49 protein-coding genes and 2 pseudogenes (2 of these 51 cut by a window edge) are annotated in these 57,671 nt (G+C 60.1%); 23 read left to right on the forward strand and 28 right to left on the reverse strand.

What is annotated here, in order from left to right; translation table 11 throughout:
• A pseudogene (locus tag J4O76_RS20650) lies at positions 1–109 on the reverse strand (citrate/2-methylcitrate synthase); its annotated part reaches 116 nt to the left of the window's first position; the annotation flags it as partial.
• 322 nt (positions 110–431) lie between these two features.
• On the opposite strand from J4O76_RS20650, the gene J4O76_RS20655 reads away from it, so the two are divergent.
• Complete coding sequence (locus J4O76_RS20655) at positions 432–1,094, forward strand: recombinase family protein (RefSeq protein WP_426283937.1); 663 nt, start codon at positions 432–434, stop codon at positions 1,092–1,094.
• 581 nt (positions 1,095–1,675) lie between these two features.
• Here the strand turns inward: J4O76_RS20655 and J4O76_RS20660 are convergent.
• A complete protein-coding gene (locus tag J4O76_RS20660; RefSeq protein WP_426283938.1) occupies positions 1,676–2,401 on the reverse strand; it encodes a Crp/Fnr family transcriptional regulator in 726 nt (241 codons plus the stop codon).
• 278 nt (positions 2,402–2,679) lie between these two features.
• On the opposite strand from J4O76_RS20660, the gene J4O76_RS20665 reads away from it, so the two are divergent.
• Together J4O76_RS20665 and J4O76_RS20670 are read left to right on the forward strand one after the other, a co-directional pair.
• Complete coding sequence (locus J4O76_RS20665) at positions 2,680–3,747, forward strand: sensor histidine kinase (protein ID WP_426283939.1); 1,068 nt, start codon at positions 2,680–2,682, stop codon at positions 3,745–3,747.
• A 222-nt stretch (positions 3,748–3,969) separates the two neighbouring features.
• The gene (locus J4O76_RS20670) at positions 3,970–6,171 is read left to right on the forward strand and encodes a putative bifunctional diguanylate cyclase/phosphodiesterase (protein ID WP_426283940.1); all 2,202 of its coding nucleotides are present in this window, start codon (positions 3,970–3,972) and stop codon (positions 6,169–6,171) included.
• A 458-nt stretch (positions 6,172–6,629) separates the two neighbouring features.
• On the opposite strand, the gene J4O76_RS20675 is transcribed toward J4O76_RS20670, so the two are convergent.
• On the reverse strand, positions 6,630–8,513 hold the full coding sequence (locus J4O76_RS20675; RefSeq protein WP_426283941.1) for an AI-2E family transporter: 1,884 nt from the start codon (positions 8,511–8,513) through the stop codon (positions 6,630–6,632).
• A 155-nt stretch (positions 8,514–8,668) separates the two neighbouring features.
• Positions 8,669–9,259: a DUF4142 domain-containing protein gene (locus J4O76_RS20680; RefSeq protein WP_426283942.1), complete on the reverse strand. Its 591-nt coding sequence runs from the start codon at positions 9,257–9,259 to the stop codon at positions 8,669–8,671.
• Positions 9,260–9,412: 153 nt separating this feature from the next.
• On the opposite strand from J4O76_RS20680, the gene J4O76_RS20685 reads away from it, so the two are divergent.
• The gene (locus tag J4O76_RS20685) at positions 9,413–9,823 is read left to right on the forward strand and encodes a DUF3597 family protein (protein ID WP_426283944.1); all 411 of its coding nucleotides are present in this window, start codon (positions 9,413–9,415) and stop codon (positions 9,821–9,823) included.
• A 409-nt stretch (positions 9,824–10,232) separates the two neighbouring features.
• Here the strand turns inward: J4O76_RS20685 and J4O76_RS20690 are convergent, their stop codons facing one another.
• From J4O76_RS20690 to J4O76_RS20715, 6 genes are all read right to left on the reverse strand, one after another.
• Entirely contained in the window at positions 10,233–10,757 is a 525-nt protein-coding gene (locus tag J4O76_RS20690; protein WP_426283946.1) for a DUF937 domain-containing protein, read from the reverse strand.
• 110 nt (positions 10,758–10,867) lie between these two features.
• Positions 10,868–12,139: a YihY/virulence factor BrkB family protein gene (locus J4O76_RS20695; RefSeq protein WP_426283948.1), complete on the reverse strand. Its 1,272-nt coding sequence runs from the start codon at positions 12,137–12,139 to the stop codon at positions 10,868–10,870.
• Positions 12,140–12,233: 94 nt separating this feature from the next.
• The gene (locus J4O76_RS20700; RefSeq protein WP_426283950.1) at positions 12,234–13,526 is read right to left on the reverse strand and encodes a cation:proton antiporter; all 1,293 of its coding nucleotides are present in this window, start codon (positions 13,524–13,526) and stop codon (positions 12,234–12,236) included.
• Between the two features lie 116 nt (positions 13,527–13,642).
• Complete coding sequence (locus tag J4O76_RS20705) at positions 13,643–14,335, reverse strand: hypothetical protein (protein WP_426283951.1); 693 nt, start codon at positions 14,333–14,335, stop codon at positions 13,643–13,645.
• A 25-nt stretch (positions 14,336–14,360) separates the two neighbouring features.
• Entirely contained in the window at positions 14,361–14,981 is a 621-nt protein-coding gene (locus tag J4O76_RS20710; RefSeq protein ID WP_426283953.1) for an OmpA family protein, read from the reverse strand.
• Positions 14,982–15,540: 559 nt separating this feature from the next.
• Entirely contained in the window at positions 15,541–17,394 is a 1,854-nt protein-coding gene (locus J4O76_RS20715) for a cation:proton antiporter (protein ID WP_426283955.1), read from the reverse strand.
• Positions 17,395–17,928: 534 nt separating this feature from the next.
• Here J4O76_RS20715 and J4O76_RS20720 point away from each other — a divergent pair.
• From J4O76_RS20720 to J4O76_RS20730, 3 genes are read left to right on the forward strand one after another with little or no spacing between them, the layout of a single operon-like run.
• Positions 17,929–19,338, forward strand: coding sequence for an EAL domain-containing protein (locus tag J4O76_RS20720; protein ID WP_426283956.1), 1,410 nt, complete (start codon positions 17,929–17,931; stop codon positions 19,336–19,338).
• A gap of 32 nt (positions 19,339–19,370) precedes the next feature.
• Positions 19,371–19,535, forward strand: coding sequence for a hypothetical protein (locus tag J4O76_RS20725; protein WP_426283957.1), 165 nt, complete (start codon positions 19,371–19,373; stop codon positions 19,533–19,535).
• On the forward strand, positions 19,525–19,968 hold the full coding sequence (locus J4O76_RS20730) for a BLUF domain-containing protein (RefSeq protein WP_426283958.1): 444 nt from the start codon (positions 19,525–19,527) through the stop codon (positions 19,966–19,968). Before J4O76_RS20725 ends, J4O76_RS20730 begins: the two co-directional genes overlap by 11 nt.
• Before the next feature lie 296 nt (positions 19,969–20,264).
• Here the strand turns inward: J4O76_RS20730 and J4O76_RS20735 are convergent, their stop codons facing one another.
• Entirely contained in the window at positions 20,265–20,645 is a 381-nt protein-coding gene (locus tag J4O76_RS20735; RefSeq protein WP_426283959.1) for a hypothetical protein, read from the reverse strand.
• A gap of 221 nt (positions 20,646–20,866) precedes the next feature.
• On the opposite strand from J4O76_RS20735, the gene J4O76_RS20740 reads away from it, so the two are divergent.
• Positions 20,867–21,370 (forward strand): ferritin-like domain-containing protein, encoded by a 504-nt coding sequence (locus J4O76_RS20740; RefSeq protein ID WP_426283960.1) that lies wholly within the window; start codon positions 20,867–20,869, stop codon positions 21,368–21,370.
• 490 nt (positions 21,371–21,860) lie between these two features.
• The gene (locus J4O76_RS20745) at positions 21,861–22,787 is read left to right on the forward strand and encodes a GGDEF domain-containing protein (RefSeq protein ID WP_426283961.1); all 927 of its coding nucleotides are present in this window, start codon (positions 21,861–21,863) and stop codon (positions 22,785–22,787) included.
• Here J4O76_RS20745 and J4O76_RS20750 read toward each other — a convergent pair.
• The 5 genes from J4O76_RS20750 to arsH form a co-directional block, all read right to left on the reverse strand.
• On the reverse strand, positions 22,723–25,173 hold the full coding sequence (locus J4O76_RS20750; protein WP_426283962.1) for a bifunctional diguanylate cyclase/phosphodiesterase: 2,451 nt from the start codon (positions 25,171–25,173) through the stop codon (positions 22,723–22,725). The genes J4O76_RS20745 and J4O76_RS20750 overlap by 65 nt on opposite strands.
• A gap of 511 nt (positions 25,174–25,684) precedes the next feature.
• Positions 25,685–27,280: a KfrB domain-containing protein gene (locus tag J4O76_RS20755; protein WP_426283963.1), complete on the reverse strand. Its 1,596-nt coding sequence runs from the start codon at positions 27,278–27,280 to the stop codon at positions 25,685–25,687.
• Complete coding sequence (locus J4O76_RS20760; RefSeq protein ID WP_426283964.1) at positions 27,261–27,479, reverse strand: antitoxin VbhA family protein; 219 nt, start codon at positions 27,477–27,479, stop codon at positions 27,261–27,263. Before J4O76_RS20760 ends, J4O76_RS20755 begins: the two co-directional genes overlap by 20 nt.
• 131 nt (positions 27,480–27,610) lie before the next feature.
• Complete coding sequence (locus J4O76_RS20765) at positions 27,611–27,823, reverse strand: hypothetical protein (protein WP_426283965.1); 213 nt, start codon at positions 27,821–27,823, stop codon at positions 27,611–27,613.
• Between the two features lie 165 nt (positions 27,824–27,988).
• On the reverse strand, positions 27,989–28,744 hold the full coding sequence (arsH, locus tag J4O76_RS20770; RefSeq protein WP_426283966.1) for an arsenical resistance protein ArsH: 756 nt from the start codon (positions 28,742–28,744) through the stop codon (positions 27,989–27,991).
• Positions 28,745–29,073: 329 nt separating this feature from the next.
• Here arsH and J4O76_RS20775 point away from each other — a divergent pair.
• A pseudogene (locus J4O76_RS20775) lies at positions 29,074–29,511 on the forward strand (transposase); the annotation flags it as partial.
• A gap of 158 nt (positions 29,512–29,669) precedes the next feature.
• Here the strand turns inward: J4O76_RS20775 and J4O76_RS20780 are convergent.
• Entirely contained in the window at positions 29,670–30,125 is a 456-nt protein-coding gene (locus J4O76_RS20780; protein ID WP_426283967.1) for an Lrp/AsnC family transcriptional regulator, read from the reverse strand.
• A gap of 132 nt (positions 30,126–30,257) precedes the next feature.
• On the opposite strand from J4O76_RS20780, the gene J4O76_RS20785 reads away from it, so the two are divergent.
• The 3 genes from J4O76_RS20785 to J4O76_RS20795 all read left to right on the forward strand — a co-directional run bounded on the left by J4O76_RS20785 (position 30,258) and on the right by J4O76_RS20795 (position 32,276).
• Positions 30,258–31,316: a Glu/Leu/Phe/Val family dehydrogenase gene (locus tag J4O76_RS20785; RefSeq protein WP_426283968.1), complete on the forward strand. Its 1,059-nt coding sequence runs from the start codon at positions 30,258–30,260 to the stop codon at positions 31,314–31,316.
• A gap of 4 nt (positions 31,317–31,320) precedes the next feature.
• On the forward strand, positions 31,321–31,563 hold the full coding sequence (locus tag J4O76_RS20790) for a hypothetical protein (protein WP_426283969.1): 243 nt from the start codon (positions 31,321–31,323) through the stop codon (positions 31,561–31,563).
• Positions 31,564–31,802: 239 nt separating this feature from the next.
• Positions 31,803–32,276, forward strand: coding sequence for an Lrp/AsnC family transcriptional regulator (locus J4O76_RS20795; protein WP_426283970.1), 474 nt, complete (start codon positions 31,803–31,805; stop codon positions 32,274–32,276).
• A gap of 82 nt (positions 32,277–32,358) precedes the next feature.
• Here the strand turns inward: J4O76_RS20795 and J4O76_RS20800 are convergent, their stop codons facing one another.
• The 3 genes from J4O76_RS20800 to J4O76_RS20810 form a co-directional block, all read right to left on the reverse strand.
• Complete coding sequence (locus tag J4O76_RS20800) at positions 32,359–33,693, reverse strand: APC family permease (RefSeq protein WP_426283971.1); 1,335 nt, start codon at positions 33,691–33,693, stop codon at positions 32,359–32,361.
• Between the two features lie 270 nt (positions 33,694–33,963).
• The gene (locus J4O76_RS20805; protein ID WP_426283972.1) at positions 33,964–35,289 is read right to left on the reverse strand and encodes an amidohydrolase; all 1,326 of its coding nucleotides are present in this window, start codon (positions 35,287–35,289) and stop codon (positions 33,964–33,966) included.
• 79 nt (positions 35,290–35,368) lie between these two features.
• Complete coding sequence (locus J4O76_RS20810) at positions 35,369–35,746, reverse strand: hypothetical protein (protein WP_426283973.1); 378 nt, start codon at positions 35,744–35,746, stop codon at positions 35,369–35,371.
• Positions 35,747–35,895: 149 nt separating this feature from the next.
• Between J4O76_RS20810 and J4O76_RS20815 the strand changes: the two genes are divergently transcribed.
• The 4 genes from J4O76_RS20815 (at position 35,896) to J4O76_RS20830 (ending at position 42,277) form a co-directional block, all read left to right on the forward strand.
• Complete coding sequence (locus J4O76_RS20815; protein ID WP_426283974.1) at positions 35,896–37,110, forward strand: aromatic amino acid transaminase; 1,215 nt, start codon at positions 35,896–35,898, stop codon at positions 37,108–37,110.
• Positions 37,111–37,124: 14 nt separating this feature from the next.
• Positions 37,125–38,612: a S10 family peptidase gene (locus tag J4O76_RS20820; RefSeq protein WP_426283975.1), complete on the forward strand. Its 1,488-nt coding sequence runs from the start codon at positions 37,125–37,127 to the stop codon at positions 38,610–38,612.
• Between the two features lie 119 nt (positions 38,613–38,731).
• Complete coding sequence (locus tag J4O76_RS20825) at positions 38,732–40,717, forward strand: amidohydrolase family protein (protein ID WP_426283976.1); 1,986 nt, start codon at positions 38,732–38,734, stop codon at positions 40,715–40,717.
• Between the two features lie 150 nt (positions 40,718–40,867).
• Positions 40,868–42,277 (forward strand): S10 family peptidase, encoded by a 1,410-nt coding sequence (locus J4O76_RS20830; RefSeq protein ID WP_426283977.1) that lies wholly within the window; start codon positions 40,868–40,870, stop codon positions 42,275–42,277.
• On the opposite strand, the gene J4O76_RS20835 is transcribed toward J4O76_RS20830, so the two are convergent.
• Together J4O76_RS20835 and J4O76_RS20840 are read right to left on the reverse strand one after the other, a co-directional pair.
• Positions 42,267–42,881: a YitT family protein gene (locus tag J4O76_RS20835; protein ID WP_426283978.1), complete on the reverse strand. Its 615-nt coding sequence runs from the start codon at positions 42,879–42,881 to the stop codon at positions 42,267–42,269. The genes J4O76_RS20830 and J4O76_RS20835 overlap by 11 nt on opposite strands.
• A 109-nt stretch (positions 42,882–42,990) precedes the next feature.
• Complete coding sequence (locus tag J4O76_RS20840; RefSeq protein ID WP_426283979.1) at positions 42,991–45,234, reverse strand: TonB-dependent receptor; 2,244 nt, start codon at positions 45,232–45,234, stop codon at positions 42,991–42,993.
• 412 nt (positions 45,235–45,646) lie between these two features.
• Between J4O76_RS20840 and J4O76_RS20845 the strand changes: the two genes are divergently transcribed.
• Positions 45,647–46,804, forward strand: a complete 1,158-nt coding sequence (locus J4O76_RS20845) for a pyridoxal phosphate-dependent aminotransferase (protein WP_426283980.1) — start codon at positions 45,647–45,649, stop codon at positions 46,802–46,804.
• A complete protein-coding gene (locus tag J4O76_RS20850) occupies positions 46,801–47,739 on the forward strand; it encodes an ornithine cyclodeaminase family protein (RefSeq protein ID WP_426283981.1) in 939 nt (312 codons plus the stop codon). Before J4O76_RS20845 ends, J4O76_RS20850 begins: the two co-directional genes overlap by 4 nt.
• Positions 47,740–47,826: 87 nt before the next feature.
• Here J4O76_RS20850 and J4O76_RS20855 read toward each other — a convergent pair whose 3' ends face one another.
• From J4O76_RS20855 to J4O76_RS20865, 3 genes are all read right to left on the reverse strand, one after another.
• Positions 47,827–49,602, reverse strand: coding sequence for a peptidase M61 (locus J4O76_RS20855; RefSeq protein ID WP_426283982.1), 1,776 nt, complete (start codon positions 49,600–49,602; stop codon positions 47,827–47,829).
• Between the two features lie 400 nt (positions 49,603–50,002).
• On the reverse strand, positions 50,003–50,188 hold the full coding sequence (locus J4O76_RS20860) for a GFA family protein (RefSeq protein WP_426283983.1): 186 nt from the start codon (positions 50,186–50,188) through the stop codon (positions 50,003–50,005).
• A gap of 61 nt (positions 50,189–50,249) precedes the next feature.
• Positions 50,250–53,207: a Tn3 family transposase gene (locus tag J4O76_RS20865; protein ID WP_426283984.1), complete on the reverse strand. Its 2,958-nt coding sequence runs from the start codon at positions 53,205–53,207 to the stop codon at positions 50,250–50,252.
• A 138-nt stretch (positions 53,208–53,345) separates the two neighbouring features.
• On the opposite strand from J4O76_RS20865, the gene J4O76_RS20870 reads away from it, so the two are divergent.
• Positions 53,346–53,921, forward strand: a complete 576-nt coding sequence (locus tag J4O76_RS20870; RefSeq protein ID WP_426284011.1) for a recombinase family protein — start codon at positions 53,346–53,348, stop codon at positions 53,919–53,921.
• Positions 53,922–53,931: 10 nt separating this feature from the next.
• A complete protein-coding gene (locus J4O76_RS20875) occupies positions 53,932–54,198 on the forward strand; it encodes a hypothetical protein (protein ID WP_426283985.1) in 267 nt (88 codons plus the stop codon).
• A 65-nt stretch (positions 54,199–54,263) separates the two neighbouring features.
• On the opposite strand, the gene J4O76_RS20880 is transcribed toward J4O76_RS20875, so the two are convergent.
• The 3 genes from J4O76_RS20880 to J4O76_RS20890 are packed head-to-tail and all read right to left on the reverse strand — an operon-like array spanning position 54,264 to position 56,241.
• The gene (locus tag J4O76_RS20880; RefSeq protein ID WP_426283986.1) at positions 54,264–55,469 is read right to left on the reverse strand and encodes an arsenic transporter; all 1,206 of its coding nucleotides are present in this window, start codon (positions 55,467–55,469) and stop codon (positions 54,264–54,266) included.
• Positions 55,469–55,897, reverse strand: a complete 429-nt coding sequence (arsC, locus tag J4O76_RS20885) for an arsenate reductase (glutaredoxin) (protein ID WP_426283987.1) — start codon at positions 55,895–55,897, stop codon at positions 55,469–55,471. The genes J4O76_RS20880 and arsC overlap by 1 nt, the downstream gene beginning before the upstream one ends.
• Before the next feature lie 11 nt (positions 55,898–55,908).
• Complete coding sequence (locus J4O76_RS20890) at positions 55,909–56,241, reverse strand: ArsR/SmtB family transcription factor (RefSeq protein ID WP_426283988.1); 333 nt, start codon at positions 56,239–56,241, stop codon at positions 55,909–55,911.
• Positions 56,242–56,730: 489 nt separating this feature from the next.
• On the opposite strand from J4O76_RS20890, the gene J4O76_RS20895 reads away from it, so the two are divergent.
• On the forward strand, positions 56,731–57,111 hold the full coding sequence (locus J4O76_RS20895) for a hypothetical protein (protein WP_426283989.1): 381 nt from the start codon (positions 56,731–56,733) through the stop codon (positions 57,109–57,111).
• A gap of 109 nt (positions 57,112–57,220) precedes the next feature.
• Positions 57,221–57,671 carry the 5' portion of a MucR family transcriptional regulator gene (locus J4O76_RS20900; protein ID WP_426283990.1) on the forward strand. Its footprint extends 44 nt past the window's final position, so only the first 451 of its 495 coding nucleotides appear in the window; it begins with the start codon at positions 57,221–57,223; its stop codon lies beyond the right edge, outside the window.

Consider the following 57,671-nt stretch of genomic DNA (forward strand, 5'->3'; position numbering starts at 1 on the left):
TGTTCCACGATGCGACCCAGCGGGCGGTTCGGGCAAGCGCGAACAGCGCGGTGAACATCGCTGTCGAGAAGCTGATCGCCGAGAGGATGATGCCCGAGTAAATCGGGTCAGTGGGATAGCTGGCGTCGTTCAGATAGCCCTGCTCCTCATGTACGCCGCTTTCGCAAAATCTGTTCCCAAATTCATTTCCGAAATGGCGTCATGGAAAGGGAGTTTCGGGAAAGCCAGTGGCTGCGATAGATCCATGTCGGGGTGCCCACGCTCGACAGCCCCCCCCTGCCCGTTCCGCGACAGATCGCGACATTGATCGATTAAGTACCAATGTTTCTTGGGTATGCCTTTCGCAGACCCCCAATCGCTGGTGCTTTATTACCGTCCTGACTGCGTAAAAAGGACTGGACTAATAAGTACCACATATAGCAGACTGCGGCATGTTCATCCGAGCCTATCTTCGCGCATCTACCTCCGAACAGGACGCGTCGCGCGCCAAGAGTGCCCTCGACGTGTTTGCGACGGAGCACGGGCTTAGGATTGCGGCCCGTTATGTCGAAAACGAAAGTGGTGCCAAGCTTCACCGGCCCGAGCTGTTCCGCCTGCTATCGGATTGCGAGCCTGGAGACGTGCTCCTGGTCGAGCAGGTTGATCGGCTTTCTCGCCTGACCTCACCGGACTGGATCAAGCTGCGCAATCTGCTCGACACCAAGCAGGTCCGGATCGTCGCGCTCGACCTGCCGACGTCCTGGATCCTGACGGCACCGACCGATGAGTTCACTGGCCGAATGTTCGCAGCGGTCAACGCCATGATGCTGGACGTACTCGCCGCGGTTGCCCGCAAGGACTATGAGGATCGCCGTCGTCGACAGGCCGAAGGCACTGCGAAAGCCAAGGCAGCGGGCCTTTATAAGGGACGCCCCGAGAACAAGACCCGCAACGCGGCGATCTCGAGCCTTCTCCGCGATGGCCGAAGCTGGCGCGATATAATGGATGCGACTGGGTGCAGTCGAACGCTGCTCGCCAAGATTGCTCGTGATCGCCGTCTACAGGCAGAGGCTGACGCAGCGATCCGGGCGGCTGAGTCAGTAGCGCAGCGCTAATGTGTTCAGGCAGACTCTAGACCCTCATAATGAGGTGTCCATTTTAGCTGCTACCGACCCTGATTGAACGGGTTTCGTGTACCAAAGCCTCTGCCCACTCAGGGTATACCCGGATTGACGCTAAGCGTGACTTCCCGCCCATTTTGGTAGGTGACGGAAAACCTCCGGATTTTGGTTTCCGTACAGTCGGACAAAGCGACAGGGTTTGTCGCATGTGTCACGCATAGGTTGGGGCAGCCCCGGTCGCCTAACCTACCGCCTGGCGACAATCGTGTGTTTTACGACAGGGCGTGGCGGACAACTCAAAAGCAACCAGACCGCTAACGCCTGATTGTGCTGAAAAGGCGGCTTAATTTTGCCCCGTAACAAGGCCGACTTTTCCAACACAATTTTCACATTCCAGACATTCAGGTTGCCGAATGCATCGGATAACTCTGCTGCTGCAGCAGCCCGCACTTCCGCGAAAACAGCTGATTGAGAGTCTTCCCAGGTCGTTAAACGTCTCCGATGACAACTGCAAATCAATATCGGCAGAAATAGCTAATTGGCTTAATGGAATGTCGCAGAACCTTGCGGATATATTATGCGGGCTTCTTCAGAAATAAATATTCGTCTTTGAAGTCGCCAGCTCGTTTCAACGCAGCAACGTTTAATATCTTGAAAGACCGGCCTTTGTGTGTAATTAAACCAGCGTCGACTAGTCTGCTAAGCATCCTATTGACATGTACTGCAGTTAACCCTGTTGCATCTCCAAGCTGTCCTTGTGAAAAGGGCAACTTGAATTCCCCTTGGCTTGTTAAGTCACGTGCCTCCATACGTGCCACATACTGACACAGAAAATGTGCAAGACGGGCGAGAGCATCTCGTTGTCCGTGATTGAGTACGGCCTCACGAGTTATTGATGCATCGACAAGTGCCGATTTGAAGAATGCATGCATTATGGATGCATGGGCGTTCAAGAGTTCGATAACGGGCTGGCGAGGGACAAAGGCGATTTTCGCATTCGCCAATGCGAGAACGCCGTAATCCGCTGACGACAGGAACAGCACCGAAAGGTTTAGCGGGTCTCCTGGGAGATCGAGGGACAAAAGCTGCCGCCTACCATTGCCCGTCAGTTTTTGACGAGTAGCGAAGCCCTCAACCAATACCAAGAACGAGCTGTCAATGTCTCCCTGCCGGGCAACCTGAGTTTCTCTGTCGAAGGTTCGGACGCTGACTGGGAGCGAAAAAATGGCTGCTTTATCGCTTTCATTTAAGGGGGCGTACGATCCAAGCTGGTCTACGAACGGCGAGAGAATATTGATCAAGAACAATCCTTGGGACGACAAAGTTCGAAGATTGGCGTATTTTGAACGCTATGCATCTGAAAAATTAACCTAGCGCAAGCTTACGAAGCAGGCCCGTGATTTTTCTGTCATATACGGGGTCAGTGAGAGGATGTTTTGAAACGTACGTTAAGCCATAGCCTTTTCTACGCACAGATCGAGTGACGGGTTGCGTGACATGGATCGCCCACGATCAGGCAGGACCGGCGATGGGTGGCATATGAGACGCCGAAAACTCAGGGGGGCGACAAAGACGGACAATGACGGCAAGCATTAAAGATCGTACCAGACGCGTTATGAATCAACCTGCTGATCCGAAACGACGAACACGCTGGATCGAGCAGTTGCCGGTTGCACGCGACCGCCCGCTTCTGGGCACGGTTGTTATGCTGGCGATCGTCTACGGTGCGCTGGCGCTGCGGATGGTGACGGACTCCCTGCTCCCGCCGGGCTTTCCCTACGTCACCTTCTTCCCAGCCGTGATCATTACTTCGTTCCTGTTCGGGGTGCGATTGGGCGTGGTATCGGCCGCTCTGTGCGGCATGCTCGCCTGGTACTTCTTCATACCACCAACTTACAGCTTTGGGGTAATGCGAGGCACGGCCTTTGCCCTCGCCTTCTACGTGCTTGTCGTCGCCACGGACTTGGCGCTCGTACATTGGATGCAGTCAGCCAATCAGCAGCTTGCCCGTGAACGCGAGCTAAGCCGTTCGCTGGCCGATACGCGGGAACTGCTGTTTCGCGAGCTACAACACCGTGTGTCGAACAATCTACAGGTCGCAGCAGGGCTACTCAACATGCAGAAGCGCACGCTGGACGATCCAAAGGGAAAGGCGGCTCTGGACGAGGCGACACGCCGCCTTGCCCTGATCGGACGCATTAGCAGGCAAATATATGACCCTTCAGGTCTTGCTCAGCCGCTGCTGCCCTTCCTTGGTGAGCTGTGCCAGGGTGTTATCGAAGCAAGTGGCCGAGACGATCTCATGCTCGAAGTGCAAGGCGATAAGGAGCTTCGGCTCCAACCGGATGCAGCCATTCCCACTGCTCTTGTCATTGCCGAGGCGGTCGCCAATGCAATCGAGCATGGCTTTCGCGATGGTCGAATTGGACGAATTTCAGTCGGAGTTGGCCGGTATTCTGAAGGTGCGGCTATTACCGTTCACGACGATGGGCATGGGTTGCCAGAAGGTTTCGTGCATGACGAAACCAGGAGCCTGGGTTTGCGCATAGCGACGACACTGGCTAGCGGTCAGGGCGGCCGCTTCCAGATTGAACCGCAGGGCGGCGCGCTGGCAACCCTCACCTTGCCATCTAGGCTATTGGCATAGCGGCAGGTTCATCTCGAACGCCCTAAGCGACCATCTTCAGAACTCGCGGTAGTTGGAATCGTTATTGCCAGTCTACCGAGCCCGTCAGCATTTCGCCAACGGATCCGCAGGCGGTGCTCACCTGCAAGCATGACCCCGCACGCTATGCCTATGCCCAGTAACGCGGTGTTGAGATTATAAGTTTAATGTCGGAAGCGGACGAACCCCAGCGTCGGGAAAAACATGCGATCGGCTCCCCATCTCTTTAATGAAGACGCCCGATTGGCAGCGCTAGCGGAATATGATCTGCTCAGCGACAGCGACGATGTCGATCTCAATGAGATGGTTAAGCTCGCGGCACGGCTGTTCGACGTTCCCATCGCACTGGTGTCACTTATCGAGCGCGATACCCAAACGTTCAAGGCGCGCATCGGCCTTGATGTCTGTGAGACTGCCCGCGACGTTTCCTTCTGCGCGCATGCTATCGCCCAGACCGATATCCTTGTCATTCCCGATGCATTGCTGGACCCACGCTTCGCGACCAATCCGCTTGTAAATAACAGCCCCCATATCCGCTTCTATGCCGGCGTTCCGCTGCGCTCGCCTGGCGGATTTGCAATCGGCTCTCTCTGCATCATCGATCACCGGCCAAGGAACGGCTTTTCCAACAGGGACAGGGCCAACCTTCAGTCGCTCGCCAGGATCGTGACGGACAGGCTCGAGATACGCCGCTTGGCGGTGGCAGGGGCGATAGGCCAGACTCGGTTCGAAAACATTGCCGCTACATCACCCGACGGCATCATCTGTGCCGACCATCACGGTGATATCACTTTCTGGAATGCTGCGTGCGAGCGGCTGTTCGGGTTTACCGCAGACGAGGCGGTGGGCAAAAGCCTCGACATCATCGTGCCGGAACGCATGCGCGGCGGCCACGGTGGCGGGCTGCAGCGGGTTGCGGCTGGCGGCAAGCCGCGGCTCGTCGGTACGACCGTTGAACTGGATGCCGGGCGTCAGGATGGGTCAGAGTTTCCAATCGAACTCTCCTTGTCGATGTGGCGCGAAGGGGACCAGGCAAGCTTCGGTGCCATTATCCGGGACATAGGCGAACGTCGCGCCAATCAGACCAGGCTTTTCAACCTGGCCCACCTCGACAGTCTGACCGGCCTTCCGAACCGGGCGGTCCTACTCAACCGGATCGGCGAGTGTGCGAAAACCGAACCCCTTGCGGTTCTGATGGTCGATCTCGATGGCTTCAAGAACGTCAACGATACGCTCGGGCACACCGCTGGCGACACTGTACTGCGCCAGGTCGCGGCGCGCATTCTCGAATGTGTTCGGCCCATCGATACAGTAGTCCGCCTCGGCGGCGATGAGTTTGCCATTCTGATGCCGGATAGCCCAGATCGGGCAGCCGTCGGAGCGACTGCCGACTGTGTCATCGCTGCGATCGGGGTGCCGTGCGTCAGCGACGGGCAAATGGCTCATATCGGTGCCAGCATCGGCATCGCCTTTGGGCCGAACGATGGAGAATTCGCTGAAGACCTTCTCTCAGCGGCAGACCTCGCCATGTACCAGGCAAAGAGTGAGGGACGAAACTGTCGGCGGTTTTTTGCTTCCCCGCTGCGCGACGCGGCTATCAATCGCCGGGCATTCGAAGGCGAGTTGCGCCGAGCGATCGATGAAAACGAGTTTGAGCTGTTCTACCAGCCGCAGGTTCGGATGGCTGATGGTGCACTGCTTGGCGTTGAGGCGCTTCTACGCTGGCGTCACCCGGTACAGGGCTTGCTCCCGCCCAATGATTTTCTCCCGACAGTCGAGAGCGGCCTTCTCGCGCCGGAAATTGGGCAGTGGGTCATGGAGACCGCATGCGCTCAAGCCGTCGAGATGCGCCGTAAGGCCCCTGATCTCGTAGTAGGTGTCAACGTGTTCGGCGCTCAGTTCAGTACGGGGCGGCTGGCGATCGACGTCGCCGCGGTCCTTGCGCGGACCGGCTTGCCCCCCGAGGCGCTGGAACTGGAGATTACCGAGAATATCGTCCTGCGCCACGACGACACCATGCTGACGCCGTTGCGCGCGCTGCGAAAGGCGGGCGTGGGAATCGCTTTCGATGATTTCGGGACCGGTTTTGCATCGCTCAGCCTCCTCAAGCGCTATCCGCTTAGCCGGCTCAAGATCGATCGAAGTTTTATTCGCGATATCTGCACGGATCGGGTCGATGCCGCAGTGGTCAACGCGATGGTATATTTAGCAACCAGTCTTGGGGTTGAAGTCATCGCGGAAGGCGTCGAGACCGAAGCGCAACGCGACCTGTTATGCGCCTGTGGCTGCCCAACAGCGCAGGGGTACCTTTATGGCCGTCCCATGCCGCTCGCCGATCTAAGTGTTTATCTATGCGAGAGTGCTCGGGAATCTCCGTTGGCGGGCGCTACGGTGCCGGTGACGTAGCTCGCAGGTGGCGGCGCCAAGAGGGACGACGAAGCGCAGGATATACGGCTAGGATTTTTGCCCGGACAATTTTTTCGACGCTGAACCCGTTTAGCCAAGCGAAACGCCTGTGCCAAACGGTCATCTTGTAGATCGGCCGTGTTACCACTTTGCCATAACAATCATCGAATGAACGTCGTGCGCGTGACGAATGCACGCGAATACGGATGACAGAGGTTATCGCGCTTTACCCGCAGCCAATCCTCCGCCAGCGCCGGGTTAGCTTAGGGATTTTCCAGTGGCTCGCGACTTCGACGAGCTCGGCATCCGGGAAGCGCGCGAGGACGTCGCGGCCGCAGGGATGATCCCGTACAGCAGGCTCTAGATATGAGTTTGGGATCGATCAGCGTGCGCGGCAAAGCCGTACAGGATATATAGGTAGCCGGAGGCAATCTTGCATCGCAAACGCCTAAAGTCGATTACGCTGCCTTCGAATATGAACTCGCTTCTACGATCACTGTGACCGCCTCGGCTAACGAGCTTACATAGCGGTCCGCACCCAAGGCCTGTTGGATCCCAGTATCGCTGAGGGTAGCTTCTCCCTGCGGCCATAGCCCGACAACAATGCGAGCGTTCGGCGCTCGGGCACGCAAGCGTCGGACTAGGTAACGCAGCTGGGCTGGCGAACCAGTCACCTCCAGATAAGAAATGGCAATCACGTCGATCCTGGTCAGATTCAACGTCTGCACCGCATCTCGGGACACTGCGGTATTGGGGATACGCTTCGCGTGCACCCCATGCTGGCCCAGCAACTGCGTGAGCATAGCCGTTACCGCGTCATCGAACGCACCGTGCCCCGCAACGCAGGCGACCGTTTGAGCCTGTGCAACGGTGTCAGACGGTGCTGCCCCTGACGTTGGCTGTAGGTCCTCGATCACGGACATCATCGATTTGGTCATCTGCGCCGCACCAGCGCGGTCGATTGTCCCGCGCGCTTCGTCTTCGACTGCCAGCTTCAGCCCTTCAAGCACGACCCCGTCATAGTATTCGGTGAGAGACCGGTCAGTGAGAAGCATCTCAGCCTGTGCCAAAGCCTCGTCCGGGTTCCGAGCCAGAATGCGCTGGTAGAAGCTTTCGATAGGCGTCAGCGCCGGTCTGTCGCCTAGCAAGACGTCGAAGAACTCCAGGCTCTTCACGTGGCGCCCCATGACCACCAGACATAGCGTCAGCGGGGTGGACATGATGAGCCCGATCGGACCCCAAAGCCACGTCCAGAAGATCGCCGATACAATTACCGATACAGGCGAAAGACCTGTCGAGTGGCCATAGAGCAGTGGTTCGACCACATAACCGGTAAGCGGCTCGATGATCACGAAGAGCGCTACGACTTCCAGCGCCATGCCCCAGCCTGGATCCACGGCCGCACCGAGCGCCGCAGGAGCTACTGCGGCCAGGAACGGCCCGATATAGGGCACGAAGCGCAGCAGACCCGCCATCACGCCCCACATGGCCGGCGATGGTATGCCGATCAGCCATAGACCAAGGCCTATAACGACGCCGAAGCACGTGTTCACAGCCAGCTGGGAAAGGAAATATTTGCTGAGGCGCTGTCCGGCGTCATCGATGGCGCGCGTTGTGCGGTGCAGGTCGCTTGATCCGAACAGGCGGATAAACCGATCGCGCAGATCCTCCTTCTGCATCAAGACGAATATCGCCACGATGAGGACAATGACCGTTGTTTCCAGCGGGCCCAGGATGGGTTCGAGAACCGTTCGTGCTATCGCGAACGGCGACGTGCTGCCTTGGACGACCTCCACCGGGATAGGGCGGCGTTGATCAGCCGTCGTCGGAGCCGACGGTGTTGCCAGCGTCGGTGTGGCCGCACGAGGTGTGGTAGTTGGTCGCTTGCCCCCCAGTTCCTTTGTGATTGAGGCAAGGCGTGCGACCGCAAACCCCTGAACCCCTTGGACCTTGGCTTCGATGGTGCGGGCATATTGCGGCGCGTTCACCGTCAGCGACGCGGCCTGACTGCCGATAAGTGCGCCGAACAGGCCCAAGAGGCCCAGGGCCGCTATGACGGTCAGGATCACGGCGGGCGCACGCCAGAGACGCAGACGCTGCAGCAGGTTGACGACCGGTGAGAGAACGAAGGAGAGCATCACCGCCAGGGTGATCGGAATGAGCACTTCCTGACCGAAATACAGGGCGGCGATGACGAGCGTGCCAACCGCCACGCCGGCCAGCGTCTTGAGTTCAGGCGCCGAGGCCGAGCGGATTTGAGCCGCACCTGGATTGTCCGCGGGCGCTTCGCGGCTACCGGTCACGACATCCTTGTAGCCGGCGATGTTGTCGGGGCTGCTCATGCGGAAACCTTCCTACCGGGGCTCGCGTATCGGTCACGTCGAGACCCGGCACGAAGCATTTTTCGTTGTATCCGTCCTGACGTCGGGACGGGCAAAGCCGAGAGGTACACTTGGCGTCCCTCTCGGCTTCATACTTCATCGTCTGGGACGCTACCTCAGGACTTGAGCGCTTTCGCCATGTTGAGATGCGCCGCAACCGTCGGTGCCAATCCCGACGCAAACGTCTTCAACTGCGGCACGTCGCCGGTTGCAGCATAACCCTTGAGCGTATCGAGCGTCTGCTGATGCCCGGCGACCTGGGCAGCCGCGTAAGCGGTGTCGAAATCAGCGCCCTGCTTGGTCTTCAGATCAGCAAGCTTCTGCTGCTGCTCGGCACTCAGCGCTGGGTTGGGCGCCAAAGCTGGCGACAGCGTCGCGGTCAGGGCCTTCAGCTTCGCAGTCGAACCCTCATGTGCGGTGATCATCTGGCCAGCGAACTTCTTTACCGCAGCAGATGCGCCGTTGGTCACGGCAAGCTTCGAGGTCTCGATCTCGAACGCATCGCTCGCAGCCGCCATGTTGACGAAAGCCTGTCCACCTGAGGCGGGTGCTGCCATCGCATCATTGGAACCAGCTGCGTTCACGTCCATGGCGGTCGTGTTGGCATAGGTGCTGTTATCGACGGCGGTCGTATCGTCGGCCTTCTTGCCGCATGCGGCCAATGACAGGGCCGCTACCGACACCAGTGCCAGGGTCTTGATGTTCATTATGCTCTCCATCTGCTCGCATATTACCGCTATCTGCCCAACGCGTGCCCCCTGAGGACCGTTCCGCACGAGTAACGAGCTCCGGACCGATCCTGAAGCGAGTTCGTTCTAGCCGTCTGCCGGCACAGCTGCCGGCCTTATCGGGACACGGTTATGAGCATCTTCAGCACAATCATGAACAAGGTTTTCCACCACAACGCTGCGCCAGCCGCTGCGCCAGCTCAGGCCCCTGCCGCTACGCCCCAGGCCGCACCGCAGGCAGCGCCAACCGCTACCGCCCAGCCCGCCCCCGCAGCGTCCCAGCAGTCCGTCGATGTCGGTGCGGTCCTCAGCGAGATGGCATCGATGAAAGATGGCGGCGGCAACTACCAGAGCTCGATCGTCGATCTTTTGAAGCTGCTGGACCTGGATTCCAGTCTGACCGCTCGCAAGGAACTTGCTGCCGAGCTGAATGTCCATGCAGCAGCCGACGGCTCGGCCGAGCAGAACATCGCCCTTCATAAGGCAGTGATGCAGAAGCTTGCCGATAACGGCGGTATCGTTCCCGACAGCCTGCGCAACTAACGCGCCCGATCCGGAGGGGACCGCACCCTACGCGGCCCCCTCCTGCCTTAGACTGCTGGTTTAACCGTCTTTCAATCTAGCGAGCTGGACTAGCGTTCGGAGGCGTCCCAGCGACGGTTCCCTGCGCTGCCTGTGCTGGCAGTGTCTGACTACCACGCGGTGGTCCATTCGGCTCTTTCTGAAAGCCACGCACGGCGAGCCCGCAGATCGTGACGACGAGTGCCACGATCATAACGAAAATGACAATTGCCGCAGGACCGGCTCGCTTGTTTCCTCGTCTTCGCATCACATGCGCTCCCCAGTCATGCCATCGATGGTATCGCCGTGCCGTAGCCCTGTGGCGACGAGATGTTCGTGGACCTCAAGTCCTCCGTTTTGATCAGCAGGGCAGTACTAAGACCGGACCTTTCTATCGCCGTTCGCCAAAGACCGAACCAAGAATGCCCCCCAGTCCGCCGCCAAGACCGCCCCCGGGCGCAGCGCCTGCGACTCCAGCGCCACCCAGGCTGCCGAGTACAGATCCAAGGATTCCGCCAAGGCCGCCTTGCTGCCCGCCCGAGCGCCCTGTCAGATGGCCAGCTACCAGCATGACCAGGATCGGCAGCATCTGCTTGAGAAGCTCAGGCGCCAGGCCGCTGCTCTGCGCCGCGTTGTCGGCGACCTCACGACTGCCGTCCTTCGACCCGAAGATACCGCCGAGGATCCGATTACCGCGATCGATCTGCGTCGGCTCGTTGCCCAACACGTTCGAAGCAAGGTCTGCGCCGCCAAGCGTGTTCACATGGGCGTCTAACTGCGTCGTGTTATTCCCCATGCCGCTCAGAACCGACGGCAGCAACGCCTCTGCGCCGCGCTGGGCTTGCTCACGCGGTATGCCTAGTTGGGCGGCGAGTGCATCGATGCCACCATCAGGCAGCAGGTCATTGAGATTCATCTCGGCTTCCTTGTTGTAACGGGTACCAACAGATGCTGCGACCTATAGGTCCGGTCCCCTTCGATCGAGCTAGGACCTTGGATCGGTAGGCATGCGCTGTCTGCGCCATGTTAGTCAGGGAGTTCGGGCATACGAGAGCCACTGGATCGGCCGGAGAGCCAACTAAGCCCTCCCCCGATAGCAAGCAGCCCTGCCCCCATAAGCGCCTTGTCACGGCGTCGAAGGAGAACAAGCCCGCCGGTGACGAGGATGGAAGGTACCATGCCGGCTTTACCCAGGCCGGTTACGCGTGCTGCACGCACGACCATGCGGCCGGCAGCGTACTCACGCCAAGGTGACGGCGTAGACGGTGCGGCTCGGGATACCTCCTTGTCACCATTTGAGGGCTGCGGTCCTGGTCCTGGCTGCGGCGCTATCTCTGGTCCGGAAGCTACCGTGTCGGCTGCGTACGCTCCGCGATCGCCGAGCGATTTAGTAGGCCCCCTGGTCGTGTCTTGCGTCGTCTGCCGCTCCAGCTCGCAATTGAACTCGGCGCCGAGCAATAGAATGTAGGCGGACAAGTAGAGCCAGGTCAGCAATACGATCGCGGCTCCCAACGAGCCGTAGGTCGCGTCGTAGCTGCCGAAGTTTGCCACGTAGAACCCAAAGCCAAGGGTAACGACCAGCCACAACACGGTTGTTAGCACCGAACCAGGCGTCAACCACGTCCACTTCGCCTCATCGCGATTGGGCGCGTAGCGGTAGAGCGTCGCCGCTGCTGCGGCTCCCATACCGGCCATGACCACGTAGGAAACAATCTTTCCCGCTATGAGAACAATAGCAGGGGCGGAGGGGAACATTGTGTCCAGGCTGCCCATTGCGGCTATCGCGATGATAGCGACGATGGCGATAAGCACCGCCCCGGCGGTGATGGCTAACGCGATGAGGTTCAGCCGGACGAAGCTGCGCGTTTCCTCTTCGTCATAGGCGATGTTCAGCGAGGTGATGAGCGCGGTTGCGCCTTTCATTGCGCCGTACAACGCGATGCCAAGCGCAAGCAGAAGGCCGAACCCCTTCTTGCCGTCCGATGTAGTCACAACGTTGGCCAGCTGTTCGCCGATCAGCTTGGCCGCATCCGTCGGCATGACTGACGTCAGTGACTGGACGTTCTTCACCACCGTAGCGGGTGTGGCGACCAGACCATAGCTCAGCACTACGGCGCCCAGCATAGGCACCATGGCGAGCACGCCGCAGAAAGCCACGCCTGAGGCTACAAGGCTGATGTTATCCTGGCCTGCTTCCTTCCATGCTCGCAGAGCAATGTCTTTCCAGCCTTTTGCAGGAATAGCCCAGGGACTGCCAGCGTCGTGCCCCCTGGAGTCCCTCTTGTTCGTCTCGGTCATGCCTTGTCCCTTTACGCATCTCTTGCATCTGGCATGCGATCGCCGTTCTCATGCTACAGGCCAGTTTTGATATGATCTTCGATACAGATTTGCCTCAAACTCCCACGGCGGGCGGCGCATCCTTGTCCGGATCTCGCCCGTGTTGCTGATCAAGCAAACGCATGATTGGCGTCACGGTGAGGCCGTGCAGAACGATCGAAAACAGTACGACCAGTCCGAGGAGGCCCCACAGACGTTCGGCCGCATCGACGTGGATGTGGTTCAGACCATAGGCCAGGTAATAGATCGATCCGACGCCGCGGATGCCAAAGAAAGCCAGCGTCAGTTTTTCCGAGCGGTCAGCCCGGTGGCCGGTCAAGCCGATCAGTCCAGTAATCGGTCGGATGACCAGCAGGATCACGAGCGCGATCAGCGCGTCCGTCAACGATACCGGATTCAGGAGCCCGCTGACCAACGCGCCGCCAAACAGCAGCAGCAACACCATCATTGCGAGCCGTTCGATCTGCTCGGTGACATCGTGCATGTCGTGATGAAAGTCGTGCGTTCGGTGCGTCCCTCGAAACGTCAAAGCAGTCACGAACACGGCGAGGAAGCCGTAGCAGTGGATGATCTCGGTAAAGCCGTAGGAGATGCAGGTCGCAGCCAGCGCGATCAAGCCGTCACCGGTCTGCGCAAGCTTGGTTTGCGCGGGGACGTGGAAGGTCAGCCAGCCAAAGGCGCGACCGATCAGCCAGCCAGCGCCGACGCCGGCGCCGATTTCCCATAACACCCGGTAAGTCAGCCACTCACCCAGCCATGGTTTGCTGCTCCCGGCTGCGGTTGCGGCTGCCAGCATGATAGCAAGATGGACGAACGGAAATGCGAAGCCATCGTTGAGGCCAGCTTCGGACGTCAACCCGAAGCGTACCTCGTCTTCGTCCTCGCTCTTGGGCGGCCCGACCTGAATGTCGGCTGCCAGGACAGGATCCGTGGGGGCCAGGCTGGCAGCAAGCAGCAGAGCGATGGCCCATGGCAGTCCCATTCCCCATGCCGTTACCGCCGTGATAGCGAGAATGCCCAGCGGCATCGTGATCGCCAACAGCCGCCAGGTAACCGCCCAGTCCCGCCACCTGAACACCCGGTCGATCTTCAGACCAGCCCCCATCAGCGCGATGATCACGACGAACTCGGTGAAGCGTTCCGTGATCTCGGGGTAAAGAAGCGGCAACGGCCTGAGCGTGACTTGCGGCAGCGAGAACAGCGCAACGCCAAGCGCGATACAGACGATTGGCAACGATAGCGGTAGCTTACGAAGCGCCAGAGGCAGCCAGGCGACAAGCGCGGTCAGCAGGCCAAAGCCGGTAAGAATGAGAATGTAGGGATCGGGGAACCCGGAAGCGGCGATCATGACGGGTCTTTCCGGTAGGGGATGAGACTGTGCCGCAGGAAGGCGCGCATTCTTAATCGCTAAAGAACTAGGAGACGATGAGCGATGGCACTGCCATCGCTCATCGTCATTTTAGTCTACGAGCGGTCTGGGCCCTTGCCCTGCTCACTCTCACCACGACGTTCCTGCTCGATACCGTCGTGTTTCAGGCTCTCGTTTCCAAACACGCTGCCGGTTGCCTGCTTGACGTTACCAAGCGCCTCGTCAGCCATGCCCTTCGCCTTGCTGCCAATGCTATGGTCGTTGCCGTACGAGCGTACCCGCGACGAACCACGGTCTAGATCTCGACGTCCGTAGATCGATGACGTGTTAGCAGGTGGTACATCGTCGCCAGACGTTGCAAATGCCCGATCCGGCGAAGCATCAAGACCATAGCTGGCAGCGGTCGCCGCTGCCTCGGCTGGCTCGTAGTCCCAACCCGACGAGCGCCAGGATTCGGCACGTTCATCGATATCGACCGTGTTTGCTTCTTCCAGGACGCTGACGGCCTCACCGACGGCATCGTCATCGACGTCTGCGGTCAGAAGGAAGCCGCCACGACGCACGCCCTCTTCGTATGTGTGGCGGTCACGGTCAGGCAGAAACGCATTCTTGATCGACGCCCAAATGCCGCGATCCTCGTGCGTCGAGCGCGTGGTTTCATTGTAGCCGTCGCTGGTCTTGTCATGGATGCGGATGTGATCGGCATCCACGCGTGACTGCTTCAGGCGTTCCTGGGCTGCGTCGGCGTCGTTACGGTCATCGAATAAGGCGGTGATGGTACGGGTCATGATTGTCTCCAGATATTTCAGTGAATTAGCGCGAGGTTACGACCAGCTCGGTGCGGCGATTCTCAGCCTGACCGGCGGTCGTAGCGTTGGTGTCGACCGGATCGGTCTCACCGCCAGACACAGTTTCAATGCGAGCGGCATCGATACCCTGCGCGACCAAGCCCGCCTTGACCGCGTCGGCGCGCGCCTTGCCAAGAGCAACATTAGCCGCTGCCGGCCCCCGAGCGTCGGCATAGCCTGCGATGCGGACGCGCGTGTTTGCATACTGCTTGAGGACAGTAGCAATGCTCGCCACTTCCTGTGCGTCGCCGGCACGCAACGTGGCCTTAGCCGTATCGAAAGTCAGTTGTTCGAACTGGAATGTCCGCGGCGCAGCTTCGGTACCACTGAGGTAACCACCAAGGCCTGAGGTACCCGCAAGCGCTGTTGCCGACGCCGCGCCTGGGGTCGTCGCCACGACTTCGGTCGGCGACGAACCTGAGGCCGGTGCAACTGCGACTGTCTCGTCGTGCCCGCAACGACTTAGTGCGAACAGCAGCGCCAGAATACCTGCGGCAAGCGCAATCCAGGCAAGCCAGTTAACTTTTTTCTTCTCGATATGAATCGAGCGCGGAGGAGCCCCGTCCTTGTTGTGTGGATCGGCCATTATGTTCCCCTATTATGGCGCCACCGTAGCGCGACATTTGATACTGGAGCGTAACGACTGATGCGCAGCATTAGGTTCCTGATTTATCCAGACCATTGCTCCAGGTCTATACGATTATGGGAAGGTCGATCGTGGTCTCGATGACTATCGTTTCTCGGAAATGGGGTCGGTCTCAGAGCGACACGATGCAAGCGCGCCGGTGTCGCAAAAGTCGAGACATACGAGACGTCCGAAACTTAGGATATTAGCGACGAAGGCACGGTTAACTTGGATTTGTGCTAGAGATGGCGAACAGTCCACCCACACCCAAGGCGTACAGGACGAGAACGGCGAGGGAGTCGAGGCCCATCCGGAATATCTGGCGTTTAGGCCGGAAAATTAACCCTGCAGCATAGACGCACTCAGTAACACGCCCAACCCAGCGATCCAGATGACGCTGCCGCATGCGGCAAAGATCGTTAGCAAGATGGGTAAGCTAAGTCCGTCGAACATGTACGTCCTTTATGCAGCGCGAGCGGCGGGTGCCTTTACCTGACAGGTGGATGTGTAGGCGTAGCGTTCATGCAGCGATCGCGTCACGTTTCAACAGCCGACGCCAACGGGCCCGTTTCGGCTCCGTTACCGGTGCGAGGGAAGCTTTATAGAGCCGCAAGATCAGGTCGCCCTTTGCCGGCACAGCCGTATGCTCTGCGCCAAGAAACGCCAGCTCGCCACTGTGCCGTACAACTGCGACAGGCCATCCGTCGTCAGTGGCCGGAAGAGGCGGTTTGTCGCCATCCATGTAGGGCTCGACCACTAACGATGCACCAGCCTGCATAAGGTCCGCCAGGTGCTCGAAGGTCATTTTCTCTCCAATTACGATCTTGCCGCGCCATTCCCGCGACGCTTCGTACCGCGTAGCGACCTCGTTTGTCGCAAGCTGGTGGACACGCTCGCGGCCAAGCTCGGGGGCGAAACGCGTGCAGACCAGGGCGTTGTAGGCGTCGTCCGGCGTCGCTGCGAGTACCTGCTCGACATCGCGCAGGTCGACCACCTCCTCACCGATTACCGAGAGCACCTCAACCCGTAGCGTCTTCAATCCAGCGAGCCGGGCAGCCTTGAGCGCCAATGCCGATCGATCGACCACGACTACCGGAATGCCGGCGCCGTGAAGCGCTTCGCCAAGCCTCACCGTCCAGCGCGAGGCACCGACGATTAGCAGGCCGCCCCGCCCACCCGACGCGAGCTTCAAGCGACGTGCGAGGGGTGCCAGCGACAGTCCGTGCAGCAGCACCGTGGACGCGATGACGGCGAACACGAGGGGTAGGACGAGACGTGCATCGGGATAGCCGGCGTGGGCGAGACGCTCGCCGGCAACCCCTGCGATTGCTGCAGCCACCACGCCGCGCGGGCCGATCCATCCAACCAGTAGCCGTTCCCGCCAGCTCGCCTTCGCGCCGATCGTCGCGAGCCAAATCGCCACCGGCCGAACGACGAACAGGATCATCAGCGTCGTCATCGCGATCGGCCAGCTCAGCATCTCGACCGTGCCGCGGTCGATGTTGGCTGTGAGGAGGATAAATAGCCCTGACACCAGGAAGACCGTCAGCGACTCCTTGAAACGGCGGAGTTCCTGAAGGCCGGTGACATCGATATTGGCAAGCACGACGCCGAACAGAGTCGCTCCCACTAGTCCGGTCTCGGGCTGGATCGCCTCCCCTGCCGCATAGATGCCGAGCGCGCTCGCTAGCAGGATCGGCGTCTTGAGGTACTCGGGCGCGAGATCGCGCGCGAACAACGTCCGGATGCCGAACGGCACCGCCAGACCCAAAGCGGCCGCAAGGCCAGCGCCCAGCAGCGTATGCCAGGCGAGATGAATGATCGCCGCGCTCCCGCTCATCGTGGTCGACAACGTCAGATAGCTCAGGACGAGCAGCGTCAGTGTGGCACCAATCGGATCGTTGACGATGGCTTCCCAGCGCAGGAACGCCGCGGCGCGCGGCTCGAGCTTTGCCTGCCGCAGCAGCGGCATGATGACGGTTGGCCCTGTCACGACGAGGATTGCGCCGACGAGGATCGCCACCGGCCAAGACAGCCCGGCTACCCAATGTCCCGCCAGCGTACCCAGGAGCCAATTGAGCGGCAGCGCGACTGCAACCAGTCGCATAATGCCCGATCCAGCCGAACGAAGCTCCCGCAAATTGAGGTTCAGGCCGCCTTCGAAAACGATGATCGCCACCGCCATGCCGATCGCCGGCCGCATGACATCGCCGAGTGCCGCCGATGGCCGTACGATGCCGCCAATTGGCCCCAACAGCGCGCCGATCACCAGCAGCGGGATGATTGACGGGAGTTGGAGCTTCCATCCGAGCCATTGACCAAACACGCCGGCGACAGCGACCCCCACGACGAGCAATAGAATGGTATCTTCCAACGTCGCGTCCCCCTTGAAAATCGACGCTCTCCGCCGACTGACATGCAGAAGCAATGGCGGCCCGAAATGTTGCTAGAGCGGCTCATTTGGGTGCCCGCAGTTCGGCGTACTTTCTGCGCAGGAAGGCTTGAACAGCACGTGGTCTGACTGAGGTGAGCGGCCGCTCCTGTTGTAGCTGCGGTGCTCGGGTACATCCCTGTCGCAGAAGAGGGGAAATGTGCGACGTCAACAAGTCAGGAGATGTGCGACAACCTTTCCTAACTCATCTGGCGTGGGTGAGGCAATTTTTAAACTGCGAACGGGAGTCTTGAGGTGGCTGACGCCTAAGGCAGCCGTTTTCCCCTTGCCCGCTAGCTATTCCCCGTTTGTGAGGCACGTGAATCGCTGTTTTTCCGCCACGTGTTAATGGACGTGGAATGCTAGTTACGTCGGCTGCATCAAGCAGAAAGGGCTGGGCTTTAACGTCTCGTTCGCTTGTAGCCGCTACTGCCGGGGGCAGTTCCCGGAGCATTTCGATCCATGTTTCAAAATCTAATGCAGAACTCCGAGATTGCATCGGCTTCTTCCGCGCGGATACTGGAATCACTTCAGCATCCCGTCTTGGTCGTCGACGCCAACAGTGAAATAACCTATGCCAACGCGACCGCCGCAGCCAGCTTTGGTGGCTGGATCGTCGGACTGACGCTACCCGACATTTTCGCCGATTATCTGCGTTCGGTGTCGATCGCCGACGGCCCGTCGAGCATGAGGCTCATGACGCGGCAATCCGAAGCATATGAAGCGCTGTTAAATCCAATTGGCGGCGGTAACATTTGCATCAGCCTCTGGCCAGTCGCCATTGCCATCGAAAAAACGCAGGCTCAGGCAGATGATCTGACGGGGCTTGCTTTGCGCAACACTTTCATGGCCACACTTGAACGCGCACTGCCCGGCACCGTCGAGGGTGGCGAGCCAGTCGCGTTGCTCTGCCTCGATCTCGATCGCTTCAAGATGGTCAACGACACGCTGGGGCACGGCATCGGCGATCAGTTGCTCAAGAAAGTGGCGGACAGGCTGCGTAAGGCTTCACGCAAGGATGATCTCGTTGCCAGGCTTGGGGGCGACGAATTTGTTATCCTCCAGCGCGGCATTCGTTCGCCTCGCGATGCGGAGTTTCTAGCCGAACGCCTGGTCGACCTGATCGGGCGAACCTATGTGCTAGGCGGGCACACGGTGAACATTGGCATCAGCATCGGCGTGGCGCTGGGGTCAGGTTCGATGCAGCCTCGCGATGTTCTGCGCAATGCAGATCTGGCGCTTTACGAAGCAAAGCGTGCGGGCCGCGGACGCTATCGCTTTTTCGAGCACGGTATGGACAGGCTGCTGCACGAGCGCCGCGAGCTGGAGATCGACCTGCGCCGAGCACTGGCGCTCAAACAGTTCGAACTCCACTACCAGCCCTTTTTCGATCTCTCGACTGATACGGTGATGGGCTTTGAGGCCCTGTTACGTTGGCAGCATCCTGTCCGCGGCAATGTGCCTCCGCTCGACTTCATTGCCGTCGCCGAGGAAAACGGACTGATCGTCAAGATAGGCGAGTGGGTACTGCTGACCGCATGTATGGAGGCGGCGGCGTGGCCAGGAGACCTCGTTGTGGCGGTGAATGTCTCGCCGCTGCAGTTTAAGGCGGACACGCTGCTTGCGTCTGTGTCTTTGGCGCTTGAGAGATCGGGGCTCAATCCGGAACGCCTCGAGGTCGAAATCACCGAAGGTGCTCTTCTCGCCGATACGGACAACGTGCTGACGACGCTACACGCCCTGCGCGCCTTAGGCGTCAAAATATCAATGGATGATTTTGGCACTGGGTACTCGTCGCTGAGCTACTTACAGAAATTTCCGTTTAATAAGATCAAGATTGATCGCTCGTTCGTTGCCGGCGACGATCCGGATAGTGAAGCATACTGAAAGCCGTATCAAGCCTCGGCACCAGCCTCGGTATGGCGATTACCGCCGAGGGCGTCGAGACCGCTGATCAGCTCAAGCGCATACGCGATCAAAATTGTACCCACGTTCAAGGGTACCTCACTGGACGGCCGATGGCGCAGGCGAGCGTGCAGTCCTTCCTTGGCAGGAAAATCGAAGGAGATGGTGATGTCCACTGAGGACTATCGTTTGGTGTATTACAGTCGTAATCTGACGACCTGCGACGTTGACACGTTCGCGGCAGAAGTGAACGATATCCTCGCGACGAGCCGCGCGAACAATGAACGGGATGGCATCACTGGCGCGCTGATGTTTAACGCCGGTTGTTTCGCTCAGGTGCTCGAAGGCCCTCTTGACGTGGTGGAACTTGCTTTCGAACGCATCCAACAGGATGACCGCCATAGCGAAGTCTCTCTCCTCGCAATGGAGCCGATCAAGGCACGAAGTTTTCCGAACTGGGCAATGGGGTTCGTCGGTATGTCAGACGATAATGCGGCGCGTTTTGCCGATGTGGCAACGGCGAGCAACTTCGATCCGTCTCGCTTCAGCGGCGATAAGTTGCATTCGATTTTGCGAGATCTGGCGGTAGAGGAGGAGCGTGCTGCCGCCTGATCGATCAGGTACGCACGATCCAAAGCATGGCGCGATCCTCGGCTTATCCAGCGGCAACGATCTACTATTTAGCTTACGGTCTCAACCACGTCGATGTCGCCGGCGCCGACCGCCTATGGGGACTGGTCGGTCTCGTCGTGCTCTTCTCTGTGGTCCTGCATGGCCTAACGGTGACGCCTATCCTGCGGCTGCTGGATCGCAAGCATGGGCGCGATCTCCACAAGGATGAACCAGCCGCTGTTGGAGCCTAGCCTCACAATAAAACAAGGGCGGACGAACGTCCGCCCTTGCGTCAATCAGCTCTTCTTGCGCGCGCGCTTCGGTGCGGCAGCGGCCTCAGTATCCTCTTCCTCGTCGGGCTGATCCTCGCCCGCCTCGGTCAGGGCCTCGCCCAATGCCTTTAGCTTGTCCTGCGACTTGTCCGCCTTGTCAGCGATCTTAGTCGTCGCAGCACCAAGCCGGTGAAGCAGAGCATGTACACGGTCGGCGTCGGGCTCATCCTTTTCGAGCTGCTTCCGCAGTGATCCGAGATCGCGAAGGATGCCCTTGGCGCCCACTACATCAAGGTCGGCCAGAGCTGCTTCCCAATCTTCCACCATATCGGCGCCCTTGGCTGGCTTGGTCGCGTCCAGCCCGCGATTGACCGCGTTCATCGTTCCGGCAAATTTGACGGCCATTAGATATCCTCTCTTGGGGTGCCGGATAATGCCGACGCTCCTTAACGATGCATGATCCCGGATGGTCCGTAACAATCCACAATTATGCTGTCCGCTGGTCTAAAATAACCAGCGGGGTGATGCCGTTGCCCTGCACCGTTCTTGCTCTCCCGCGAAATTTACCGGACCGATTAAGCGTAGCTGATCGTTCAGCTGTCGTTACATATCCGCAGGAGACGAACATGGCTGAGATCGAAACGCTTCAGGAGCTTTACGTTGACGAGTTGAAGGATCTTTGGTCGGCAAACGATCAGATGGCCAAGGCGTTAAAGAAGATCGTCGGTCAGGCGACGAACAAGAAGCTCAAGGATATGCTGCAATCGTCGCAGGACGGCATCGCCAAGCACACCGACATTCTGAAGGCGCTGATCGAGGGCCAGGACGAAAAGCTCAAGAAGGAGCATTGCAAGGGTATGGAGGGCTTGGTCGCCGAGGCGCTCAAGCATACCGTTGAGGAAGCGCCAAAGACCGGTCCCGTACTCGACGCAGCGATCATCGCTCAGTATCAGCGTATGACCCACTACGGCATTACTGGCTTTGGCACGGTCGCCGCATTTGCGAAGGCGTTGAAGCTTGATGACGATGTCGCCAAGCTCGATGCTGCGGTCAAGGACATGTACAGCGGCGACGAGATGATGACGGAACTGGCCGAGTCCGCCGTGAACGTGGACGCAGTGGAAGGCTGATTGCCAAACGTTGTCTTGGAATCAAGCCTTTTCAGTGCCCGCTTAGAAATCTAGTTGGAAGCGGCGCAGGTGATGCCGAACGAACGGCATCACCTGCGCCAACTTTCAATAGACCGTACGAACGCTCGCTTTACGATCCCAATCGGGACGCTCGGCGAGCTTAGCGTACGATTCCAAACATCCTCTAGCCGGTCCTCTTCCTTCTCAGAGCCGACATTCCAGTGTCGCGAAAATGACGACATTCGAAACGTCCGCAATCTAGGAATTTTGCTACGCGACCGTTCGTTGAACGGTCATCACCAGGGCAAGGCGCCCCCCTTTCGGGACGGTGCCTCTCGCAGAGGCAGTAACGGCGATGAGCAACACGCCCGATGCTTCGAATAAGTCCTTGATTATCAATCTGTAAACCATTCAGGGGCATACGCGGCGAGTCCGCGTTTACGTGTCGGATACGAAAAAAAGCCGTACGTAAATGTCAGGACTAAAGAGCATGACGATGGCAGATCGCCTTGAAGCCGCGTCGACGACAACGGTCACAGCCTCCGTCCTACTGATAGCTCTCATTCTGCAAATCATTGACATCATCTATCCCGCGATCGGCATGGGGCCGGTCTATGTTTTATTGCTGGGCCTGGTCTCGTGGCGGTTAAGTCGTCGTGCAGCGGTCTTTTCAGCGGTAATCGCTATCGTGTTGAATACGCGCGCTACCATTCAAACGGGTATCCCAACTACGACCACGATAACGTTGCTTCGGGTAGGTCTTCGCTGCGCAGTGCTGGCGTTCGTTGTGGCAACGATGTGGGCTTTACGACGCGCTTACGAGCGTGAACGTGCGTCTGCACGGCTCGATGGCATGACAGGCTTGCTGAACAGATCAAGTTTCGAAGCCGCGATGGTCACGATGCTGTCGTCTACGACGATGCCGGTAGTGGTCGGTGTTATGGATCTCGACAATTTCAAGTCCATCAATGACCATCATGGCCATGCCGTGGGCGACGATACGATACGAACAGCTTCGCGCGCTGCCGTACGCGGGCTCGAGAGCTATGGGTTCGTCGGTCGTATGGGGGGCGATGAGTTCGCGTTTATCGCAGCACTCCCGGATGCAGGTAGCGGTGAGCAGTTCGCGATCGACTTCCATCGCACCATCAGTGAGGCACTGATCAGTCTGCCTGCGCTGTCAACGATCAGCATGGGCGCTGTTATAGCCCCGCCAGGTCACCGCCTCGATTACGATGCACTGCTGCTACGCGCCGACGGACTGCTTTATACCGCAAAGCGTAACGCGAAGGCCTCTGTCATTGTGGCCGATGTAGGAGCGCCCACGGTGTTGCCGAGTGCGATCCAGCTCGTCAGACGAGGTGATCCAGCGCCTTTGCGCGATCCGCAAACCCGCTTGGTACCTGTTCATTCATAGCCGAAACTAAGCCGATGTTGCCCGCCTCGGCTGCCAGCATCGTTGCAAGGGCAGTCGGTTCGAGCGGACGGCTGATGTGATACCCTTGAATTGTGGCACATCCTTCCGCGACCGAGAAATCGAATTGCTCCAACGTTTCGACGCCCTCTACGGTGGTGGACATACCCAGGCATGTCCCCATCGTAATGATGGCACGCACAATGGCGGCACTTTCGGGATCCTGGGGTATCTGACGAACAAATGACTGATCGATCTTGATCTTGTCGAACGGAAACTTTCGCAGGTAACTCAACGACGAATAGCCAGTCCCGAAATCGTCCATCGATATACGCACGCCCGATGCCTTGAGCTCGTTCAATGTTGCAAGCGTCCGGTCCTCGTCGGTGAGGAGAACACCTTCGGTAATCTCAAGCTCGAGTCTCTGGGGAGACAGGCCGGCAGCCGCCAGTGCAGCAGAGACATTGGCCACAAGCGAGCGTTCGCGGAACTGAACCGGTGAGAGATTGACGGCAACGCTGATGCCATTCGGCCAAGTTGCCGCTTCGAGGCAGGCTGTGCGCAATACCCAATCGCCAAGCGGTAAGATCAGGCCCGTTTCCTCCGCCAGCCCGATAAACTCGACCGGTGGAATCATGCCGCGTTCGGGATGGTTCCAGCGAACCAAAGCCTCCGCGGACGTGATCTGGCCCGTCCGTGTGTCCATCAGGGGCTGGTAGTGGAGCTCGAGCTGCCCCTCGATTAACGCGCATCGCAGGCCAGCTTCAAGCGTCCGCCGCTCTTGAACCTTATCGTCAAGCGACACGTCATACCGGCGCCAGACCCCCTTGCCGTCCGCTTTGGCGGCATACAATGCGAGATCCGCATTGCGCATGAGTTCCGCTGGATCGTCACCGTCACTTGGCGCGATGGCGATGCCGACGCTGGCCCCGAGATAGAGGAACTGACCATCGAGCATGAACGGAGACGCTTCAATCGCCCTGATGATGCGGGTCGCGAGCGTCGCTGCTGCCTCGAGGTCACCAGCGCCTAGTTGCAGGATAGCGAATTCGTCGCCACCAAGACGTGCAACCACGTCGCCCTCGCGCAGTGTCGTACTTAGTCGGTCAGCCACCATCGCCAATATCAGATCGCCAGCGCCATGACCCAGGGTATCATTGATCGATTTGAACCGGTCGAGATCGAGCATGAGCACGGCAAATACCTGATCGCGTTCGCGCCGTGATGCTGCGTGGACTGCAAGGAGATCGAAAAAGCGTGTTCGGTTGGGAAGCCCTGTCAAGGCATCGCTAAACGCCAGGGTTCGGATCTGCGCCTCGGTTCTGAGGCGCTCGCGTTGATCGCGAACGGCGATGACTGTTTGAATTTTATGTCCCAGCGCAACCTCTTGACGCAATACCCGGACCGGCACCGCATGCCCGGTGGCGTCGATGAGTTGGACTTCGCGTTCCTCACGTTCGGGCAGGCTCGCTATATCCAGTCCGGGTAGAAGCGAGCTGACGAAGCTGCCCGACAACAGTCCTGGCTCATACCCGGAAAGACGCTCGACACTGGTATTGGCGGTCACGATCCTATCGCCCTGGCAGATCAGCAACCCTTCCAAGGCAACGTCGGCGAGTTCGCGCAGTCGGCGACGATCGCGGCGAAGACGCACTTTGGCCGCGATATCGAAGCGCCATCCGAGAACGGCCAGCAGTATGAGCGCAAACGATACGCCAGCCACCACCGGTGTGATCGCCTGGGGTGACACCGCATCGGCAGGGAAGCGTGCAGCAGGATCGAAATGCAGCGTCATGGCTGCCATGCCGCAGAAGTGGAGGAGCGCGATCGAAAAGATCAGCAGCGGCGCGGCGCAAGCGCGGATACGGCGGTTGCGACTGGCAGCTGCCACCATAGCCAACCCCGAGATCGGCAAGCTAGCAACGATGGAGGGTAGTACCAGGCCGAGGTCCCAGGAGACGCCACCTTGGACGAGATAGGCGGCTTGCCCGACATAGTGGAGCGTTGCGACGCCGATACCGACGACCAAGCCGGCAATGAACTGTCTAACAGTTCCGCGCGCGCGTATCGCAATAGATACGCCCGTTCCGATGCCGATGATCGCACACGACAGCGATATGAATGTCAATACCGGGTCGAATGCCGCTGGCATGCCGGGCTTGAAGGCCAGTAGTACGATAAAATGCGTAGCCCATGCGGTACAGCCGCTGGCGGTGACGCTGACCAGGCCCCAATAGGTCCGCACCCGCCCCTCGTGCCGCGCCGCATGATAGGCGAGCGCGAACGACGCATAGATACCGATAGCGCACACAATGCCGGCTACAACCATAAGGCGGGCGTCGTGCGCGTGACGAATGCACGCAAACACAGATGACAAGGAACCGATCATCCAGCCATAATGCATTGGCTAGATTAACAAATTTCCCGGCCTTGCAGTACGCATGACTACCTATGGTAACGTTAGTTACTATCCATTCGCTAGACGAGCGACGCACGCATTTCGACCAAGCTGGTATCTATGCGGCGCTCAGCGAACTTTCCCGTGAATTACGATTAACAGATCACTGGGAGAGGCGGCGCGGTGGCTACGCCCCGAGGTAGTTCGAGGAATCTGAACATCGGGATACCCGCTCGACGCAAACCACGGTAGCAAGGGAAGACACTCTTCCCCTGCCCCTCTTCGAACGACGCCCGTCTGCCCCTCCGACTGTCCTGCCAGGGTATGCAAATGACACCTGTTCAGTCGCGAAATCGACCCTGATTGTACAGCCCAATTTGAAAGCGTCATTCCGGGTATACCCAGATTGACGCTAGACGTATCTTTCCTTCGTCCCGTTTCGCCATCGCTAATCTGGGGACAGTCCCCGCAGCCCTCACGAAATTAAGGATGCAACGGTAATCTAGCGGCTGCGACCCTGCCCTTGCGATTGTGGATCGCGGCTGACGATCGTCGCACGCCCGTTAGCGTAGACAATCTTTGGGCTATCCCCAACGTTCGGGACCTGTGGGAAAGCGGAAATCTCGTGCCGAGCAACCCCATTGCCATGGATCTGATACACGCCCTTTCCGCTGACGTGTAAGATCGATCCGCCGTAAGTCGTCCCGTCGTCGTTCTTAGCTGGCGCAGCAGTATCGAGACGAAAAACACCTTTTGGCAGCATGCCCTGCGGGTCGGACTTCTGGACCTCCCAACTACCTTCGTACCGGCGTTCGTGAAGCCGGCTACCGTTCATTACTACGACTTGTTCCGCGCCGTCGGGGATAGATCGGCCAGCCGGTACTTTTTCTGCTAACCCGGCCAAGGTGCTTCCTCGGCCTAAGCTCAGTAGCCCTTGCATGCCGCGTCCTTCCGCAATGGCTGGTTCGGATCGAGAGGTCGAGCTGCGTCCAGCATCGCGGCTGTGAACCGCGAGACGTTCTGGATGGGGCTGGATGTTTGGGATTGGCGTTGAGGAAACCTCTTGGGTCGTTCCATTCGGTGTATCCTTTAGCTGGTTAGCCAACTGTCTTTCCATGCCCTCTTGGTAGGCAAGCACACGGTTGAGCGCCGCCTCTCCAGGCGCGCGTTCGAATGTGACGCTGCCCTTCCCCTGGTCGCGCAGGATACCCAGCAGCCGGTCTGGCGCACGTTCTCCATCCAACATCGACTTCCGCGCGACGGCTTGCGAATGTGCTGGCACGAGGGAACGGTTGCGTAGGGAAGCCACGCGCGTCGTTTCCTCCGTTGCAGCGGCTTGTCGCCGTGCTGCGGGTAGTAGCGTAGCTATTTCCGCTTCCGCATCGTCAATCGGTACTGTTCGGGTTCCGGCCACTGTAGCAAGGCGTTGTTCGGCTGATTGGCGTATTAATTCATCGAGCCGATCCGCATTGGCAAACCGCCGAAGAGTCTCTGCAGCTTTGAGCATGAGCCTATCACCCTCTTGCTGAGACGTGCTTACGGCATCGATAGCCGGATATGTCCGACGTAAAACCTCGATATCACGCGCTTTGTAAAGCGCATCGCGCGTCACCGCATTCGCGTTGGTAATGTTCCAGTCCAGCTCATGTCCGGTTTCCTCGGCAAGCTGCCGTGTGAAGCTGCGAAGCGTACGGCTGTTGCCTTCCGAGAAGGGGTGGAGATGATCGAGATCGCCATAGAGCTTCGAGATCGTGCTGACGAAGTCGGGGGTGGAAAGCCCCCTCAGAGCGTCCCCGCCGCGTAGCCCTCGCAGCACTGTGTCTAACCGTTCGTCCACTTCAGGACGTAGGGCATATTCTACCCTATGTGGATTGATCGGCTCGGATTCGAGCCGGCGTTCCTTACCGTGCGATGGCGCGTCAGGACGATATTCACCCGGCGCGTACTTGGGTAGATCCTGGAAGATGAACCTGTGGAATTCGCGCAGATGCGCTGCGTCGTAATTCCCGTCGATCGGCCGCTCGATTATCTCTGCGATGCGGTTTGCGACGAGGGCGGCTTCGATGGTCTCGATGCTTTTAGGCGGCTGCAACGCCACAATATTCTAAGATAGCGGAGTTGAGGGCAGCGCGATCGAGCTTGCCGGCTACATAGTCGGCGAACAGGGCTTCGGTATCAGTATCGAGTACGAACCCCTCCATCCTGACGCTGCCGCGGGCAAAGTCGATAGCGTACCGCCGGCGGGCTTGCTCGGCCGTCGTGATTGAGGGTGTTTTGATCTGCCGATAGACGTTCATGGCGTTAGGGCCTCCAGGGTCGTCAGACAGTGATTATAGCCGCTAAAGGGCACGATGTGTAGACCACGCCCGCTTTCGCCACGTCATGAGGGGCGACGCATTGAAAGACGATCAGGCCGTAAACCGCCGTGTCAGCGCACCTGCTTCAGGAACGCTGTGAAGCGATCCGCGCTATCACGCAGCGCTTCGCCGTCGGGGCCGTCAAAGGCGGGCGGTGGTACGCGAAGGTTCAGCCGGCCGAGACCATCCAGGATTTGAGCATAATCCAGTCCGGTATGTTCCTTTGTCTCCTTGGCCGAGCTGTGTCCTGAGGCATAAGCGCGCAGTGCGTTGTCGATTGTCATGTTTCGACCCTTCTCAGGTAGCCAACATTACCGGCGTTCAACGAGAATATATAATGAGAACATAATTTGAGAAAAGCAGAATCAGGACCGGCTGTTATCTGTGCACGTCCAGGATTGCTCCTTGATGAGATCGCGAAGTACGTTCCTTTTTGGGAAAGCAGATATTCAGGACTTTGGAACGTGGGGCGCAACCGCGATGCTCGACAAGTCCGTCGTCGGGTTGATCGCTACTCCGGCCTCCTTGCGTTCCGAATAGCGATCGACAAGCTGCCCGTTGTGTGGTCGCAGCAGGATCGTGAAGCGCACCAGTTCCTCCATCACGTCCACGATCCGGTCGTAATAGCTGGACGCCTTCATCCGGCCGGCGTCGTCAAACTCGTTGAACGCCTTGGCGACACTCGACTGGTTGGGGATCGTCACCATTCGCATCCAACGGCCTAGAACGCGCAGCGTGTTTACGCTGTTGAACGACTGCGATCCGGCCGACACCTGCATGACGGCGAGCGTTCGCCCCTGTGTCGGTCGCATTCCGCCCATCGACAGGGGCAGGTGATCGACTTGCAGCTTCATGATGCCGGTAATTTGGCCGTGCCGCTCGGGGCTGCACCACACATGTCCTTCCGACCACATCGACAGTTCGCGCAGTTCGTGGACGGCCGGGTGATCGTCCCCCGTCACCTGGTCGGGTAGCGGCAGGGTCGAAGGATCGAAGATCCGCGTCTCGCAGCCGAAGAATTGCAGCAGGCGGGCTGCTTCCTCAACGCAAAGCCGGGAAAACGACCGTTCCCGCAGGGAGCCGTAGAGCAGCAGGATGCGCGGAGGCGGATCACCAGCGCCCAGCCCGAGGGCGGGACGGTCGAGCGCATAGCGGCGATCGAGCGCGGGCAGGTGATTGGGATCGGAGAGCGTGCGAAGCGGCATTACAGACTGAGCCTTATGGCGAGCGCGGTGAGTGTCACCAACAGCACCGGAATCGTCAGCGTCGCGCCGACCTTGAAGTAATAGGGGTCACGACACGAAAGTGAGTTTTGCGTACGCTAGGAGCGAACAGAACGTGTCCGTAAACTCGTTGCGCGCCGATCTTGTCCGGCAACCCGTCAAAACCGGGCGCTGCCGGACACTCTGACGCTGACCGGCATACCAGCGTTTGACGGCCACGGCAGCAACTGCCCGATTGTGTTGAAAAAGTCGGCCTTGCAGTGGGGTCGGTGGTCTGATTCAATCTTCGCAAGGTGAGCGGAGACGGGCCGATGATGGGCGAGCGGACGGTAGCGCAGGAAGCGCTGTTCTACAGCTTCAGTCTGGAGCGTCATGTTCCTGCGGACCACATGCTGCGTTCGATCGACCGGTTCGTGGACCTGTCAGGCATCCGCGAACATCTCAAGCCATTCTACAGCGAGATGGGACGACCATCGATCGACCCCAAGCTGATAATTCGCATGCTCATCATCGGCTACTGCATGGGGATCCGTTCCGAGCGTCGGTTGTGCGACGAGGTGCATCTGAACCTGGCCTATCGCTGGTTCTGCCGGCTCGAGCTGGAGGGCGACGTGCCCGACCATCCTACCTTCTCGAAGAACCGCCATGGCCGCTTCCGCGACAGCGACCTGCTGCGCCGGCTGTTCGAAACGACGGTCGAGCGATGCTTGGCCGAGGGGCGTGGCGGTGGCGCAGGCCGCGCGCGAGATGAGCGAGGCAGGCTTGGTGCTCATCGACATGACCCTGCTAGGCAGCATAGCGCTCGGAGCACCAGGCGTAAGGGGGGATGCCGTATTCTTGCAACGTCCCATAGAACAAGACCTAACGATCGCGCATGTTGCTATCGTTTCGGTAACCGGACGCATCCTCATACCGGAAGCGCGGTTGTAGATTTTATCTCCGATAATGCGACGGTCGATGTAATCTCCTGCACGCCCGTGAGCTTAGACAGGCTATCGAAAAAGAATCTCTCGTAGTCCTCAATATTTGCAGTGACTATTCTTAACATAAAATCGACCGAGCCCATAAGTACGTAACATTCCAGTACCTCGGGAAAGCGACGTATAGCTTCAGCGAATTCGTCAAGATTCGCGCGGCCGTGAGCATTGAGCTTAACCTGCGCGAATACCTGAGCATTGAGGCCAACGCTACGTCGATCAACAAGTGCAACCCGTTTTCGGATTATGCCTTCCTTTGCCAAGCGATCCAAGCGACGCCAGCATGGTGACACCGACATCCCGACCGCCTCAGCTATGGCAGCGGTAGGCAAGCTCGCGTCCTCCTGGATCACACGAAGGATTTTTCTATCGCCTTCATCAAGCATCGAGGTCAATCTCTCCAGGAAGCGCAGTTATAGCGGTACGTAATGGTCGATCGGTGTTAGAAAGGCAACGAAATAGGTCAGCAAATTCTGCGTGATGGCGGTAGATTTGCGCATCTTCAAGGAGTGCAGACGATGACCAATTTCCTTCCGCCCGAGCATTCCGTTCGGCTCGACGATCCCCAGAGCGGCTTGCAAGGTTTTATCGTCATCCACTCCACCGCGCTCGGCCCTGCCGCCGGGGGTTGCCGCTTTTGGCACTATGCGACGCACGCAGAGGCGAGCTATGACGCCGTGCGACTGGCAACCGGGATGAGCCTCAAGAATGCGCTTGCCGGCCTCCCACTAGGTGGCGGCAAAGCCGTCATCATGCGACCAGAGAAGGGCTTCGATCGACGAGCCTTGTTCTCCGCCTTTGGACGGGCGGTCGCCGATCTAGGTGGCAGCTACGTAACGGCAGAGGATGTCGGGACCGGTTTGAACGACATGGCCTGTGTCTCCGAGCGGACATCGCATGTTGCAGGGCTTCCCCAACGTCCGAACGTCCCAGGGGGCGACCCATCACCCTGGACCGCTTATGGCGTGTTCCAGGCGATGCGCGTGGCTGTCCGCAGACAGCTGGGCCGAGACCTGAGTGAGGTCTCGGTTGCCGTACAGGGTACTGGCAACGTTGGTATGGAGTTGTGCCGGCTACTTCATGGCGCAGGCGCGCGCCTCGTCATCTCCGAGCCCCGCTCCGAGGTGGCAGCGCGCGCTTCGGTGCTCTACTCTGCCCAAGTTTTGTCGTCCGACGCTATCCTCTCGGCACCGGTCGACGTCTTCGCACCGTGCGCTCTGGGCGGCGTTCTGACTTTGGACATGTTACCCCGCATGAAGGCGCGGGTCGTGTGCGGTGCGGCGAACAATCAGCTCGCCACAGCGGAGGTGGGGGACAGGCTCGCGGACCTCGGCGTCCTCTATGCACCGGACTATCTCGTGAACGCTGGTGGTATCATCAACGTCGCTGCGGAGTATTTAAATTGGAGGCTCGACGATGTGTCCCAGAAAGTCGATGCTATCCCTACCCGGCTGAGCCAAGTTCTCACGCTGGCCGAAGCCCAAGGCATCGGCTCGCATCGCGCAGCGGATGCAATGGCGATGAAAATCATCACTGATGCTCCCCGGATGGTCTCACCGCAGTCCGCTGCGGCATAGACCCGTGACGCGCCTGACCGTGCGCGGCGCCGCAACACCGGAGCTCCTACTGCGTATCATCAACATCTTGCACCAACGGGATATCGAAATGCGTTCTGTTGAGGCCCGCTTCACAGAAGATGAGTGTACCGTGACTGCCGACATCAACAGTGACGGTATCAACGCGTTCGACGTTCTCGTAGAGAGAATGCGCGGACTGGTTCTAGTCGGGAGCGTGGCTGTTCAACACGAACATATCGTTGCCTGATAGACGTTGCTTGCCCCGGAATGCTTGACTGTTTAAGGTTGAAAACGACCTATGCGGCAGGCCGTGCAATGGTAAGACATTGACGTCATGGGCCGTCGCGGTCGTTGATGGTAAGATCGTGACGGCGTAGCGCGCGTTTCCTAGCACGGCCCTTAACGCACGCTGCGCTCGAAACGAATGATTCATCAGTGTGCATATTTTATGTTGTTGGTTCGGTTCAAGCGTGTCACGCTTGTGCCATGCCAGACGAACTTTCCAGCATTGATATCCGCATTCTTGAGCAAGTTCAGCAGGATTGTTCTCTGTCGACCAACGATCTTGCAGATCGCGTTGGCCTATCCCAATCACCGTGCTGGAGGCGTCTGCAACGACTTCGGGACGAGGGTTATATCGCACGACAAGTCGCGATTTTGGATCGGAGTAAATTCGGAAGCGATCAATTTATTTTCGCTACACTAAAAATGAAAACATTGTCCGAGGAACAACGGGTCGAGTTTTCGCGAAAAATCGAGTTATTGCCGGAGATAACGGAGTGTTATTCGATATTTGGCGAGCGCGACATCCTCATTAAGGTCATCGTATCATCAATGGAATGGTATCAGAAGTTCATATTCAAGATGCTACTGCGACTACCCGGCGTGATCGACGTGCAGTCCATTGTCGCTCTTAGTGAGATGAAATATACGACCGCGCTACCGCTTCGAAAAAGCTAACGACGGCCTATCGAAATGATTCCGATCGGGTGGTTATGCTAAGAGCTGCTTGAAGGTGACATCCTCATAGGGCGCTGCCGGCTCACAGGGCATTGCGCGGTCCACTTGGCGTTACAACGATATGCTGCCGTGAATACAAACTGTAGAACACCATGCCGACCGCCAGCCAGCCAACCACCAGGCAATAAGGACGCCAATCGGACTCGATACCGGCGAGGATGATGACGATGCCAGCGACGACTGCCGACCAGCTGACTAGCGTGATCGTCCGCCGGCCGATCCGAAGACGGGATGAACTGGCCAGGTCTGGATCGTTCGCCGCTACCCGCGCCGCACAGAGCGAACATGCTATGTATTTCAACATCGTCGGGATGTTGATGGCAAGCAGAAGGAAAATCAGACTCGGTGGCATTAGCAGGCCCGCAAGCGCCGCTAAATAGCATGCGATCACCGCGCGGTATGGCGTCCCAAAGCGGGGGTGAATGGCCGCGAGGGCGGGTGGTAGAGCGTGCTTCGCTGCCATCGCGTAAATGCTACGGGAGAAGATTAGGGCGGTGGCGTTGATCGCTTTGACGATTGAGACCGTCGCCGCACCGACGATGATGGGAAGCGCCAACCGCCCGAGCGGTCGGATCGCCGCGTCAAGCAACGGAGCCTTGCTGATCGCGAGCGCCTGCGGGCCGATCAGCCCTAGGGCGGTCGCCGCCACAGCACTGTAGACCAGCGCCGTCAGAAGTATGGCCAAGGCGATCCCGAGTGGAATCGTCCGCTCTGGGGAGCGCACCTCGTCGCCGATCTCGACGGCTGACTCTATCCCTAAGAAGAGGCTTATCAGAAGCGGCACGGCCGCGATGATCGGGCCGAAGCCGTCCGTGACCAGCGGTCCGATGCGCGCCTCGCTCACCAGCGGCACCCCGGACACGACGAAGAGCGCGAGGACGGCGATCAGCGCGAGCATCAGTATGACCTGCAGCCGGGCGGCAACGGCTACACCAATCAGGTTCAGGGCGAAGACAAGCGTGAGGATGCCGACGATGACCGGCGTCGGCGCGATCGGGAAGACCATGCTCAAATAGTTGGTGAGGACCCGCGCAAGAATGACGATTGCCCCGACATTGCTGATAATGCGCAGCCAGGCGATCGCAAAGCCGACCACCGGGCTCAGGAACCGTCGTGGCCACTCGTAGGAGGCGCCCGACGTCGGTGCGATCGAGGCGAGCCAGGCGTAGACGGTCGCAAACAACAACATCGGTGCCATGCTAATCGCGATGGCAATCAGCAGGCCCGAGCCGGCGATCTCGGCAGCAGGTTGCAGCACCGAAAAGATGGAGACGCCGATGGCGGTTCCCGCGCCGAACATTACCACCCCGAGGAGGCCGACGTTTCGCCGTAAGGCTTCTGGTGCTGGAATGGTCACGCCCCTTTCCGTTGTCCGACGATGTTACCGAAGGCGGAGAGCGGATCCTATTTTCTTTTCTGAAAGCTAGCGGGCGCAGCGCATATTTTATGCGCGCCCGCCCGCATAGACTGATGCCGACTGTTTGTAGATAATTCTATTTCGGAATCGCCTCAAAATGTGCGCACGAACTCTGCCAGATCGAGCACCTCCCCCGTGGCGCGTGCAGTCAGCTCCGCCATGCGGCGCAGAAGCCCGCGACCTTGAGCCGGCACGCCTATTCGGCCGGCATCACTTTGGCTCGGCCACCATCAGCACGGCGAGCGTCAGCGTACGAATACCCGTGCGGATCGCCTTGTTATGGTCGGGCGCGAAGAAGGGCGAATGATTGCTCGGCACCGCTTCGCCCTTTGCCTTATAGGCGGCGAGCGTCGCTGCATCATAGCCGCCGATCGTGAAATAAACCGAGGGCACGCCCGCATCGACGAACGCTGACCAATCCTCACTCGCCGACCAGCCCGGCGCGCTCGCAGGCAGATAGCTTACGCGGTCGCCGTCCGCCGCCTTCAGTTCCGCCGCGGCGCGCTCCGCGAGCGCATGGTCATTCATAACCGCCGCAGTGCCGTTCAGCCATGTCACCTCAGGCGCGGGCGCGTTCGACATCGCCGCCGAGGCATTCGCGGTGCGCTTCACGCCTTCAAGCAGCATCTGCCGCACGTCCTTGTCGAATGATCGCAAGCTGAGCTTCAGCACTGCAGTGTCAGGAATGATGTTGGCGACCGTTCCCGCCTGGAACGCGCCGACCGTGACGACGCCGAACGCGTTCGCGTCCTTCTGGCGGCTGATGACCGCCTGCACGTCGGTCACGAAATGCGCTCCCATCACGATCGGGTCGATCGTCGCGCTCGGCATCGAACCATGCCCGCCGCGTCCTTTGAACGTCACCTGCACGCTGTCGGAGTTGGAACTGGTAACACCGTCCTTGACCACCACGGTGCCCGCCTCGCCCGATCCGACATGCGCAGCAAATCCGTAATCGGGCTTGATGAAGCGCGTGAACAGCCCGGCGTCGAGCATCGCCTTCGCACCCTTCAACTGCTCCTCGGCGGGCTGCGCAATGAACATCAGCGTCCCCTTCCACTGGCCTTTCATCGCAAGCAGAGTTTGCGCCGTCCCGATCCAGGCCGCCATATGTACGTCATGGCCGCAGCTCTGCGCGACGAACGTCGTCTTGCCCTCGAACTCGGTCTGCGCGCGGCTGGCATAAGGCAGCCCTGTCTTCTCCTCCATCGGGAGCCCATCGAGTTCGGTACGCACCATGACGGTCGGTCCTGCGCCGTTCCTGTAGATAGCGACGACGCCCGTCCCGCCGACCTTATCGGTCACGGTAAAGCCTAGCGCCTTCATTTTGCCGGCCAACAGTGCGGCGGTACGCACCTCCTGCATCCCGATCTCAGGATGCGTGTGGATGTCGCGGTATAGCGCGTCGAGCGCCGGATAGGTTTTCTCGATCTGCGTATCGATCGTTGCGCGGTCGCTCGCCGGATCGGCCGAGGCCACCCCGACGCTCGCCATTATCGCACACCCGGTCAGCAGCGCCTGAATCGCCTTCGTCATGTCATTACCCACCGTTTGCGAACATCTCATGTAGTACGCGGTTGTGCGTGATCCCCTCATCACTGGAAAGCCATGCCGCTTAGAAATCACCATCAAGAGGCATAACCGCCGTGCGTGGCGCGCTGGTGTGGAGTTCCCTATGGCCGAATATACTCGAGGTCAGCCGGTTCCCACCGACTGCATTCAGCGCGTTGCGTAAGTGAGTCCGCGCGCCACTATGTAGTCGAGTATCAACATTGGCGTCGATCACGAAATACGCAGGCGTCACCTCGTAATAGGTGCAGGCGTTGAATGCGGTCGGCCCCCTTGTTGCGCCGACCGCATCGACGTCGAACGTCGCGACCTTGCAGCCCTTACCGGCGCGCCGATCTGCACGCCGAGCGCATATCAAGCCACGCCACGTTGTGCAGTGGATCGCCGCGTCGCCCCGCAACGTCCGCAATGTTGAACTGCTCATCCTGCCTCGAACGCTCATCAGCATAACTATTCGATCCCTTCACGCGTCGCGAGGAGCGAGGTAATTTTATGCTGAAGATCGCAGGAATGCAGTAAGTTTTTCTACTCACAACTCGATATCCATATTACAGGAGGTTGGTCTCACCGCTCATGTCTGATAATGTTCCACTACTCTCGCGTTTGCAGGAGCAGCCCACCGACGGCCTGCTGGCACTAATGCTCGAATGCCGCGCCGATCCGCGGCCCGACAAACTCGATCTCGGCATTGGGGTCTATCGCGACGATTATGGTCAGACGCCTGTTATGGCCGCGGTCAAGGAGGCCGAGCGGCTGCTGCTCGGTCAGCAGGAGACCAAGGCCTATCTCGGCGTCGATGGCGACACTGCCTTTGTGTCGATGTTGGCCCCCCTCATTTTCGGAGCCACCGGCGCTGCCGATCCCCGCCTCATAGGGATGCAGACCCCTGGGGGCACAGGGGCGTTGCGGCTTGCCGCAGACCTGCTGGCCGCGAGCGGCAATGACGTAGTGGTCTGGATGGGGGATCCGACCTGGGCTAACCACCAGCCCATATTTCTCGCCGCCGGTGTTCGCGTGCAGTGGCACCCCTTCTATCAGCCTGCCACGGGCGTTCTGGATTTCGTAGGCATGTTCGCAGCGCTTGAGACCGCGGCGGTCGGCGATGCGGTGCTACTGCATGGCTGCTGCCACAACCCGGCAGGCGTCGACTTCACCCTGCCGCAATGGGATGCGCTGGCTGATGTCATAACCCGGCGCCGCCTGCTTCCGATCGTCGACCTCGCGTATCAGGGCCTGGGGCGCGGCTTCGACGAGGATGCCGAAGGCCTGCGCCGCCTCGCAGATAAAGCCGAGGCGGTGATCGTCACCTATAGTTGCGACAAGAACTTTGGTCTCTATCGTGAACGAACTGGTGCCCTGTGGGTCCGCGTCGGCGACGAAGCGCTGCTTCCCCGCGTGCGCACCGGCATGCGCAATCCGGCCCGTGCTTCTTGGTCGATGCCCCCGGATCATGGGGCGGCGGTGGTCAGGATCATCCTTTCTTCGCCCGATCTCACTCAAACTTGGCGCCATGAGCTGGAGGCGATGCGCCGCCGCATCTTCGACATCCGCACCCAGCTTGCCAATGCTCACCCGTCGCTTGCAGGCCTGCACCATCAGACGGGCATGTTCGCGATGCTTCCCGTTTCAACGAAGGCAGCTCGCGCGCTGCGACGGGACAATGCTATCTACATCGTCGATGATGGTCGCGTGAACCTGGCGGGCCTTACGGCCGCCACGATCCCTGTGCTGATGGACGCGCTCGTCCAGCATCTGCCGTCGCCTGCCAACAGCAGCGATCACAAGTAATGGAGGGAGGGCCAATGGCTTCAATGCTCAAGTCGCTCGTGCTTTTCGGCACGGCACTCGGTACGACAGCTGTCCTGCTCCCACCTGTGCAAAGTAAAGCCACTGCCGCGCCCGTACGCAGCGGTGTGTTTAACGGGCAGCGAGTCGCCTACCGGGTCGACAATACCCCGCTGTCGATCAAAACTCCGGCCGGCGGCGCGCGGATCGTGAGCTTCGCCTATTTGCGCGACGCAACGGCGCTGCCTGCCGACCGGCCAGTTATATTTCTGTTCAACGGCGGCCCGATTGCCTCCTCGATCTGGGTCCACTTGGGGGTCTTTGGCCCCAAGCGGGTCGCGGTGCCCGCCGATCTCACCAAGGGAGCCGCCGCCTATCGCCTCGTCGATAACCCACTTTCCCCACTTGATGCCGCCGATCTCGTCTTTGTCGATCCGGCCGATACCGGCTTCAGCCAACGGGAAGCGGGTACGCCGGACACCGCCTTCAAGTCCGTCGAGAGCGACGCCGGTGAGTTCGCCGCATTCATCCGGGTTTGGCTTGCGTCCCACGATCGGCTGACGTCGCCCGTCTATCTGGTCGGCGAAAGCTATGGCACCGTCCGAATACCCGCTCTGATCGACCAATTGGCGAAGGGCGAACAACCGGTTGCGGTCGACGGGGCAATGCTCCTCGGCCAGGCAGTGAACATCGTCGAATATTCGCAGCGCCCCGGCAATATCATCAGCTACGCCGCCTCGTTGCCGACGCTCACGGCGATCGCCTGGTATCACGGCCGGATCGAACGCCGCGGTCGTTCTCTGGCTGCGGCGATCGGGGAAGCCGAGCTTTACGCCGAGCAGACCTATCTGCCGGCACTCTTCCGCGGCAAGGATCTTCCCGTGGCCGAGCGCCGGGCCGTCGCAGACCGGCTCCAGGCGCTGACCGGCCTGCCGTCCGCCTATTACCTCGCCCATGATCTGCGCATCACTAAGGAACAGTTCCGCCTCGAGCTGCTACGCGACAAGGGTCTTTTGCTGGGACGAAACGACGCGCGCTACGTCGCCCCCGTGACCGACCAAGGTGGTAGGCCCGACCCGTCCGATGTCATCGTCGATGGTTTCCAGGCGCAATGGACGCGTTATTTGAAGGATCAGTTCGGAGTGGCGGATTCGGCGGCCTACGTCCCGTTGGCTGGGGTGAAGAGTCTGGAGGATTGGAAGTGGGGGGCGACCTCGCCCTTCTCCGACTGGCCTTATGCGAAGGCCATCAGCGACCAGTTTGCACGTAATCCCCGGTTCCGTGTGTTGATTGGAAATGGGATATTCGACACCCAGACCACGATCGGCGCCGCGGACTATCTGCGTCGTCAGTCGGGATGGCCAACGGAGCGCACGTCGTTGCGGATATATCCCGCCGGTCACATGGCCTATAGCGATCCCGCGGCAGCCGCCGCAATTGGGGCCGACATCCATGCGCTGGTGACGGGCCAGACGATCACGTCGAGCAGCTTGGGAGAACCCTGATGGTCCGGCGACCTGCCCTGTTAGGCTCTGCGCTACTGGTGGCCTCTGTAGCGCCAGCGGCCCACGCCGCGACGACCGAGCGCTTTACGATCATAGCAAACGGCGAATCCATAGGATCAGTGTCGGCCGTTACGGACGGGAAGCGTGTCGCCGTCGAGTTCAGAATCGACGACAACGGCCGCGGCCCCAAGCATCGGGAAGAGATCACGATCGGTCCCCGTTCTGTTCCGGTGCATTGGACGGTTGACGGCACATCGCTGCTTGGGGGCGCGGTTGCCGAGCGGTTCGACTGGTCCTCCGGCCGATCGGTCTGGACGAGCCAGGCGGATCACGGTGAAAAGCCCGAAACCGCGCCGTCGCTTTACGTTCTGAACGACGACAGCCCATGGGCACAAGTCGTCTATGCGCAGGCTGCGCTGGCCGCGCCCGGCCACACCCTGGCGACGCTTCCCGGCGGCCGATTGACCGCGACGCCGATCGGCGATCGTCCGATCCGATCTGCAAATACGATCATCAACGCGACGGTTGTCCGCCTCGACGGCGTCGCGATGGAGCCTAGTTACGTCCTGCTCGATCGGGCAAAGCGACCGTTCGCGATCCTAGGCGAGAAAGGCGTCACGGTCAGGGTCGGCAGCGAAGCCGCGGCACACGATCTCACCCGTCTGGGAAGCGTGCTAGAACTGGAGCGGGTGAAGGCGATCAGTGCCCAGGTCACGCACCGCTACGATCAACCCGTCCGCCTCCGGCACGTGCACATCTTCGATCCGATCTCGGGACAGCTAGGGCCGCTATCGACGGTCGTGACCGCACGTGGCCGCATCACGGCTATCCTGGCCGATGACACGCTGCCGGCACCCGCCGACGAAGTTGTGATCGATGGCGCGGGGGGTGCCATCTACCCCGGTCTGCACGATATGCATTATCATGCGACTCCATCGTCCGGCCTGTTCTCGCTGGCGGTGGGTGTGACGTCAACGCGCGAAATGGGGAACGACAACAGTTTCCTCCTCGACCTCCTGCCCCGCACCGAGAGCGGTGAAATCGCAGGTCCCCGGATCACGCCCAATGGTTTTATCGAGGGCCGGAGTCCGTTCTCCGCGCGGATGGGGATAATCGTCGATTCTCTCGACGAGGGGCTGAAGGCTGTTCGCTGGTACGCCGACCGCGGCTATTTCGAAATTAAGTTCTACAATTCGATGAAGCCCGATTTGATAAAGCCGCTTGCTGCGGAGGCCCATCGTCTCGGTTTGGGAGTGACGGGTCACGTTCCCGCGTTCGATAGTCCAGATAGGGTGATCAACGACGGATACGACACGATCGCCCATACAAACCAACTGATGCTACAATGGCTGCTGAGACCCGGCGAGGATACACGCTCGGCGTTGCGCATCACGGCGATGGCGCGCGCGGCGAGCCTTGATCTGCGGTCACCGCCGGTGCAGCACACGATCAGCCTGATGCAGCAGCACCACGTGTCCCTGGACACTACCGTGACGATCCTCGAGCGCCTCATGCTAAGCCGGGCGGGGCAGTCGGCGGACTGGGACCGCGACTTCATCGATCATCTCCCCATCAGCTATCATCGCTATCTCCAACGCACATACGTACCGATCCCTGACGCTGCGGCAGACGCTGCCTATCGGAACAGCTTCGGCAAGCTGCTTGAGGTCGTCGATCTGCTGCATCGCGACGGCATCCAGCTCCTGCCGGGTACGGACGATCCCTATGGCTTTATGCTCCCGCGCGAGGTCGAACTGTACGCGGCATCCGGCATGGGGGCGGCAGCAGCATTGCGAGCGGCGACCCTTGATGCCGCGCGCTATCTAAGGGCGGATCACGAAACCGGGACGGTCGAACGCGGCAAGCTGGCCGATCTCGTTCTCGTTGCTGGTGATCCGACGAAGGACGTCTCGCGGATCAAGCATCCGATCCTGGTCATGAAGGGCGGTGCGGTTTTCTTCCCGTCCGAAATCTACTGCGCGCTCAGCGTACGCCCCTTCGACAAACCGCCGACGGTATCGTTGCCGTCTGCGGCGTTCACGAACTCGACAGCCAATCCGCCGCACAATCTGTTCGGCGGCGATCCCCACACCCTGGGCGACTAGACCATGACGAGCAAAATCCGCAGACGCATCCTCGCTACCGCCTGCTCGTTCGTCCTCGGAACGGTGCTTCTAAGCGGCGCTCCGACCGCAGCTAGCGCCGCGCCCGAGACGGCATTGGACGCCTCCCCGAGGCGCTTCGTTAGCGACCACATGGCTAAGATCGCGGGCAAGGCCATCCGGTATCGTGCGAGCGTTGAAGAGCATGTCCTCACCGACGCTGCCGGCAATCGCACCGCCAGTGTCTACACGTTCAGCTACGAACGGCGCGACCTTCCCCGATCGTCAGAGCGACCCGTCATCTTCGCGTTCAACGGAGGGCCGGGGTCGGCGTCCCTATGGCTGCATCTGGGGTTGCTCGGTCCCGTCCGCGTCGCAAGCACCGATAGCCTGACACCGACGACGGTCGCACCGTTCCGGACGGTCGCCAATGAGGCTACGCCCCTCGACGTCGCCGACATTGTCCTGATCGATCCGGTCGGAACCGGCTACAGCCGCATGCTGCCAGCGGCCAAGCCCGACCAGTTTCTGGGCGTCGACGCCGATGCGCAGGCGACGGTCAAGATCATCGAACAATGGTTGCGCGATCGGGGCCGGATGAATGCGCCCAAATATTTGCTGTCCGAAAGTTACGGGACGATTCGTGCGGCGGTCGTTGCAAAGCTGCTTGCAGGCGGTCCGACCGCAACCGGCACGATGGACGGCATCACTCTCAACGGGCTTATCTTGCTCGGGCCGACGTTTGATCTGGAGATGGGCGCCGGCTCCGATACCGCGTTCGCGACTGCGTTGCCGACGCTGGCGGCGACCGCGTGCTTTCACGGGAAGGGCCCTGCGAATTGCACTGCGGAAAGCGCGGTGCTGGCGGGACGGCAGTTCGCGCGAAGCGACTATCTCGCGACGCTCTTCCATGGGGCCGACGCCGATAACCGCACTAAGGAGGATGTCGCTAAGCGCCTCGGCACGCTGATCGGCCTAGACCCCAAAATCGTGCTGGCCCACGATCTGCGCATTACTACTGCGGACTACGCCAAGCTGCTGCTATCAGACCAGGGCAAGCAGCTCGGCATGTACGATGCCCGCTTCGTCTTCGACAATCATGCGAGCGGCGGTGATCCCGTTGCGGACGATCCGGCCATGGGCAGCTATGTTCCCGGCTTCGTCGGAGCAATGGACGCCTACCTGCGCAATTCGCTGGGTGTCGATATCAAGGACGACTATCGGGCCATCTCGTTCAGGGACGTTAACGGGCGCTGGGATTATGGTCGCGGTCCCGGGATCCCACAGCAGCATAATTATGCCACCGAACTCGCCGTCGCCATGCGTCGCAACCCCTCACTTAGGGTGATGATCGGCAACGGTTTTTACGACCTCGTCACGACGCTTGGCCAAGCCGAGTATACGACCGCGCACGCCGGCATCGCCAAGAGCCGTCTGCTCTACCGCTACTATCCATCCGGGCATATGTCCTATTTGGGGGAGGCGGCCCGGAAATCACTGGCAAAGGACATCCGGGACCTTGTCAGCGATCGCCCCCTCGAGCCGGCCGCAATCAGCAGGTAAAGTAGCGTCCCGGCCGATGCCAAGCGAACAGAATGAGGCTGACCGCGATGCAGCTAACGATTGACCAGAGCCATAGACGGAAAGGCAGGAGGGAGATCGCACTCGCGACTACTAACCCGTCCAGGATGACCTGAACGATTCCCATGTTCCATCCGCGGGATCGAAATAACCATAGCGAGACGATGCCGGTGCCTCCGACGGCCGCGTGATGCCGCGCCAAGCATAGTACACCCATCCCGACGACTGTTCCGCCGATTATGGACGCAAAGGCGGTGTTGACGGAGCTGGCTTGGAACGAGTGCTGAGCCACCAGCGAAAACAGCGTCACGCTTAGATTCACCGCGACCGTTTTAACGCCCGATCGCCATCCAAGCACTTTGAATGCCAAGGCAATAAAGGGTATGTTGCCCAGCGTGAACAGAACGCCCACCGGAAGCGGTACTACATAGGATAGCAGCAGCGCGAGCCCGGCCATTCCGCCAGTGACCAGCCCGGCAATCTTCAGGAAGATCAAGCCGACGACCAGGAGGGTGCAACCGATCGCAATCCCGTAGACGTCCTCCATAAGACTGTGGTCGGGCTTAATGTCTGTGTTGTCGCTCACTGGAGGATTTTGTCCGCGATCGAAACCGTCACGAACGCGCTAGCGTCGCTTGGGATGTGTGACGGGGAGCGGCCGGGGCAGTGGATCGACCACGCCCCGGCACGAGGGATCAGAAGTTCCGCGCGACCGTTAGGCCGATCGTGCGCGGCTGCGTGAAGATCACGTTTGGCGCTGCCGTACCGTTGCGGTTGGTCGCGGAGACGACGCCGAACTCGTTGAAGACGTTGCGCGCGTAGACGGACAGTTCCCACACCCGGTCGAAGGTCGCGCCTGCGCGCAGGTCGATGAGGACATAAGAGGGCAGCGTGAACCGCGGCCGCGTAGCGCTGGCTGCAGCCGTCTTAAATGCGCTCGCACGGTCATCGTTGAACGTCAGCGATGCGCCGACGAAAGCCGCAAGCCGGGAGCTGAGGTCGAACGTCTTCTGCGGCGAGACATTAAAGGTCCACCGCGGCACGAACGGGATACGATCGCCCTTGCTTCCCGACAAGCCGGTCACGCCTGCCTGAACCGACAGGTCTTCGGTTAAGACCGCGTCGGTGTAGGTCGCGTTCATATCAAGAGAGAACCCGGCGCCGGGTGTGACACGCGTCGTGAACTCGACGCCCCGGCTCCTTGCCTCTCCCCCGTTGGTGAGGAACGTCAGCTGCGATACCGAATCCGTGTTCTGGAGCTGTATCTTGTGCCAATCGATCTGGAACAGTGACGCATCGAATGTCAGGATGCCAGGGACCGCGTCACCTTTGAGGCCTACCTCATAGTTGGTCACCTTGTCGGCGCCGTAGGTCGCGTTCGCATTTGCAAAACCGACGTTCGAGCCACCCGGCCGATAGCCGGTCGACACGCGGGCATAGCCTAGCAGATCCCGATTAATGTGATAGCTTGGCGAAACGAGCCAAGTGAAGACCCCGTCCTTCGAGGGTGAAGTGATCGTCGTCGACGGGCCGAATGCTGCTTGGGCGGGGGTGTCGATCGTGAGCGCCTGGGTCGTCGACTGCTTGTTGTAGCTGTAGCGACCACCCACCTGCAAATCGAGTTTGTCGGTTGCATGATAGGTAGCGTCTGCGAACCCTGCCCATTCCCGGTAGCGTGAAGGCCCCGTCGAGACGTAGGGAACCGCGATCGTCGATCCACCGCTGTTCGCAAAGGTGAGCGTCTGATCGACGCTCGAATGCTCAGCAGTATAGAAGCCGCCGATTAGCCAGTCGAGCTTTGCGCTGGTATCGCTGAGGCGGACTTCTTGGCTGAATTTGGACAGCGTATTGATGTTGGCGATTGCGACGGATGAGCCGGCCGACGCGCCGTACAAGGCATTGAACAACCCGCCGAAGATGGAAGAGACATCATTGTTGAGATTGTTGTTGACTTTCGACCATCCGGCGATGGCGCTCAGTACAGGCCCGCCGAGATCGATCTCCGCCTTTGCCGTGTAAAAGGACAGCTTGGTCCGAGACGTCGACGGGAGAACGTTGATTGTCGTCAAATTGTTGTAAAGCGGCTTGTAATTGGTGATCGCGGTGTTGCCAGTCGCTTGGCATTCCGGACAAACCCGAATACCGCCCGACGTTATCGCCAAGTCGCTATTGTCGGCATCGACTAGCTGCCGAAGGGCACTGACCTGCAGCGTGATGTTATCGGTCGGCTTCACCAACAGCGCCGCGCGACCGCCCCAGGTATCACGCGTATTGACGTCGTCCTTCGTCGACCGGACGTTGATGTTGTCGATCCAAGCCGGATCGCGCCGGTAGAATCCGCTGAGCGAGAGAGCGACATGGTCCTTCACGATCGGAACGTTGATCGTACCTCGACCCGAAAAACCCTCATTCCCGCCCTCGATCGTATTCCCGCCCGCCTCGATACGGCCGGACCATTTTTCGGTATCGGGGACGTGTGTAACGTACTTGATGAGGCCGCCGAGGCTGGCGGCACCATAGAGCGTTCCTTGCGGGCCGCGCAGGACTTCGATGCGATCCAGCGTTGCCGGGTCAAAGTCGGGGATCGGCGACTGGCCTGAGTTCACATTCGCGCCACTGAAGGGCACATCATCGATCAGGATGGCGACGGTCGGGCCGGCAGCGCCGCCCGAATTGATGCCGCGGATCGACAACGCGGTGAGGCGTCGCCCGGAATATTGGAGGCCAGGGACCCGGTCGAAATAGTCGGAAATGCTGACGAGGTTCTGTTTCGTTAGGGTGTCAGCGGAGATTGCGCTGACCGGAACAGGCACGTCGATCAACCGCTGCTGACGCTTCTGCGCCGTCACCACGATGTCGTCGTTGGCCGAGGCCTGTGGCCCGCTCGCGGCCGCCGTCGGATCGCCATTTTCTATGGGAGCGGTCTGGCCGAACGCCATGGAAGGCAAGAGCGCCGTTGTCCCCATCAGCGCAGCCGCGCAAGCCAACCGACGAGCATGACTTTTATCAAACCGCAGCATTTCGATCCCCTTTATTGTACTACTGGTGCCCTCACCCGTTTCTTATATTGCGCAAACCTTAGCTCCCTCGGGGCACAAATTTTTACCTTTATGTGACGTGGATTGGGCGGGTTCCGCATGGATTATGCAAACGCGCTCCACATCGCGCACCGGAATCAAAATTTCGCGGGGACTATCCGATTGCCTTTGGCCGACGTGTCGCGGTCGTGCGGCAAATTTATGCCGAGACCGGCCCTCGGCTATTAAACTAAGGATAAAATTCCTGCCCGATCAGAAGTAAACAGTTCTGACGATCACTCCCGATGGGATGACGGTACGGAGAGCGGCGTCGATGCAGGATTCAAGCTATTCGCAATGGGTAAGAGAGACGCTCGCGCTTGCCCGTAAAGATGGGGCCCGACTGATCCCATTGTTCGATAGCCACCCGGCCGAGCCCGTGGAACTGCTCCGCAACGTCGTTGATCAAGCCTTCTCCTCGCCGATCACGGATCGGTACACCAGCGCGTTCAGTAGCGGGAATCCATTCGTCGTCGCTAACCTGGCGGCGCGCTACAACCGCGATCCGTCTAATATACTCACGACGACCGGTGCGACGAACGCCATCTCGATCCTGTATCGCGCTCTCCTGGAACCGGGTGATCGTATCCTGATCGAGTCTCCAGCATTCGACCTGTTTCACGATCTTGCCGGCGTCGGCCGCTACGAGATCGATCTTATCGAACGCAGGGCGCCGTTCTATAACGTCGACCCGTTCGAACTTGCAGCGCTAATCCAGCCAAATACAAAGCTCGTCATACTGTCCAATCTGCACAATCCGACGGGAGCCTTATTCAGTAGGAAGGACCTGCTGGCGCTGGCAAGCGTCGCGGAACAAGCCGGCGTGCATATCCTCTTCGATGAAGTCTATCTCGGCTACGCAGACCCTTCTGCCAGGGTCGCTGCAGCCAACCTGTCGAAATGGTTTATCTCGATCAACAGCCTCACGAAGATGTACGCGCTGTCGACGCTTCGCTGCGGGTGGATCGTCGCCGACCCGGCCGTGATCGATCGCGCGCGAAATGTCGCCGATCGTGTGGAGTTCGGCGTCTCCAATCTGGCACACAGCGTCGCGGCACTCGTCCTTGAGGATAGCACTTCCTTTGCCGAATATTGCCTCGGGATCGTCGAGGCAGCCCGACCGGTGATGACACGCTTTTACGGTCTCTGGCACAAGGAAGGCTTGGTCGAGGGGCGGATGCCGGACTATGGCTGCGTCTCTTTCCCTAAGCTGGTTGGCATTTCGGATACGACGGCCTTTGCCAGCAGCCTGCTTCGCAACAGCGGCGTCATCGTTGCCCCCGGTGAGTATTTCGGTGCCCCGGGGCATGTCCGCATCGGCCACGCCAAGCCGAATAATCTGCTGGAAGAGGCGCTCGACGCCCTCACCACGGAGCTGCGGTCCTGGAGAGCAGCCGGCGTCCCCGCAGTGACGCAAGGAGCATGGATGTGACTAGATTTTTCAATTCCGACGAGGTTCGCATTCAACTGGATGCGAACCGCTGCTTCGCTGCGGTTCGCTCGGCGATGGTCGATCTGTCTACCATCTCGGTCGCTCAGCCGCTTAGGCAGATTGTCCCTGTCGCACCGGGCAAAGTTTTCGCATCAATGCCCGGTTTGTTGAAGGGTAGCGGCCTCGTCGGTGCCAAGATCGTCACCGCCTTCCCCTCCTTGGAAGATCCTCGGCGGTCGCAACATAGAGGTCTTGTCGCAGGATTTGACGACGAGACCGGCGTTCTGCTCGGCGTGGCAGATGCAGGCCAGGTGACATTGATCCGCACCGCGGTTGCGAGCGCGGTAGCTACACGCGAACTCGCATGCCCCGGCTTCAAAACCTGTGCGATCCTCGGGACGGGCGAACAGGCCTTGTCGCACGTTCGGATATTCTCAGAGCTGTTCAGCATCACCCGGTTCACGATCTGGGGTCGCAATCCCGGCGCTGTCGAAGGCTTCATCGCACAGGCAGGTGAGGTAGGCGCAGCCATAGAGGGCGCAGCCACGGTTGCCGACGCTGTCGCAGAGGCCGACGTGATCTGCACCGTGACGTCGGCTAGCGAACCCATCCTTAAGACGGAATGGGTCCGGCCGGGCACCCATATCAATGCGATCGGCTCCAGCTTTGCCGGACCGCGGGAGATCGACAGCCCGCTTGTCGCCGCGAGCCGGTTCTTTGCCGATTGCCGTCCCTATGCGCTCGTAGCGGCCGCGGAGTTCCTTGATGCCAAGGAACATGGCTTGGTCGACGATGCGCACATCGTCGCCGAAATCGGCGAGGTCATCGCCGGCACCAAGCCAGGTCGCCGCTACGACGAGGAGATCACCCTCTACAAGTCGCTCGGCCATGTGGTTCAGGATCTCGCCGCGCTACGTTGCCTGCTGGATGGCTGATCCCGCCGGCCGTGGATGGCCAGGAAGAACGAGCGGCGTAGCGGGGTCGACGGCTAGGGCCGTCTCTAATGGCGCTCTGCCTGGCACCTAGTTGCGTGTGACTGGCACCCATTGATAGGCCGGCACTGGCACGCCGCGCGGTTGAAAGCGGATCTGACTGGTCTCGCCCTTCCGACGCACGTTCAACGCCACATAGGCCTGCTGGTCGCCCTGCAGGGCATCCTGGGGAAAGCTGTTCAGGATTTCATCGCCATCCCTGAGACCCGCCGTTTCGGCGTTTGACCCCTTTTTCAGTCCATGGACGATCCTAGGGCGAGCCTGAAGCGTAGCGATGTCGAAGCCGAGATCGTATCGCCGCAACGGTCTCGTGACGCGGCGAAACGCTGGGCCGTAGGCATTGGTCGGCGGTACAATCGTCTTGCCCGCGAGCATGGCGTCGAAGTCGGCCACCCCCTTGTCGCCCAACTCCGCCTTCAGCAGCTTGCGGTAGAGAGCCTCATTCATTGGCCGGCCGCTCCGTCGCGTAGCGAGCATCTCGCGCACGATATCGTCGAGCGAGTGCCCTCCCCTGGAGGCCGCCCGGATCTGAGCGTCGACAGTCTCGAAATAGAGGGAGCCGCGATCATAGGGAAGGACGCGAATACGGGTGTCGCGCCAGAAGCCGTCTGGGATCTGAGCATTGGGAGTATTGATTTGAATGTTGGTATAGTAGCGACCTGCGGTGCTGTTCAGGTCGGCTAGAAAGTCCGCCGTCGAGATCATGTGAGCCCGGTAGGGTAAGGCGCGTTGGTAATGCACGGCGAGCCCCTCGCCAAACCAGGAGCGGTCAAGGCCCCCGGCCGCGTCCATCGATGCATCCAGGGAATTGACCCAGCTGTGGAGCATCTCGTGTGCCAGCAGCCCTCGCATCGTGTCGGACGACGAGGTTTGATTGAACGTATAGGCGAAACTGTCCGTCAGACCGATCCCGCTGCCGGGGTTCAAGACGTTGCTGCGGCCGAAGACCCCGAAGCTGGACGGGGTGTAGCCGAAGAAAGCCCCGTAGTAGCGATGCAGATCGCCCGCCCAGGCCATGAGGGATGCCATGTCGAATGGGGGGACGCCCTGCCAAGCCGCAAAGAACCCGTCGCTGGTCGGTCCTAAGACACCGGGACGGCCTCCCATATAGTAGGCAGAGCCGAGGTCGGCCGCCGGGCGCGGGGACGGGACGGTTTTATCGCCCACACCGAGGCTGGATACCCCTACCCCGCCGGCGCCGTAGCGCGTGAAGTCCCACGTCACGCGGAGCGTCCGTGGCCTTGCATCTGTCGGTCGTACGAGAAAGGCCGTCCCCGCCGCGGAGAAGGTGCCGTTGTCAGTACGAATTTCATACTGTGGAAGCGCGAGTGGGGGCGCCGCCGCGTCGATCGGTACGCGGTATTGTACCGTCACCTCGCCATCCACGGGGCGATCGGCGATCCAAGTCCGCGTGATGTTCGATCCATCCTCCGTCTTGTCCTTGGGGGTGACGACGATTTGCCCCCTCGCGTCGGCAACGTAAATTCGCTGAAGATCGCGGCCGCTGGTGACAACGGTATTTGCCACTAAAGGAATCTCGAACAGGGCGTTACCTGCCTTCGCGTGAACGCTCTGCGCAATGATCGTGATGTCCACATATGGGATGTTATTTGCCGCATCGGGTGCCGCAGGGGCAATGTGGGCGGTTAGTTGCGGGCTTTCCGGATCGCCAGCAGCTAAGAGCAAAAACAGCACAGGTGTGAATATGGTAATAAAAATGCTACGGATGGGCATAACGGCAGAATTTGTCTGATTAAAGACCATTTGAGATTCCTGGAAAAACGGCTCAGCCTTCGCGAACAGCAAATACCCCAATAATGCAGGATCGCCGTATAGGGGTCACTGCACGAAAGTGAGTTTTACGTACGCTAAGCGCGAACGAACGGCGAACGGTCGATTTTGGGTGAGAAGCGGCTGTTGGTTTACGTCTTCGGCGACCAGTCGGTGGTATCAAAATCAGGGTGCTGGAACGAAATAATTCCTGCAAGATGAGCGGCCGCTCGTGGCTCATCTGTTGGATGTTCCGCAAATTCGCCAATACCGGAAAGTCAGCGATGCGCTCGGGGGAAGCAAGTTGCTCGCTCAAATTGATTGAGTGCGGCTTGTCCATGGCGCCAAGCGCGAAACTGATGTTTCCCTCACCGTACTCAAAGGTAAGGGGTGTGCCACAATATCGGCAAAACCCACGACGCACCTTATTTGAGCTTTAAAAATAACTTACCTGACCCCGAGTCCAGGTCACTGCATTGAAGGGCGCTCCGACGTATGGCCCGAATAGTCCCCCAGTTGCCTTCTGGCACATTCGACAATGGCAGATGGACGCTTCTTCTAGGTCACCCTCAATCCGGAAGCGCACAGCTCCGCATTGACATCCTCCGGTACTAGTCATCATGGCTGAAGGATTTCATATTAAATGAACGTTCGCAATGGGTCCTTCGGTCATGCAAAGGGCTTCATGCTGCGAGGAACGAGGGCAAGATACGGAGTGACCGGAATTGATCCGGCCCCGGTCGATCGTCCCGCTCCCAGCTATAGTCGCCGGTGAGCGCGATATGCTCCCAGCCCAGCGGTGCGATATGGCGGGCAACGTCGTCCGGCGCGCCCATGTCGGCCAGTGCCCGTTCGAGATAACGAGTGTTCCACAAGATGATTGCGGCGACCAGCAGGTTGAGACCGGAGGCGCGATAGGACTGGTTCTCGAACCGGCGGTCGCGCAGCTCGCCGAGCTGGTTGAAGAACAATGCGCGGGCAAGCGCGTTGCGCGCCTCACCCTTGTTCAGTCCGGCCTGGGTCCGTCTGCGCAGATCGATGTCCTGCAACCAGTCGAGCATGAAGATCGAGCGTTCGAGCCGCCCAATCTCGCGCAGCGCCAGTGCCAAACCGTTCTGGCGCGGATAGGCAGACAGCTTGCGCAGCATTGCGGACGCGGTGACTGTTCCGGTCCGGATCGAGGTGGCAAGCCGCAGCAGTTCGTCCCAATGCGCGGCTGCATGGTCGTGCGCGATCGGATCGCCGACCATGCCAGCGAGCAACGGCCCCGCCTCCTGACCGGGCAGCAGATGCAGGCGGCGCTCCTTTATATCACGTAAGCGTGGCGCGAAGCGGTAGCCGAAGAATGGCATCAGCCCGAACACATGGTCCGACGCGCCGCCTGTGTCGGTGTAATGCTCCTCGATCGACAGCCCAGTCTGGTGGTACAGCAGACCGTCGAGGACATAGGGGGCCTCGCCCGCGGTCGCGGCGATCACGCGCGAGCCGAACGGGTCATACTGGTCCGAGATATGCGTATAGAACGACACGCCAGGTTCGTTGCCATTGCGCGCGTTGATATCGCTGATTGCGGCACCGCGCCCACCGGCATGGAATTGCTGCCCGTCGCTCGACGAGCTGATGCCGCTGCCCCATAATCCGGCAAGCGGCATCGCGCGATGCGCGTCGATCAATCGTCCCAGCGCCTCGCCATAGGCGGCTTCGCTAATGTGCCAGTCATGAAGATGGGCGAGTTGGCGCAGGCTAGCGCCTCGGCAACTGTCCGCCATGCGGGTCAGGCCCAGATTGATGCCATCGGCAAGGATCACGGTCAGCAGCGCGTTGCGATCGTCGGCGGGACGGCCTGAGCGCCGATGTGTGAAGCAGGCGCCGAAGCCGGTCCACGCATCGACATCGAGCAGGATATCCGTGATCTTCACACGGGGAAGACGGTCATAGGCGGTGCGCCGCGCAACCTCTGCTTCGGGCGGCGTTATCGCCTTCGGCGGCGAAATCATCAGCCCGTTTTCGTCGAGGCGGACCTGGGGCAGTTCGCCCTGCCGGGCCAGTACCGTCACCCGTTCAATCGCACGGTCCAACCGCTCACGACGATCCTCGATATGAGACGCGAACCCGGTTTTGATTGCGAGCGGCAGTGGTCCCTTCTCGCGCAGCGCTGCGAAAGTGGCGGGTGGAATAAGATAGCTGTCGAAATCGCGATACTGCCGGCTGCCCGCTACCCAGATATCGCCGGCCCGCAACCGATCGCGAAGCTGAGACAGCGCGCAAAGTTCATAGCCCGCGCGATCAACGACGCCATCGCGGATCACGAAGGGCCGCCAGCCTGCCGGCACGAAGCGCAGCGGTACCTTGTCGGGCAGGCGTCGTTTGCCGGTGTGGTAGAGATCGGCGATGATGGTCAGCGCATCGAGGATGCCCTGGACCGGTCCGGCACCGCGAAACGCAAACGCCCGCAGGAATTGCCCGGCGAACAGCCTCACCGTGCGATGCCGCTCGATCAGCTCGGCTGTACGGTCGATCGTCTCAGGGCGGACGAGGACTTCCGCCTGGGCAACAGCGGAGCCGAACCGCTCCCAGTCGAACGTGCCAATACGTGCAAGGGAGTCGATACCCTTGGCGTGCGCGTCGATCAGTACGCGGCAGCTATCGGTCAGGGCGCGTAGATACCCCTGCATTTCACGCACCGTCCTGATCGCCTTGTCACGCGTCCGGTTTTCCGACCTGCGCACCATGCTGCCAAGCAGCTTGTCGAACATGGTAAGCGCGGCGTCGGTCAGGCTTTCCTCAAGGCGGATGGCTGCGGCCGTTAGTGTCGCATGACGTCGCATGGTCGCAAGTTCGCCGAGATGTTGCGGCGTGATCTGCACCGCCTCGTCCGCCAGTCGATCGAACGTCGCCGATGGGACCATGCCGGCGCGCGCCGGGTCGAGGCCAAGTGTTCGGACATGATCGAGCCGTTCGAGCAGCCGCAGGATGTTACGCGCTGCCGGCGACTGTGGCGCGTTGCGCAGCCAGGCCAGCCATGTCGTTCCTTGATCCGACCGCCGGGCCAGCAGGGCGTCCAGTGCCGCCAGCTTGTCCAGCTCAATGCCGTTGGTCAGGATTTCATGGGTGAGCTGTTCAGCCTGCTGACGCGCGTGTCTGACGATCGCCTCGATGACAGCCGGGGGTGGCAGCAACAGCCGTCGTCGTCGCAACTCATCGATGACGGTGCCGGCAAGCAGGAGAGGCTGGGCTACGGTCTGTGCGACCGGCATCGCGAAGGCCACGATCGCGCGAAAGTGATTCCGGTCGAAAGCGGCATAGCTGAACCGCTGCATGAGATCGGCGAGATGCGCGCGGCGGGTTTCATCGCGGCGGGCGTAATCGTCGAACGCCGTTGCCGAGACGTCGATCTGATCGGCGACGAACGCGAGGATGGCACCCGGCGGCTTCTCGCCAGCCTCCAGCACACGGCCGGGCCAACGCATGTACAGCATCAGCATCGCGAACCCGAGCCGGCTCGACGCTCCCCGACGTTCGCCGACAAGATCGAGATCTTCGCGGCTGAGGGTGAAGTGACGAGCGATTTCCCGTTCGTCGGTCGGGGGATCGTAATGCGGGGCGAGCGCCTCGCGTGTCAGCAACCGCCGCCTTGCCATGCGCCACGACCTTTTCTTGCCTGTCCGTCAGACGGTCCTCTGGCGGTCAGCATGAATATGTCCGTCAACTCTGGACCCGCGATGGCGATTCGGACAAGAATGCAAATCGATGGGAAAACGGACAGATCGGGATCGACCGTGGCGCTGATCGGCTATGCGCGGGTATCGACCGGCGACCAGAAGCTGGCGCTCCAGCATGATGCGCTGAACGCGGCAGGATGCGAGCGCACGTTCGACGACCACGCTTCTGGCGCGAAGACCGATCGGCCGGGGCTGGCCGAAGCGCTTGCCTATCTGCGTGCCGGCGACACGCTGGTCGTGTGGAAGCTCGACCGGCTTGGCCGTTCGATGAGCCACCTGATCGAGAAGGTCGGCGAACTGGCCGCGCGCGGTGTCGGTTTCCGATCGCTCACCGAGCAGATCGACACCACTACGTCGGGCGGGATGCTCGTGTTCAACATCTTTGGCTCGCTCGCCCAGTTCGAGCGAGACCTGATCCGCGAGCGCACCAACGCCGGATTGAAGGCTGCGCGGGAACGGGGGAGCCTTGGCGGTCGGCGTCCGGTCATCACGCCTGACAAATTGCGCAAGGCGCGCGATCATATCGCGGCAGGGCTGACGGTTCGCGAAGCGGCCACGCGCGTCAAGGTCGGCAAAACCGCGCTCTACAAGGCGCTCGAAGGCACCGCGGCTAAAACCCCAGTCAAAGCATGAGGAAAGAGTGATGCACGAACGCGATCCCAACATCGTCACCTCGAGCCTGTCTGGTGTCGTCACCGAGCAGGGCGTCACCGTGAGAGTGAACATCATCCGGTTGGAAAATGAGCCGGGCTGGTCGCTCGAAGTCGAAAACGAGCATGGAACCTCTACGGTCTGGGACGACCTGTTCGCGACTGATGACGCCGCGCATGCCGCTTTCCGTCAGACCGTCGACGAAGAAGGTATGCGCGCCTTCCTCGACCAAGCTGTCGTCATACCCTTCCGACGTTAGCATCGTCAGCGTTCGCCGTTCGTTCGATCTTGGCGTACGTAAACTTCACTTTCGTGCAGTGACCCCTAATAGCCCCAGCCGATCCGGATGCCCTTCTGCCCGAGGACGTGCAGCCAGAGCAGCGTCGCAAGCGAGCCGATTGGTGTGATCTTCGGCCCGAGGTCGCAGCCGATCACGTTGGCGTAGATCATCGCTTCCTTGATCGCCCCCGTGGCGTGCGTCGCGTCGATCGACAGCGCGCCCACCAGCACGGTCGGCATGTTGTTCATTACCGACGACAGCAGCGCGGCGATGATCCCGGTCCCGAATGCCGCGCCCCATACGCCGCCTTGCGCGGTGCGATCGAGCAGGCCGGCAAGGTGGTCGGTCAGTCCAGCATTTCGCAGGCCATAGACGACCAGGTACATGCCGAGCGAGAAGATCACGACCTGCCATGGCGCGCCGGCCAGCACCTTGCGCGTCTGGATGACGTGGCCGCGCGAGGCGATGATGAGCAGGAGGACCGCGCCCGCAGCGGCAACGGCGCTGACCGGCACGCCGATAGGTTCGAGCAGGAAGAAGCCGGCGAGCAGCAGGGCAAGAACGACCCAGCCCGCCTTGAACGTGGCATGGTCCCGGATCGCGTCAGCGGGCGCGCGGAGCTGCGCCACATCGTAGCTTGCCGGTATGTCGCGGCGGAAGAACAGCAGTAGCGCAACCAGCGTCGCGGCGATCGACGCCAGATCGACAGGCACCATCACCGAGGCATAATCAGCAAAGCCGATCCGGAAGAAGTCGCCTGACACGATGTTGACGAGGTTAGAGACGATCAGCGGTAGGCTAGCGGTATCGGCGATGAACCCCGCCGCCATGACGAACGCCAGCGTCGCCTTGTCCTTGTATCCCAGCGCACGCAGCATCGCGATGACGATCGGCGTCAGGATCAGGGCCGCGCCATCATTGGCGAACAGCGCTGACGCCGCCGCGCCGAGCAGCACGATCAGCACGAACAGCCGGCGACCATGCCCCCCGCCCCAGCGTGCGACGTGGAGCGCCGCCCATTCGAAGAACCCGGCTTCATCGAGCAACAGGCTGACGATGATGATCGCTACGAACGTCGCGGTCGCATTCCAGACGATGCCCCACACCACAGGCACGTCGGAGAGCGAGACGACCCCGACGAGCAGCGCGATCGCCGCTCCGCCCAGTGCGCTCCACCCGATGCCGAGGCCCTTGGGCTGCCAGATGACGAGCGCGATCGTGACGACGAAGATAGCGAGCGCGAGCAGCATCAGGCGATGCGCTGCCCCGAGGCGTCCACGATCTGTTCGCCATCTTCCTGGGCAAACGCGCCCTGTTGAGCCTTGGGCAGCAGATCAAGGACCGCTTCGGACGGTCGGCACAGCTTCACGCCAAGCGGCGAGACGACCAGCGGCCGGTTGATGAGGATCGGATGCGCCATCATCGCGTCCACCAGCGCGTCGTCCGACAGCGTGGTGTCACCAAGGCCCAACTCCGCACAGGGCGTCCCCTTCTCGCGCAGCAGATCGCGGGGCGTGATCCCGGCGCGGTCGATAAGTTCGATCAGCAGCGCGCGCGAGGGCGGGGTTTTCAGATATTCGACGACGTGCGGCTCTATGCCGGCATTGCGGATCATCGCCAGCGTGTTGCGCGACGTGCCGCATTCGGGGTTGTGATAGATCACGATATCGACGGCCACGGAGCGTCCTTTCAGCAGCAGGGGGTGAGTTCGGCTAGGAGCGGCGCACACAGTTCAGGTGAGCCGGCGCAGCAGTCCTTGACGAGGAACAGCGTCAGCGCGCGCAGCCCGCCCAGATCGGCCCGGTAGATGATCGACCGGCTATGCCGTTCGGAGCGCACGATGCCGGCACGCGCGAGGATGCCGAGGTGCGCGGACATGGTGTTCTGCGGCACGTCGAGTTGGCGGGCGATTTCGCCCGCTGCTAGGCCGCCCGGTTCGTGCCGCACCAAGAGGCGGAACACGTCAAGGCGGGTGCCCTGTGCGAGTGCGCTAAGTGCAGCAATAGCCGAACCGTTTTCCATATATCCAGCATAGAGGATATTTCAGACGGGGCTAGGTCGAGGTTTCCGAACCCAGCTTTCTCAATTCACCATCCCTCGCGAGAATGCGGGATCGTACCAGAACGCTCGATTGCCGACGTTTGTTGTATCGTTCACGTAGGCAGCAGGGGTAGCTAAGAGGCAATCGAAAATGGGCTACCAGACGGACCGTCGAAGCCGGACGCGAGCCATCGCTGTGTGCGTGACCCTACTAATGATAGGCGCGGTGCTAGGCTTTCTGGTAAGATTCGGCGTGATTACCGATCATATCTTCTGGTAGCGGGAGTCAACGGTCGCTCAATGTCCGCTCGCCTCTCCAAACCCAACATTCCCGTTTCACCATTAATTCCGATAATGGTATCGCGTTCTTTACTGCTCTGCCTTTGCGGAAAACGACGAAAAAATAGTTGACCATGACGTTGCAAAGGCACTGCCAGCTTGTTCTTCTGCTGGGTAAGAGGAGGGGGCGCTATGCATCCAGCAGGACATCGCATCGAGATCGATCCAGACCGTGAGTTCATGAGGGTGACGCTGTGGGGCGACTGGGCCAATGCCCAGACCGACGGTCTTGCCGTTGATCACGCCAAGGCGGTTTTGCAGATGAAGGCGAGGGGTGCCCGGCATGGCCATTTCCTGACGCTGGTCGACATGCGGGAAAAGCTCCTGACCGAGGCGGTTACGGTTGCCGAGTTCCGGAAATCGTTCGAGGCAAACTCTCCATCACGTCGCACGGCGATCATCGTTTCGCCGCCATTGCCGACCTCGATGGCCGAGCGGATCGCACCGCCAGGGCGTGTCCTCATCACGTATACCGAGGAAGAGGCGCTGGCTTGGCTATTCGATGATGTATGACCATCTCACATTGAGATCTAAAATGCTTCGGGATGCGCCAAGCGCCTGCCGCTTGAAAATGGTCCATTCCGGATCTAACCGCGTAAGCCCCTAACATATTGAGACTATAATGAACGATGAGATCAGCGCAGTTGAATTGGCAGCCGAACTGACGGCGGCATGGCTGGCAAATCCCAACACACGCACGAACGCGGATGACGTTCCAGCGTTTCTGGTTTCCATGCATGCCGCGGTCGTACAATTAACAGGTGCAGAGGCTCCTGCGCAAACTGACGAGCCCGTTCAGAAATATGAGCCGGCCGTCACTGCCCGTAAGTCGCTTGCGTCGCCAGACCACATCATCTCCATGATCGATGGCAAGCCATACAAAACTTTGCGCCGCCATCTCGCCACCAATGGGCTGAGCCCGGAGGACTACCGCGCGCGCTACAATTTGAAGGCGGACTATCCCATGGTAGCCCCGACCTATTCGGAAGCGCGCCGTACCATGGCCAAGTCGATTGGTCTCGGGCGGAAGCCTGGTCAAACCGTTGCAAAGGCTGCTGAGGAAACACCTAAAG

The sequence above is a fragment of the Sphingomonas sp. NFX23 genome, assembly GCF_049887795.1.
Lineage (GTDB): Bacteria > Pseudomonadota > Alphaproteobacteria > Sphingomonadales > Sphingomonadaceae > Sphingomonas.

Coding starts and splice junctions, on each gene's coding strand:
- J4O76_RS20745 (WP_426283961.1), top strand. CDS start 21,861: ATGACGATGGCAGATCGCCTTGAAGCCGCGTCGACGACAACGGTCACA.
- J4O76_RS20765 (WP_426283965.1), bottom strand. CDS start 27,823: ATGACAATCGACAACGCACTGCGCGCTTATGCCTCAGGACACAGCTCG.
- J4O76_RS20730 (WP_426283958.1), top strand. CDS start 19,525: ATGTCCACTGAGGACTATCGTTTGGTGTATTACAGTCGTAATCTGACG.
- J4O76_RS20860 (WP_426283983.1), bottom strand. CDS start 50,188: ATGATGACTAGTACCGGAGGATGTCAATGCGGAGCTGTGCGCTTCCGG.
- J4O76_RS20785 (WP_426283968.1), top strand. CDS start 30,258: ATGACCAATTTCCTTCCGCCCGAGCATTCCGTTCGGCTCGACGATCCC.
- J4O76_RS20735 (WP_426283959.1), bottom strand. CDS start 20,645: ATGGCCGTCAAATTTGCCGGAACGATGAACGCGGTCAATCGCGGGCTG.
- J4O76_RS20685 (WP_426283944.1), top strand. CDS start 9,413: ATGAGCATCTTCAGCACAATCATGAACAAGGTTTTCCACCACAACGCT.
- J4O76_RS20665 (WP_426283939.1), top strand. CDS start 2,680: ATGACGGCAAGCATTAAAGATCGTACCAGACGCGTTATGAATCAACCT.
- J4O76_RS20780 (WP_426283967.1), bottom strand. CDS start 30,125: ATGCTTGATGAAGGCGATAGAAAAATCCTTCGTGTGATCCAGGAGGAC.
- J4O76_RS20710 (WP_426283953.1), bottom strand. CDS start 14,981: ATGGCCGATCCACACAACAAGGACGGGGCTCCTCCGCGCTCGATTCAT.
- J4O76_RS20705 (WP_426283951.1), bottom strand. CDS start 14,335: ATGACCCGTACCATCACCGCCTTATTCGATGACCGTAACGACGCCGAC.
- J4O76_RS20700 (WP_426283950.1), bottom strand. CDS start 13,526: ATGATCGCCGCTTCCGGGTTCCCCGATCCCTACATTCTCATTCTTACC.
- J4O76_RS20680 (WP_426283942.1), bottom strand. CDS start 9,259: ATGAACATCAAGACCCTGGCACTGGTGTCGGTAGCGGCCCTGTCATTG.
- arsH (WP_426283966.1), bottom strand. CDS start 28,744: ATGCCGCTTCGCACGCTCTCCGATCCCAATCACCTGCCCGCGCTCGAT.
- J4O76_RS20675 (WP_426283941.1), bottom strand. CDS start 8,513: ATGAGCAGCCCCGACAACATCGCCGGCTACAAGGATGTCGTGACCGGT.
- J4O76_RS20845 (WP_426283980.1), top strand. CDS start 45,647: ATGCAGGATTCAAGCTATTCGCAATGGGTAAGAGAGACGCTCGCGCTT.
- J4O76_RS20875 (WP_426283985.1), top strand. CDS start 53,932: ATGCACGAACGCGATCCCAACATCGTCACCTCGAGCCTGTCTGGTGTC.
- J4O76_RS20865 (WP_426283984.1), bottom strand. CDS start 53,207: ATGGCAAGGCGGCGGTTGCTGACACGCGAGGCGCTCGCCCCGCATTAC.
- J4O76_RS20750 (WP_426283962.1), bottom strand. CDS start 25,173: ATGATCGGTTCCTTGTCATCTGTGTTTGCGTGCATTCGTCACGCGCAC.
- J4O76_RS20760 (WP_426283964.1), bottom strand. CDS start 27,479: ATGAACGTCTATCGGCAGATCAAAACACCCTCAATCACGACGGCCGAG.
- J4O76_RS20830 (WP_426283977.1), top strand. CDS start 40,868: ATGGCTAAGATCGCGGGCAAGGCCATCCGGTATCGTGCGAGCGTTGAA.
- J4O76_RS20720 (WP_426283956.1), top strand. CDS start 17,929: ATGCAGAACTCCGAGATTGCATCGGCTTCTTCCGCGCGGATACTGGAA.
- J4O76_RS20805 (WP_426283972.1), bottom strand. CDS start 35,289: ATGACGAAGGCGATTCAGGCGCTGCTGACCGGGTGTGCGATAATGGCG.
- J4O76_RS20795 (WP_426283970.1), top strand. CDS start 31,803: ATGCCAGACGAACTTTCCAGCATTGATATCCGCATTCTTGAGCAAGTT.
- J4O76_RS20690 (WP_426283946.1), bottom strand. CDS start 10,757: ATGAATCTCAATGACCTGCTGCCTGATGGTGGCATCGATGCACTCGCC.
- J4O76_RS20695 (WP_426283948.1), bottom strand. CDS start 12,139: ATGACCGAGACGAACAAGAGGGACTCCAGGGGGCACGACGCTGGCAGT.
- J4O76_RS20810 (WP_426283973.1), bottom strand. CDS start 35,746: ATGAGCAGTTCAACATTGCGGACGTTGCGGGGCGACGCGGCGATCCAC.
- J4O76_RS20895 (WP_426283989.1), top strand. CDS start 56,731: ATGCATCCAGCAGGACATCGCATCGAGATCGATCCAGACCGTGAGTTC.
- J4O76_RS20820 (WP_426283975.1), top strand. CDS start 37,125: ATGGCTTCAATGCTCAAGTCGCTCGTGCTTTTCGGCACGGCACTCGGT.
- J4O76_RS20725 (WP_426283957.1), top strand. CDS start 19,371: ATGGCGATTACCGCCGAGGGCGTCGAGACCGCTGATCAGCTCAAGCGC.
- J4O76_RS20670 (WP_426283940.1), top strand. CDS start 3,970: ATGCGATCGGCTCCCCATCTCTTTAATGAAGACGCCCGATTGGCAGCG.
- J4O76_RS20815 (WP_426283974.1), top strand. CDS start 35,896: ATGTCTGATAATGTTCCACTACTCTCGCGTTTGCAGGAGCAGCCCACC.
- J4O76_RS20880 (WP_426283986.1), bottom strand. CDS start 55,469: ATGCTGCTCGCGCTCGCTATCTTCGTCGTCACGATCGCGCTCGTCATC.
- J4O76_RS20655 (WP_426283937.1), top strand. CDS start 432: ATGTTCATCCGAGCCTATCTTCGCGCATCTACCTCCGAACAGGACGCG.
- J4O76_RS20840 (WP_426283979.1), bottom strand. CDS start 45,234: ATGGCGTTCGGCCAGACCGCTCCCATAGAAAATGGCGATCCGACGGCG.
- J4O76_RS20740 (WP_426283960.1), top strand. CDS start 20,867: ATGGCTGAGATCGAAACGCTTCAGGAGCTTTACGTTGACGAGTTGAAG.
- J4O76_RS20890 (WP_426283988.1), bottom strand. CDS start 56,241: ATGGAAAACGGTTCGGCTATTGCTGCACTTAGCGCACTCGCACAGGGC.